Source organism: Mesorhizobium sp. C264A (assembly GCF_040324515.1).
Classification (GTDB): Bacteria; Pseudomonadota; Alphaproteobacteria; order Rhizobiales; family Rhizobiaceae; genus Mesorhizobium.
The window spans coordinates 2,043,342-2,099,656 of the sequence record NZ_JAMYVY010000002.1 but is presented as its reverse complement, the minus strand read 5'-3'; the positions used below and the strand labels follow the sequence as shown (position 1 = coordinate 2,099,656).

Annotated in this window: 56 protein-coding genes and 1 tRNA gene (2 of these 57 cut by a window edge); 30 read left to right on the top strand and 27 right to left on the bottom strand. The window is 63.3% G+C overall.

Annotation, left to right across the window (positions count from 1 at the left end):
• From NKL04_RS29340 to NKL04_RS29300, 9 genes are all read right to left on the bottom strand, one after another.
• Positions 1-1,180: the 5' portion of an MFS transporter gene (locus tag NKL04_RS29340; protein WP_023686665.1), read on the bottom strand. 380 nt of this gene lie to the left of the window's left edge; only the first 1,180 of its 1,560 coding nucleotides appear in the window; the start codon lies at positions 1,178-1,180; the stop codon falls past the left edge of the window.
• A gap of 101 nt (positions 1,181-1,281) precedes the next feature.
• The gene (locus NKL04_RS29335; protein ID WP_023701438.1) at positions 1,282-2,799 is read right to left on the bottom strand and encodes a L,D-transpeptidase family protein; all 1,518 of its coding nucleotides are present in this window, start codon (positions 2,797-2,799) and stop codon (positions 1,282-1,284) included.
• A gap of 292 nt (positions 2,800-3,091) precedes the next feature.
• Complete coding sequence (locus NKL04_RS29330; RefSeq protein WP_023685771.1) at positions 3,092-3,448, bottom strand: MmcQ/YjbR family DNA-binding protein; 357 nt, start codon at positions 3,446-3,448, stop codon at positions 3,092-3,094.
• Positions 3,449-3,519: 71 nt separating this feature from the next.
• Complete coding sequence (gene clpB, locus NKL04_RS29325) at positions 3,520-6,126, bottom strand: ATP-dependent chaperone ClpB (RefSeq protein ID WP_023701437.1); 2,607 nt, start codon at positions 6,124-6,126, stop codon at positions 3,520-3,522.
• 208 nt (positions 6,127-6,334) lie between these two features.
• Entirely contained in the window at positions 6,335-7,330 is a 996-nt protein-coding gene (locus NKL04_RS29320; protein ID WP_023701436.1) for a DUF4167 domain-containing protein, read from the bottom strand.
• A 304-nt stretch (positions 7,331-7,634) separates the two neighbouring features.
• Complete coding sequence (prmC, locus tag NKL04_RS29315; protein ID WP_023701435.1) at positions 7,635-8,513, bottom strand: peptide chain release factor N(5)-glutamine methyltransferase; 879 nt, start codon at positions 8,511-8,513, stop codon at positions 7,635-7,637.
• Positions 8,506-9,585: a peptide chain release factor 1 gene (prfA, locus tag NKL04_RS29310; protein ID WP_023672971.1), complete on the bottom strand. Its 1,080-nt coding sequence runs from the start codon at positions 9,583-9,585 to the stop codon at positions 8,506-8,508. The genes prmC and prfA overlap by 8 nt, the downstream gene beginning before the upstream one ends.
• Before the next feature lie 8 nt (positions 9,586-9,593).
• Complete coding sequence (ptsP, locus tag NKL04_RS29305; protein ID WP_023672972.1) at positions 9,594-11,864, bottom strand: phosphoenolpyruvate--protein phosphotransferase; 2,271 nt, start codon at positions 11,862-11,864, stop codon at positions 9,594-9,596.
• A gap of 83 nt (positions 11,865-11,947) precedes the next feature.
• The gene (locus tag NKL04_RS29300) at positions 11,948-13,201 is read right to left on the bottom strand and encodes an aspartate kinase (protein ID WP_023707556.1); all 1,254 of its coding nucleotides are present in this window, start codon (positions 13,199-13,201) and stop codon (positions 11,948-11,950) included.
• Positions 13,202-13,445: 244 nt separating this feature from the next.
• On the opposite strand from NKL04_RS29300, the gene NKL04_RS29295 reads away from it, so the two are divergent.
• The 4 genes from NKL04_RS29295 to NKL04_RS29280 all read left to right on the top strand — a co-directional run bounded on the left by NKL04_RS29295 (position 13,446) and on the right by NKL04_RS29280 (position 16,775).
• Positions 13,446-15,287 carry a CHASE3 domain-containing protein gene (locus NKL04_RS29295; protein ID WP_023701433.1) on the top strand — a complete coding sequence of 614 codons (1,842 nt, stop codon included), beginning with the start codon at positions 13,446-13,448 and terminating at the stop codon, positions 15,285-15,287.
• Entirely contained in the window at positions 15,284-15,583 is a 300-nt protein-coding gene (locus NKL04_RS29290; RefSeq protein ID WP_023693994.1) for an antibiotic biosynthesis monooxygenase family protein, read from the top strand. The genes NKL04_RS29295 and NKL04_RS29290 overlap by 4 nt, the downstream gene beginning before the upstream one ends.
• Positions 15,584-15,667: 84 nt before the next feature.
• Positions 15,668-16,417: a bifunctional 2-polyprenyl-6-hydroxyphenol methylase/3-demethylubiquinol 3-O-methyltransferase UbiG gene (gene ubiG / locus NKL04_RS29285; protein ID WP_023672976.1), complete on the top strand. Its 750-nt coding sequence runs from the start codon at positions 15,668-15,670 to the stop codon at positions 16,415-16,417.
• A 25-nt stretch (positions 16,418-16,442) separates the two neighbouring features.
• Positions 16,443-16,775 carry an MmcQ/YjbR family DNA-binding protein gene (locus tag NKL04_RS29280; protein WP_023685781.1) on the top strand — a complete coding sequence of 111 codons (333 nt, stop codon included), beginning with the start codon at positions 16,443-16,445 and terminating at the stop codon, positions 16,773-16,775.
• Between the two features lie 87 nt (positions 16,776-16,862).
• Here the strand turns inward: NKL04_RS29280 and NKL04_RS29275 are convergent, their stop codons facing one another.
• Positions 16,863-17,753 (bottom strand): DMT family transporter, encoded by an 891-nt coding sequence (locus NKL04_RS29275; protein ID WP_023701432.1) that lies wholly within the window; start codon positions 17,751-17,753, stop codon positions 16,863-16,865.
• 101 nt (positions 17,754-17,854) lie between these two features.
• Between NKL04_RS29275 and NKL04_RS29270 the strand changes: the two genes are divergently transcribed.
• The gene (locus NKL04_RS29270) at positions 17,855-18,340 is read left to right on the top strand and encodes a MarR family winged helix-turn-helix transcriptional regulator (protein ID WP_023701431.1); all 486 of its coding nucleotides are present in this window, start codon (positions 17,855-17,857) and stop codon (positions 18,338-18,340) included.
• A 4-nt stretch (positions 18,341-18,344) separates the two neighbouring features.
• Here the strand turns inward: NKL04_RS29270 and NKL04_RS29265 are convergent, their stop codons facing one another.
• From NKL04_RS29265 to NKL04_RS29250, 4 genes are all read right to left on the bottom strand, one after another.
• Positions 18,345-18,770, bottom strand: a complete 426-nt coding sequence (locus NKL04_RS29265) for a DUF1178 family protein (protein ID WP_023701430.1) — start codon at positions 18,768-18,770, stop codon at positions 18,345-18,347.
• Complete coding sequence (locus tag NKL04_RS29260) at positions 18,767-19,633, bottom strand: carbon-nitrogen hydrolase family protein (RefSeq protein ID WP_023701429.1); 867 nt, start codon at positions 19,631-19,633, stop codon at positions 18,767-18,769. Before NKL04_RS29260 ends, NKL04_RS29265 begins: the two co-directional genes overlap by 4 nt.
• An 86-nt stretch (positions 19,634-19,719) precedes the next feature.
• Positions 19,720-20,001 (bottom strand): glutaredoxin 3, encoded by a 282-nt coding sequence (gene grxC, locus NKL04_RS29255; RefSeq protein ID WP_023672982.1) that lies wholly within the window; start codon positions 19,999-20,001, stop codon positions 19,720-19,722.
• A gap of 22 nt (positions 20,002-20,023) precedes the next feature.
• Entirely contained in the window at positions 20,024-20,809 is a 786-nt protein-coding gene (locus tag NKL04_RS29250) for a ComF family protein (RefSeq protein WP_196814906.1), read from the bottom strand.
• A gap of 72 nt (positions 20,810-20,881) precedes the next feature.
• Between NKL04_RS29250 and NKL04_RS29245 the strand changes: the two genes are divergently transcribed.
• The gene (locus NKL04_RS29245) at positions 20,882-21,754 is read left to right on the top strand and encodes a methyltransferase domain-containing protein (RefSeq protein WP_352724754.1); all 873 of its coding nucleotides are present in this window, start codon (positions 20,882-20,884) and stop codon (positions 21,752-21,754) included.
• 12 nt (positions 21,755-21,766) lie between these two features.
• On the opposite strand, the gene NKL04_RS29240 is transcribed toward NKL04_RS29245, so the two are convergent.
• From NKL04_RS29240 to argJ, 5 genes are all read right to left on the bottom strand, one after another.
• Positions 21,767-21,949, bottom strand: a complete 183-nt coding sequence (locus NKL04_RS29240; RefSeq protein WP_023672984.1) for a Flp family type IVb pilin — start codon at positions 21,947-21,949, stop codon at positions 21,767-21,769.
• A gap of 127 nt (positions 21,950-22,076) precedes the next feature.
• On the bottom strand, positions 22,077-22,385 hold the full coding sequence (locus NKL04_RS29235; protein WP_023694000.1) for a hypothetical protein: 309 nt from the start codon (positions 22,383-22,385) through the stop codon (positions 22,077-22,079).
• 97 nt (positions 22,386-22,482) lie between these two features.
• Positions 22,483-22,899: an 8-oxo-dGTP diphosphatase MutT gene (mutT, locus tag NKL04_RS29230; RefSeq protein ID WP_023685791.1), complete on the bottom strand. Its 417-nt coding sequence runs from the start codon at positions 22,897-22,899 to the stop codon at positions 22,483-22,485.
• A complete protein-coding gene (locus tag NKL04_RS29225; RefSeq protein ID WP_023713717.1) occupies positions 22,896-23,645 on the bottom strand; it encodes a GNAT family N-acetyltransferase in 750 nt (249 codons plus the stop codon). The genes mutT and NKL04_RS29225 overlap by 4 nt, the downstream gene beginning before the upstream one ends.
• A gap of 28 nt (positions 23,646-23,673) precedes the next feature.
• Entirely contained in the window at positions 23,674-24,915 is a 1,242-nt protein-coding gene (gene argJ, locus NKL04_RS29220; protein ID WP_023672988.1) for a bifunctional glutamate N-acetyltransferase/amino-acid acetyltransferase ArgJ, read from the bottom strand.
• A 115-nt stretch (positions 24,916-25,030) separates the two neighbouring features.
• On the opposite strand from argJ, the gene NKL04_RS29215 reads away from it, so the two are divergent.
• Together NKL04_RS29215 and NKL04_RS29210 are read left to right on the top strand one after the other, a co-directional pair.
• Positions 25,031-26,311, top strand: a complete 1,281-nt coding sequence (locus NKL04_RS29215; RefSeq protein ID WP_245264077.1) for a caspase family protein — start codon at positions 25,031-25,033, stop codon at positions 26,309-26,311.
• 112 nt (positions 26,312-26,423) lie between these two features.
• Positions 26,424-27,011, top strand: coding sequence for a TetR/AcrR family transcriptional regulator (locus NKL04_RS29210; protein WP_023701426.1), 588 nt, complete (start codon positions 26,424-26,426; stop codon positions 27,009-27,011).
• A 46-nt stretch (positions 27,012-27,057) separates the two neighbouring features.
• Here the strand turns inward: NKL04_RS29210 and NKL04_RS29205 are convergent, their stop codons facing one another.
• On the bottom strand, positions 27,058-27,978 hold the full coding sequence (locus tag NKL04_RS29205; protein WP_023686683.1) for a peptidylprolyl isomerase: 921 nt from the start codon (positions 27,976-27,978) through the stop codon (positions 27,058-27,060).
• A gap of 243 nt (positions 27,979-28,221) precedes the next feature.
• Between NKL04_RS29205 and secA the strand changes: the two genes are divergently transcribed.
• Both secA and NKL04_RS29195 read left to right on the top strand, forming a co-directional pair.
• Complete coding sequence (secA, locus tag NKL04_RS29200; protein ID WP_023672992.1) at positions 28,222-30,954, top strand: preprotein translocase subunit SecA; 2,733 nt, start codon at positions 28,222-28,224, stop codon at positions 30,952-30,954.
• A 169-nt stretch (positions 30,955-31,123) separates the two neighbouring features.
• On the top strand, positions 31,124-33,166 hold the full coding sequence (locus NKL04_RS29195; protein WP_156951485.1) for a type IV toxin-antitoxin system AbiEi family antitoxin domain-containing protein: 2,043 nt from the start codon (positions 31,124-31,126) through the stop codon (positions 33,164-33,166).
• A 123-nt stretch (positions 33,167-33,289) separates the two neighbouring features.
• On the opposite strand, the gene NKL04_RS29190 is transcribed toward NKL04_RS29195, so the two are convergent.
• On the bottom strand, positions 33,290-35,878 hold the full coding sequence (locus NKL04_RS29190) for an ATP-binding protein (RefSeq protein ID WP_352597433.1): 2,589 nt from the start codon (positions 35,876-35,878) through the stop codon (positions 33,290-33,292).
• Positions 35,879-36,122: 244 nt separating this feature from the next.
• Here NKL04_RS29190 and NKL04_RS29185 point away from each other — a divergent pair, with 244 nt between their 5' ends.
• The 9 genes from NKL04_RS29185 to NKL04_RS29145 all read left to right on the top strand — a co-directional run bounded on the left by NKL04_RS29185 (position 36,123) and on the right by NKL04_RS29145 (position 44,155).
• A complete protein-coding gene (locus NKL04_RS29185; protein ID WP_023673765.1) occupies positions 36,123-36,395 on the top strand; it encodes a DUF4242 domain-containing protein in 273 nt (90 codons plus the stop codon).
• Positions 36,373-36,678 (top strand): hypothetical protein, encoded by a 306-nt coding sequence (locus tag NKL04_RS29180; RefSeq protein ID WP_081731383.1) that lies wholly within the window; start codon positions 36,373-36,375, stop codon positions 36,676-36,678. The genes NKL04_RS29185 and NKL04_RS29180 overlap by 23 nt, the downstream gene beginning before the upstream one ends.
• Positions 36,679-36,834: 156 nt before the next feature.
• Positions 36,835-37,338: a hypothetical protein gene (locus NKL04_RS29175; protein WP_023694007.1), complete on the top strand. Its 504-nt coding sequence runs from the start codon at positions 36,835-36,837 to the stop codon at positions 37,336-37,338.
• Positions 37,339-37,602: 264 nt separating this feature from the next.
• Positions 37,603-39,006 (top strand): lipopolysaccharide biosynthesis protein, encoded by a 1,404-nt coding sequence (locus NKL04_RS29170; RefSeq protein ID WP_023701422.1) that lies wholly within the window; start codon positions 37,603-37,605, stop codon positions 39,004-39,006.
• Entirely contained in the window at positions 39,006-40,286 is a 1,281-nt protein-coding gene (locus NKL04_RS29165) for a GNAT family N-acetyltransferase (protein ID WP_023701421.1), read from the top strand. Before NKL04_RS29170 ends, NKL04_RS29165 begins: the two co-directional genes overlap by 1 nt.
• Before the next feature lie 183 nt (positions 40,287-40,469).
• On the top strand, positions 40,470-41,552 hold the full coding sequence (locus NKL04_RS29160; RefSeq protein ID WP_198029312.1) for a hypothetical protein: 1,083 nt from the start codon (positions 40,470-40,472) through the stop codon (positions 41,550-41,552).
• Positions 41,553-41,664: 112 nt separating this feature from the next.
• Positions 41,665-42,189 carry a hypothetical protein gene (locus NKL04_RS29155; RefSeq protein ID WP_023701419.1) on the top strand — a complete coding sequence of 175 codons (525 nt, stop codon included), beginning with the start codon at positions 41,665-41,667 and terminating at the stop codon, positions 42,187-42,189.
• Between the two features lie 105 nt (positions 42,190-42,294).
• Positions 42,295-43,446, top strand: coding sequence for a YncE family protein (locus NKL04_RS29150; RefSeq protein WP_023701418.1), 1,152 nt, complete (start codon positions 42,295-42,297; stop codon positions 43,444-43,446).
• A gap of 133 nt (positions 43,447-43,579) precedes the next feature.
• Positions 43,580-44,155, top strand: coding sequence for a cation efflux transmembrane domain-containing protein (locus tag NKL04_RS29145; protein ID WP_023701417.1), 576 nt, complete (start codon positions 43,580-43,582; stop codon positions 44,153-44,155).
• Between the two features lie 188 nt (positions 44,156-44,343).
• On the opposite strand, the gene NKL04_RS29140 is transcribed toward NKL04_RS29145, so the two are convergent.
• Positions 44,344-44,428 (bottom strand) — tRNA-Leu (locus tag NKL04_RS29140).
• 206 nt (positions 44,429-44,634) lie between these two features.
• Here NKL04_RS29140 and NKL04_RS29135 point away from each other — a divergent pair.
• Both NKL04_RS29135 and NKL04_RS29130 read left to right on the top strand, forming a co-directional pair.
• The gene (locus tag NKL04_RS29135) at positions 44,635-45,219 is read left to right on the top strand and encodes a YqaA family protein (RefSeq protein ID WP_023685316.1); all 585 of its coding nucleotides are present in this window, start codon (positions 44,635-44,637) and stop codon (positions 45,217-45,219) included.
• 62 nt (positions 45,220-45,281) lie between these two features.
• Positions 45,282-45,800: a disulfide bond formation protein B gene (locus tag NKL04_RS29130; RefSeq protein ID WP_023686688.1), complete on the top strand. Its 519-nt coding sequence runs from the start codon at positions 45,282-45,284 to the stop codon at positions 45,798-45,800.
• Between the two features lie 266 nt (positions 45,801-46,066).
• Here the strand turns inward: NKL04_RS29130 and NKL04_RS29125 are convergent, their stop codons facing one another.
• Positions 46,067-46,624: an HNH endonuclease gene (locus NKL04_RS29125; RefSeq protein WP_008874122.1), complete on the bottom strand. Its 558-nt coding sequence runs from the start codon at positions 46,622-46,624 to the stop codon at positions 46,067-46,069.
• Positions 46,625-46,751: 127 nt separating this feature from the next.
• Entirely contained in the window at positions 46,752-47,393 is a 642-nt protein-coding gene (locus tag NKL04_RS29120; RefSeq protein ID WP_023701416.1) for a DNA-3-methyladenine glycosylase family protein, read from the bottom strand.
• Between the two features lie 73 nt (positions 47,394-47,466).
• On the opposite strand from NKL04_RS29120, the gene gluQRS reads away from it, so the two are divergent.
• The gene (gene gluQRS / locus NKL04_RS29115) at positions 47,467-48,342 is read left to right on the top strand and encodes a tRNA glutamyl-Q(34) synthetase GluQRS (RefSeq protein ID WP_023701415.1); all 876 of its coding nucleotides are present in this window, start codon (positions 47,467-47,469) and stop codon (positions 48,340-48,342) included.
• Here gluQRS and NKL04_RS29110 read toward each other — a convergent pair whose 3' ends face one another.
• Complete coding sequence (locus NKL04_RS29110; protein ID WP_023701414.1) at positions 48,343-48,630, bottom strand: hypothetical protein; 288 nt, start codon at positions 48,628-48,630, stop codon at positions 48,343-48,345. It lies immediately after the preceding gene.
• A gap of 219 nt (positions 48,631-48,849) precedes the next feature.
• Here NKL04_RS29110 and NKL04_RS29105 point away from each other — a divergent pair, with 219 nt between their 5' ends.
• On the top strand, positions 48,850-49,725 hold the full coding sequence (locus NKL04_RS29105; RefSeq protein ID WP_031209441.1) for a DMT family transporter: 876 nt from the start codon (positions 48,850-48,852) through the stop codon (positions 49,723-49,725).
• Here the strand turns inward: NKL04_RS29105 and NKL04_RS29100 are convergent.
• A complete protein-coding gene (locus tag NKL04_RS29100) occupies positions 49,722-50,573 on the bottom strand; it encodes a YihY/virulence factor BrkB family protein (RefSeq protein WP_023671675.1) in 852 nt (283 codons plus the stop codon). The two genes, NKL04_RS29105 and NKL04_RS29100, sit on opposite strands and share 4 nt — an antisense overlap.
• Positions 50,574-50,633: 60 nt before the next feature.
• Here NKL04_RS29100 and NKL04_RS29095 point away from each other — a divergent pair, with 60 nt between their 5' ends.
• The 7 genes from NKL04_RS29095 (at position 50,634) to NKL04_RS29065 (ending at position 56,063) form a co-directional block, all read left to right on the top strand.
• Positions 50,634-51,500: an SDR family oxidoreductase gene (locus NKL04_RS29095; protein WP_081726921.1), complete on the top strand. Its 867-nt coding sequence runs from the start codon at positions 50,634-50,636 to the stop codon at positions 51,498-51,500.
• A gap of 24 nt (positions 51,501-51,524) precedes the next feature.
• Entirely contained in the window at positions 51,525-51,716 is a 192-nt protein-coding gene (locus NKL04_RS29090) for a twin transmembrane helix small protein (protein ID WP_023671673.1), read from the top strand.
• 19 nt (positions 51,717-51,735) lie between these two features.
• Positions 51,736-52,317 carry a cob(I)yrinic acid a,c-diamide adenosyltransferase gene (locus NKL04_RS29085; protein WP_023671672.1) on the top strand — a complete coding sequence of 194 codons (582 nt, stop codon included), beginning with the start codon at positions 51,736-51,738 and terminating at the stop codon, positions 52,315-52,317.
• Between the two features lie 31 nt (positions 52,318-52,348).
• Complete coding sequence (locus NKL04_RS29080; protein ID WP_023701412.1) at positions 52,349-53,149, top strand: rhomboid family intramembrane serine protease; 801 nt, start codon at positions 52,349-52,351, stop codon at positions 53,147-53,149.
• Positions 53,150-53,364: 215 nt separating this feature from the next.
• Complete coding sequence (locus NKL04_RS29075) at positions 53,365-54,114, top strand: electron transfer flavoprotein subunit beta/FixA family protein (protein ID WP_023671670.1); 750 nt, start codon at positions 53,365-53,367, stop codon at positions 54,112-54,114.
• Between the two features lie 20 nt (positions 54,115-54,134).
• Positions 54,135-55,064, top strand: a complete 930-nt coding sequence (locus tag NKL04_RS29070; protein ID WP_023671669.1) for an electron transfer flavoprotein subunit alpha/FixB family protein — start codon at positions 54,135-54,137, stop codon at positions 55,062-55,064.
• Between the two features lie 120 nt (positions 55,065-55,184).
• Positions 55,185-56,063 carry a 3-hydroxybutyryl-CoA dehydrogenase gene (locus NKL04_RS29065; protein WP_023671668.1) on the top strand — a complete coding sequence of 293 codons (879 nt, stop codon included), beginning with the start codon at positions 55,185-55,187 and terminating at the stop codon, positions 56,061-56,063.
• Positions 56,064-56,090: 27 nt separating this feature from the next.
• Here the strand turns inward: NKL04_RS29065 and NKL04_RS29060 are convergent, their stop codons facing one another.
• A protein-coding gene (locus NKL04_RS29060) for a PAS domain S-box protein (RefSeq protein ID WP_245271423.1) crosses the window boundary here: on the bottom strand, positions 56,091-56,315 show its 3' end. Its footprint extends 1,701 nt past the window's final position; 225 of the gene's 1,926 nt are visible here — the last part of the coding sequence; the start codon falls outside the window, past its right edge — the gene reads right to left on this strand; its stop codon occupies positions 56,091-56,093.

The following is a 56,315-nucleotide window of genomic DNA, read 5'->3' as shown; positions in this document are numbered from 1 at the left end:
GCGCCATGCCGAGCCCCATCACCGCCATCAGCGGAAAGATACCGGTCCAGAAATTGTGCATGCCGGCATGAGTGAGCAAAGCCAGCCCGGCAAAGGCGATGGCGACCACCAGGCAGCCGCTGGCGATCGGAAAACGCGGACCGATGCGATCCGACCACTGGCCGACGAGACCCGACAGCAGCGCGATCAACGCCGACAGCGGCAGGAAGATGAAACCGACCTCTTTGGTGCTCAGCCCCCATCCGGCGATCAACAGCATCGGCAGGTAGAACAGATTGGCCGACAGCGCGAAATACAGGAAGAAGGTGGCGAGGTTGGCGCCGGCGAAGGCGCCGATCCGAAACAGCTTGAGATCGATCATCGGCTCGCGCTGCCGAAGCTCGAAGACGATGAAGATGATAAGCAGCACGGCGCCTGCGGCGATGCTCGGCCCCGACATCAGCCCGCTGCCTTCGGCGCTCATCGAGGTCAGTCCGTAGGCAAGCGCCCCGAAGGCAAGCGTGGCGAGAGCGGCGCCGCCGAGATCGAGGCTTCGCTTCTCCGTCGGCGCGTCGGCGGGAATCTTGGCCAGCAGGAGATAGATCGAGATCAGCCCGAGCGGCAGGTTGACGGCGAAGATCGCCCGCCAGATACCGCCGCCAAAGGCCGACAGGACGAAGCCACCCAGCACTGGACCGAGCGCCGTCGTCAGCGCCGAGGCGGCGGCCCAGATGCCGATCGCCCGGCCGCGCTCCTTCTTCGGATAGGCCTTGGCGATGATGGCGAGGCTGCCCGGCACCATGATCGCCGCACCAAGGCCCTGAATGGCGCGAAAGGCGATGAGCACCAGCGCATTCGGCGCCACCGCGCAGGCCAGCGAAGCGACGATGAACAGCGCAATGCCGGCAACGAAGGCGCGCCTGAGGCCAAACCGGTCGCCGGCGGCGCCGCCGGCCAGAATCAGCGCCGACAGCGTCAGCGCATAGGCGTTGGAAATCCACTGGACCTCGGCCAGGCTGGCGCCGAGGTCGACGCGCATTGCCGGCATGGCAATGGCCAGGATCGACCCGTCGATGAAGCCGAGCGCTGACGCCAGGATCGCCGCTACCAGTACGAACTTGCGCTGCGACTGCGGGCAAAATGTACCGTTGGAAAGCGACCTGGTCAGGGGAACGGCTGCGGCTTCACTCGGAGACTTCATCAGCGCCTGCTTAGACTTGTTGCGGGCCGGCAACAACCAGCCAGCGCCCTGCGCTCATGAATCCAGCTTAGATGTCGGCCTGCCTTATGGGCAGGCCGACATCACTGCGCTGGAGCGCTCACTTGCTCCGCAACATCATCGGCCGAGGGACCGCCGACGAACTCGACGGTGACGCCCGGCGACACCAGCTTGGCCAGTTCACGCGCATCCCAGTTGGTCAGGCGCACGCAGCCATGGCTTTCGGTCTTGCCGATCTTGGAGGGATCGGGCGTGCCGTGAATGCCATAGGTCGGCTTGTCCAGCGCAATCCACACCGAGCCGACCGGGCCGTTCGGACCCGGCGGGATGGTCAGGATCTTGTCGTTCTGGCCCTGCTTGAAATTGATGCTGGGGTTGTAGGTGTAGTTCGGATCGAGCGCGACGCGCGACACCGTATGGGTGCCGGTCGGCGAGGGCGTGTCGGCTGAACCGATGGTGGCCGGATAGGCCGCGACCAGCTTGCCACCGGCGTCATAGGCGAACACCTGCTTCTTGTCCTTGTCGGCGACGATGCGGGCAACCGGCGTCGCCACCAGCCTGCCGAAATTGGCGACCTTGATGATGGTGCCGGGACGGCTGAAGTCGGCCTCGGGATTGAGCCCCTTCAGGTAGTTCTCGTCCATGTGGAACCGTTCGGCCAAGGCTTCGGTGACGGAGGTGTAAGCCATGCGGTCGAGCTGCGCCTTCTGGCTGTAATCCTCCGGTATCGAGGCGACATAAGGCCCGGCCGCGTCCTCGGGCGTGATCGTATAATTGGCGAAAGCATCGCCACCGGTTTGCGCCAGCGCAGCCTGGATGCCGACCGCGTCGGTCGAGCGCAGATTGCTGCCGGTGATCTGGTTATAGGCGGCAAGCGCCTTGTCGACATTGGAGCCGAAGCGCCCGTCGACGACGCCGGGTGAAGCGCCGGCGCGGTCGAGCAGCACCTGCAAGGCGGCTACATCCTGGCGTGCGCCGAGTGAAAGCGAGGGATCGACCACGGTCTTGCCACCGGCTTTCGGCGGCAGCGCGGCCTGGTCGGCGGGCGCCGCCGGTTCGGCGGGATCGATAGAGGCTTCGTTCAGCGGCTGGCGCTTGACGGGCCGCGGTTCAGCGGATTTCGGCGCTTCCGGATAGGTGTCGCTGTCATTGGCATCATCCTGCGGAGCGGCCCCCAGGAATCTGTCGCTTTCAGGATCGTATTCATCAACCGGCGGGCCGGGGATTCGTCCCTGATCGTCCAGTTGCCTGCGGCGGAAACGCGCCATGTCTTCGGGATCGTCGAGATAGTAGCGGTCGTCGTCTTCGACCGGTGCGCGTCCAAGCTCACGTGCCCGCATTTCCCGGCGCAGCGCGCGGCGGTCGAGCCTGGTCTGCGGCGGCTGGATGGCGATGACCTTGCCGGTCTCGGCATCGACGATGACGCGGTTGCCCCTGGCGTCGTAATAGATGTCGAGATTGCCGTCCTGGGCAAGCACAATGCCGCCGCTATCGGCGGCGCGGACGGCCGGCAGTGCGTTGTCCACAGTCGGCGATGCCATGGCGCTGGACGTGAGCAGCCCGGCGGCGAGCACCGAAAAGGCAAGGATCGTGCGGAACATGGTGGTCAAACTCTCCGGTACTTACAGCGCCGCGCGTCCGTTTGGACGCGCAAAGGACGCTGTAACACTTCATGTCTGCGCATGATCCTTTCCGAAAATCGAATTTCGATTTTCGGGGTCATGCGTAATTGCCGCCGCCCGGCAGTGTTCCCACCAGAACGTTCTCGCCACCGTTTGGATGCGCAAGGAACGCCCTGATCGTCAAAAGCCTGCAGGCAAACCCCTTCGCCAGCAAACCACAACATAAGCTTTCCAACATGAACCGGGCATGAAGATGGCGGATTACTGGTTGCTACAGGCCCAATTCCTTGCGCGTCTGCTTCGTCAGCTTGAGGACGACGAGGCGGTGGCTTTCGCCGAGATAGTCCTTCAGCGCATCATCATCCATGCTCTGGCTTGTCTGACGCTGGATCCATTTCATGCCGCGCGAGGCGAGATAGGGCGCCGGCCGGCAGCCGGGCTGATCCTTCAGCACGTCATAAGCCATTTCAGAGCATTTGAAGGTGACGAAGACGCCACCCTCCCGGTCATGGCCGGCGATGGTGAAGACCTTGCCACCGACTTTCCAGACATCGGCCCCGCCCCACTGCACGACATGCGTCGTCTGCGGCAGCGAGGCGCAGAAGCTGTTGTAGTCGTCCAGCGTCATCTGCACCCCCGTCAAAGGATTGTTGTTTCATAAGAAAATGCCGCGCGTCCGGTCGGACGCGCGGCGTTGGATCAGGCTGCCGCGTCGGTCGGCACCACAGTGGGCCTGGACCGGAAATTCAACCGGTCGGAGCCGGCGGTGACCTTGACGGTCGAGCCGTCGAGGATCTCGCCAAGCAGGATTTTTTCCGCCAGCGGATCTTGCAGGTCCTTCTGCATCACCCGCTTCAGCGGCCGAGCGCCATAGGCCGGGTCGTAGCCCTTCGCCGCCAGCCAGTCGATCGATTCCTGGTCGAGCGACAGTGTGATCTTGCGGTCGACGAGCAGATTTTCCAGCCGCTTGAGCTGGATCTCGACGATGCGACCCATATCCTGCCGGCGCAGCCGGTGGAACAGGATCACCTCGTCGACGCGGTTGAGGAACTCCGGCCTGAACGAGGCTCTCACCACGCTCATAACCTCGTCGCGCACGGCATCGACATCCTGCTCTTCGCCGAGATTGACCAGATATTCGGCGCCGAGGTTCGACGTCATGACGATCAGCGTGTTGCGAAAGTCGACCGTGCGGCCCTGCCCGTCGGTCAGCCGCCCGTCGTCGAGCACCTGCAACAGGACGTTGAAGACATCCGGATGCGCCTTCTCGATCTCGTCGAACAGCACGACCTGATAGGGCCGGCGCCGCACCGCTTCGGTCAGCGCACCGCCTTCCTCATAGCCGACATAACCGGGAGGCGCTCCGATCAGCCGGGCGACCGAGTGCTTCTCCATGTATTCCGACATGTCGATGCGCACCATAGCGCTCTCGTCGTCGAACAGGAAATTGGCCAGCGCCTTAGTCAGTTCGGTCTTGCCGACGCCGGTCGGTCCGAGGAACATGAACGAGCCGATCGGCCGGTTCGGATCCTGCAGCCCGGCCCGGGCACGACGCACGGCCTTGGACACCGCCTGCACCGCTTCGCCCTGGCCGACGACTCGCTTGCCGATCTCGTCTTCCATGCGCAGCAGCTTGTCGCGCTCGCCCTGCAGCATCTTGTCGACCGGAATGCCGGTCCAGCGCGACACGATATGGGCGACGTGGTCGGGCGTGACCACCTCTTCGACCATGCCGGCCTTGCCGTCCTGGGCTTCGGCTTCCTTCAGCTTCTTTTCCAGTTCCGGGATCTTGCCATAGGCAAGCTCGCCGGCGCGCTGGAATTCACCCTTGCGCTGGGCAATGGCGAGGTCGTTGCGGGCCGCGTCGAGCTGCTTCTTGAGGTCAGCGGCGAGGCCAAGCTTCTGCTTCTCCGACTGCCATTTGGCGGTGATCTCGGTCGATTCCTCCTCGAGGCCGACGAGTTCCTTTTCGAGACGCGCGAGCCGGTCCTTTGACGCCTCGTCCTTCTCGACCTTCAGTGCCTCGCGCTCGATCTTGAGCTGCATGATGCGGCGATCGATTTCGTCCAGCGCCTCGGGCTTGGAATCGACCTGCATCCTCAGCCGCGACGCGGCTTCGTCGACAAGGTCGATCGCCTTGTCCGGCAGGAAACGGTCGGCGATGTAGCGGTTGGACAAGGTCGCCGCCGCGACCAGCGCCGAATCCGAGATGCGCACCTTGTGGTGCTGCTCGTACTTCTCCTTCAGGCCACGCAGGATCGACACGGTATCTTCCACCGACGGCTCGTTGACGAAGACCGGCTGGAACCGGCGGGCAAGGGCCGCGTCCTTCTCGACATGCTTCCTGTATTCATCGAGCGTGGTCGCGCCGACGCAGTGCAGTTCGCCGCGCGCCAGTGCCGGCTTCAACAGGTTCGAAGCGTCCATGGCGCCATCGGCCTTGCCGGCGCCGACCAGCGTGTGCATCTCGTCGATGAACAGGATGATGCCGCCGGCCGCCGAGGTGACTTCGTTGAGCACGGCCTTCAGCCGCTCCTCGAACTCGCCGCGATATTTGGCGCCGGCAATCAGCGCGCCCATGTCGAGCGCCATCAACTGCTTGTCCTTCAGCGATTCGGGCACGTCGCCATTGACGATGCGCAGCGCCAGACCTTCGGCGATCGCCGTTTTGCCGACGCCCGGCTCGCCGATCAGCACCGGGTTGTTCTTGGTACGCCGCGACAGCACCTGGATGGTGCGGCGGATCTCGTCGTCACGGCCAATCACAGGGTCGAGCTTGCCGGCGCGGGCATCGGCGGTGAGGTCGCGCGCGTATTTCTTCAGCGCGTCATAGCCCTGCTCGGCGCTCGCCGAATCGGCGGTACGGCCCTTGCGGACGTCGTTGATCACCTGGTTCAGCGCCTGCGCTGTGACGCCGGCCTTGGACAGGATATCGGCCGTCTTGGCCGACTTCTCCATCGCCAGCGCCTGCAGCAGCCGCTCGACCGTGACAAAACTGTCGCCGGCTTTCTTGGCCAATTCCTCGGCGGTCGAAAACACCTTGGCCAGCGGCTGCGCCAGATAAAGCTGGCCGTTGCCGCCTTCCACCTTCGGCATGGCCTCAAGGGCGGTCTCGACGCCAAGCTTGACGTCGCGCACGTTGCCGCCGGCGCGCTCGATCAGCGAGGCGGCCAGCCCCTCATCGTCATCGACGAGGACCTTCAGCATATGTTCGGGAGTGAATTGCTGGTGATTGCGCGAGAGCGCCATGGTCTGGGCGGACTGGATGAATCCGCGGACGCGCTCGGAGTATTTCTCGAGGTTCATTTCTGTCTCCTTCCATCACCGGCCCGCTTTGCGGCACCGGATCAGATTGCGGTGACGGGCCCGCTCATCCGAGCCGGGTCCAGTTCACGCCAGATATGGGGCGCAAGCCATTGCCGCTCAAGACGTCCGGCTGATGATATTGCATGGCCGAGCAAACGAAAACGGCGGAGATTTCTCTCCGCCGTTTCATCGACTTATGTCTTGTGGGTCAGTTGTTGGCGTCGACGGCGAACGGGTCGCCGGCAGGGCTTTCGGCCGGCGCCGCATCCATCACGTCAACAGCGGCAGCGGTCTCGCCGGGGCCATCCACCACCTGGCCACCACCAGACTGTTCGTCACCGACCTGATCGGCATTGTTGCGCGGGCGGCGCGGACGCCGCGGGCGACGGGCAGCGCCGCTCTCGGTGGCTGCCTCATTGAGTTCGGCCCGGGCGGCAAGAGCCGCCGGCGACAGGTTTTCGTACAGCGGCGCCGGCTCGGAGAAACCGCTCTCGGCTTCGGGCTCAACGGCGGAAACGGTTTCCGCCTGTGCCGGGGTTTCGGTGAAGCGCTGCTGGTCGCCGCGCTGGCCGTTCTGCTCGCCACGCTGGGCAAAGTCGCCACGCTGGTCGTTCTGGCCATAGCCGCCATTGGGGCGGCGGTCACGGTTGCGGCCATTGTTGTCGCGGCCGTTGTTGTTGCGGCCATTATTGTCACGGCCATTATTATCACGGCCACTGTTGTTCTCGCGGCCGTTTTCCTGGCCGTATGCGAGTTCGGCCGGCGTGCCCTCAATCGTCGGCTGCGGACCGTTGCCGTGGTTCGCCATCGGCGCTTGAGTCTCGCCGCCATTGCCGCTGCCGGCATTGTCAAAATCGTCGCGATCTTCATCGTCGTCGAATTCGTCGCGGTTCTGCGGGGCATTCTGGATCGGCATCTGCGCCTGTGCGGCGGCAATGATGCGGTTGTAGTGCTCGGCGTGCTGGAGGTAATTCTCCGCCATAACCCGGTCGCCGGAGCTTTGCGCGTCACGGGCCAGAGTGGCGTATTTTTCGGCGATCTGCTGAGCCGATCCACGGATTTTCACGTCCGGGCCGTTGCTCTCGTAGTTGCGCGTCAGGGGATTTGGGCCCTTGCGGTTGTTGTTATTGTTATTGTTGTTGCCACCGCCGCCGCCATTGTTGTTGCGACCGCGCATGCGCCTGTTCTGCTGTTGTGGCCTCATAAGACTCTCTTCATTTTGAAATTTTCGAAAAACGTTTCACGAACGGAGGCGCTCATGCAGCCAGCCGTTTCGTTTCTTCACCGGCGTTCGCCCGCATCAATTGCGTTGGCGCCACGTGTCATCCTGTTCCGGTTACATCACTTGCCGGACGATTCCCGCACGAAGCTTGGGCGTCGTTTGCGCAAGAAGGCAGCTATTTCCAAGGAAAACCGAATCGCTAAGAGCACTGCCTGCTTCGTCCCATCCGGTTAGGGCGGACCCTAGCCGCATTCCCCGGCATTGCCAAGCGCTTTTTTGCACTGCGTCAAGGCTTTCCCTGTTCAAACATAAGAACCCTGTCGTTTCCGCCAAGATCGACAAATGCCCCGGCCAGCCTGTAGCCGGCTGCCGCGAATATGTCTTTGACCTCATTGCGCTGCGTGTGGCCGATCTCGACCGCTATCTTGCCTTGTGCTTCCAGAAACTTTGCCGCCTCGGCAGCGATGATCCTGTAGGGGCCAAGACCGTCCACACCGCCATCAAGGGCTCTGTGCGGATCGAAATCGCGGACCTCGTCCTGCAGATTTCCAATGTCTCCAGTCGGTATATAGGGAGGGTTTGCGGCAATTACATGGTATCGGCCCGAAACTTTTTCGAACCAGTCGGACTGCAGCCCCACGAACCGGCCGGCGAGTCCGAGTTGCTCGGCATTGCGTATCGCGGTTGCCAGCGCGCCTTGTGAAATATCGACCCCGGTGGCCGTCGCGGCCGGAACCGCGCTGAGCAGCGCCAGCGCAATCGCGCCGGTACCGGTGCCGAGATCGAGGATACGGCATTCCCCCAGCCTTTCGGCCGTCGCGCCGGCAAAAGGCAGGATCGCCTCGACCAGCGTTTCGGTGTCCGGCCGCGGCTCCAGCGTTTCCGGCGACAGCGACAGCCGCAGGCCGTAAAACTCGCGAAACCCGAGGATGCGGTGCACCGGTTCGCCGGCCATGCGGCGCTGCAGAGCAGCGCCGATTGCGGCAACCGCACCCGCATCGACCGTCCGTTGCGGGTCGGCGATCGCCTGCGTACGGTCCGTGCCGGAAAAATGCTCGACGATCAGCCTGGCATCCAGCGCCGGGTCGGAAAGGCCGGCCGCGGCAAGCCGCTCCCGCGCCACCCGCAACAACGGCCCGAGCGCGCCGGGCAACATGTCAGCCATCGAGGCCAATATCGGCGAGCAGCTTCGACTGATGGTCGGCAATCAGCGCATTGATGACCTCATCGAGCTCGCCCATCATCACCCGGTCGAGCTTGTAGAGCGTCAGGTTGATACGATGGTCGGTAAGGCGGCCCTGCGGGAAATTGTAGGTGCGGATGCGCTCCGAACGGTCGCCCGAACCAACCTGCGATTTGCGTGACTCCGAGCGCTCCTCGTCCGCCTTGCTGCGCTCGAGGTCGTAAAGCCGCGCACGCAGAATCTGCATGGCTTTCGCCCGGTTCTGATGCTGCGACTTCTCCGCCTGCACCACCATGATACCGGTCGGCAAATGGGTGATGCGCACGGCCGAATCGGTGGTGTTGACGTGCTGGCCACCCGAACCCGAGGCGCGCATCGTGTCGATGCGGATGTCTTCGGCGCGGATGTCGATGTCGACCTCTTCGGCTTCCGGCAGAACGGCAACCGTCGCCGCCGAGGTGTGGATGCGCCCGCTGGCCTCGGTCGCCGGCACGCGCTGCACGCGGTGCACGCCGGATTCGAATTTCAGATGGGCAAAGACGCCCCTACCGGAAATGGTGGCGATGATTTCCTTGAAGCCGCCGGCATCGCCGTCGCTGGCCGACACCGTCTCGAAGCGCCAGCCGCGTTCGGCGGCATAGCGCTCATACATGCGAAACAGGTCGCCGGCGAACAATGCCGCCTCATCGCCGCCGGTGCCGGCGCGGATTTCAAGGATGGCGTTCTTGTCGTCGGCCGCGTCCTTGGGCAACAGCAGGATCTGGATGTCCTTCTGCAGCTCTTCGATTCGCGCTTCGACGCCCGGCAAATCTGCCTCCGCCAGGGCCCGCATCTCTGCGTCGGTGCCCTTGTCGGCAAGCATCGCCTCGAGGTCGGCTTGCTCGCGCTCGACTGAGCGCAGTTCCCTGACCTTGGCCACCATGTCCTGCAGCTCGGCATATTCGGAAGCCATCTTCACATAGGCATCGGCTGCCGGGCCGGCCGACATCTGCGCTTCGAGCATCTCGAAACGCTTGACGACCTGATCCATACGCTCGCGGGGAAGATTGACCATGGCTAATGCTATAGCGGGATGGAGCGGTCGTCGGCGAAGGCCTGCAGCAGCGCCCGCATCGGCAGCCCTTGAGCTGGCGCCATCAGATTGTCGGCAAAGAAAGCCTCCAATTCCTCCAGTGGCAGTTCGGTCAACATCGCCTTGACCGGGCCGATCGAGGCTGGAGACATCGAGATCGAGCGGTAGCCGAGGCCGATCAGCGCCATGGCGGAAATGGGTTTTCCGGCAAGCTCGCCGCACAGCGTCACCGGCGTGTGGTTGCGAACCCCGGCGTCGGCGATCTGCTTCAGAACCCGCAGGAACGGCGTCGACAGCGTGTCGAAGCGGTCGGAGAGCTGCGTGTTCCCCCGATCGACCGCCATGACGAACTGGAACAGGTCGTTGGAGCCGACCGAGACGAAATCGACCGCCTTCATCAACTCGTCGAGCTGGAACAGCAGCGACGGCACTTCCAGCATGGCGCCCACCTTGAGGCTGGTCGGCAGATGGTGGGCAAAGCGGGAGAGATGCCGCACTTCGCGGTCGATGATCTCGCGCGCTTGGGCGATTTCGCCGAGCTCGGTCACCATCGGCAGCATCAGCTTCAGTTCGCGCCCGCCGCAGGCCTTCAGCAGAGCGCGGATCTGGGTCCTGAGCAGACCCGGCCGGTCGAGCGTCAGCCGGATCGCGCGCCAGCCGAGCGCAGGGTTTTCTTCCTGGACAGCGCCCTTGAAGTAGGGCAGCACCTTGTCGCCGCCGATGTCGATGGTGCGGAAGGTGACCGGCTTGCCACGCGCCGCGTCCAGCACGTCGCGGTAGAGCCGCTCCTGCGCCTCGGCGCGCGGGAAGGTCGAGGCGACCATGAACTGCAATTCGGTGCGGAACAGGCCGATGCCGGCCGCTCCCGCCTCGGCCAGCTGCGGCAGGTCGACGGCCAGGCCCGCGTTCATCAGCAGGTCGACCTGGACGCCGTCCTTGGTCACCGACGGCTTCTTGCGCAGTTCCCGGTAGACTTCCTGCCGGCGCGCCCGGAAGCGCACTTTTTCGGCATAGGCAGCTTCGAGGTCGGGCTGCGGCCGCAGATGGATGGTGCCTTCCTCGCCGTCGACGATGATGGCATCGCCGTTTTCCGCCATGGAAACGGCGCCCTTCATCTGGCCGGCGACCGGAATGCCCATGGCGCGCGCTACGATGACGACATGGCTGGTGGCAGCGCCGTCTTCCAGCACCACGCCGCGCAGCTTGTCCCTGGGATAATCAAGCAGTTCGGCCGCGCCCATCGAGCGCGCGACCAGGATGGCATCCTTCGGCAGTGACGCCGCGACGTCGTCAGGCCCGCGCCCCATCAGCTGGCGCAGCAGCCGGTTGGCGAGATCGTCGAAGTCGCTCATCCTCTCGCGCAAATAAGGATCCGTCATGTGCAGCATGCGGGCGCGCATGTCGCTTTGGACCTTTTCCACCGCCGCTTCCGCCGTCAGGCCGTTGCGGATCGCCTCTTCCAGCCGGCGCACCCAGCCGCGGTCGTTGGCAAACATGCGATACGCTTCGAGCACCTCGCGATGTTCGCCCTCGAAGGCGACATCGCGCCGCTCCAGCATGTCGTCGATGGAAAGCCTGAGCGAACCGAGCGACGTCTCCAGCCGTCGCACCTCTTCCTCACTGTCCTCGTTGAAGAGATTGGTGACGACGATGCGTGGCTCATGCAGCACGACATGGCCGAGGCCGACGCCCTCGTTGAAGGACAGGCCGGTAAAGCTGACGGGACGCCGCAGGTCGAGTTCGAGGCCGGGCCGGGTCAGGCGCGCGAGATCCCCGGTGGCGATCATCTCGGCGATGACCATGGCGGTCGTTTCCAGCGCCTCGACCTCGTCGTCGCGGTAGTGGCGCATGGTCTTGTTCTGCACCACCAGCACGCCCAGCGTGCGCCCTGCCCTGAGTACGGGCACGCCGAGGAAGGAATTGTAGATCTCTTCGCCCGTCTCCGGCAGGTAGGCGAAGGCCGGATGTTCCTGCGCATTTGAGAGGTTGAGCGGCCGCGCGCTCGCGGCAATGGTGCCGACGAGGCCCTGCCCCAGCCGCAGCTGCGCCAAATGGACGGCGTTCGGGTTCAGACCTTCGGTGGCATAGAGTTCGAGCACCGAATCGGCGCGCAGCACATAGAGCGAGCAGACCTCGGCGACCATGTTGGAGGCGATGTCGCGCACGATCCGGTCGAGCCGCTCCTGCGGCTCCAGCGGCTCCTGCATGAGCTCGCGGAGCCGTTTCAGCAGAACGCGCGGGCCACTGGCCGTATCACGCATCGCGGCTTCTTCTCCAATGGGCATTTTGCCCGCCGCAGTTTCCACTGCGACCGGCGCACACGCAACAACTCAAATCGCTCTCGCTACTGCTTATCCAGACCGTACACGGAATGCAAAGTACGAACCGCGAGTTCCGTGTAGGGACCGTCGATCAGTATCGAAATCTTGATCTCGGAGGTAGTGATGGCGCGGATGTTGATCGCCTTGTCGGCCAGCGCCTTGAAAGCGGTGGCGGCCACACCGGCATGGCTGCGCATGCCGATGCCGATGACCGAAACCTTCGACATGCCGGCTTCCGACTGCACCACGTCATAGCCGATCGAAGCCTTCAGACGCTCCAGCACGGCCAACGCCTTGTCCACGTCGCCGGACGGCACGGTGAAGGTCATGTCGGTGAACTTGCCGTCCTCGGAGATGTTCTGGACGATCATGTCGACATTGATGTTGGCCTCGGCCAGCGGGCCGAAAATGCCGGCGGCAACGCCCGGGCGGTCGCCGACGCGGCGCAGAGAAATCTGCGCTTCGTCCTTGGCGTAGGCAATTCCGGTGACGACCTGCTGTTCCACGATCTCTTCCTCGTCGCAAATGAGCGTTCCCGGAGGATTGAGCAAATCCCCCATTCCGGGCGCATCGGGATCGTCGAAGGACGACCGCACGAACGTACGCACCCTGTGCACCATGGCAAGCTCGACCGAGCGCACCTGCAAGACCTTGGCACCGAGCGAGGCCATTTCGAGCATTTCCTCGAACGAAATCTTGCTGAGCCGCCGCGCCTTCGGCTCGATGCGCGGATCGGTGGTGTAGACGCCGTCGACATCGGTGTAGATGTCGCAGCGGTCGGCCTTGACCGCCGCGGCAATGGCCACCGCGCTTGTGTCGGAGCCGCCGCGGCCGAGCGTGGCGATGCGGTTGTCCGGGCCGATGCCCTGGAAGCCGGCGACGACAGCCACCTGGCCCTCGCCGAAGCGCTTGATCAGGAACGCGCCGTCAATTTCGAGGATGCGCGCCGCGCCATGCGCGTTGTCGGTCTTGATCGGGATCTGCCAGCCCTGCCAGGAGCGGGCATGGACGCCCATATTCTGCAGTGTGATCGCCAGCAGGCCGGCAGTCACCTGCTCGCCCGAGGCGACCACGGCGTCATACTCGCGCGCGTCGTGCATGGGCGAGGCTTCGCGCGTCCAGCCAACCAGTTCATTGGTCTTGCCCGCCATCGCCGAAACCACGACAGCGACCTCATGGCCGGCATCGACCTCCCGTTTGACGTGACGCGCCACATTGCGGATGCGGGCGATGTCGGCGACGGAGGTTCCGCCGAATTTCATCACGATGCGCGCCATGGAAGCGAAATGCCTTTGACTGAAGCCGGCCCAGGACCGAAAGGGAAGTAAGCGCTCGACAGAAGCCGGCCGCTGAATGCGCGCCTCCTTAGCCAAATGATCACGGTTTCGCAAGGCTGGCGGCGGATGCCGGCTTCAGGATCGCGGCATATTGCGTTCGGCCCCGCCGCCGCTTACCAAATGCTGCCCGCGGGAAACTCCTTTTGGTCCGGCATATCGAATGATTGTTCGCCTTCGACGCGCCATGCGGTGGCAATCGCTGCCGCTGTTCATCGGCTTCGCCGTGCTGGCGTTGATCGTCGGCACACGCGCCGTGCTGGTCGAGACCCAGAGAGCCAATCGTGAGGCCGCGCGCGAGGCGGTCGAGTATCAGGAATTGCTTTCCGGTTTGCTTGCCATGGCTCAGGAGGCCGAGACCAGCCAGCGCGGCTATCTCCTGACCGGCGAGAAATCCTACCTCCAGCCTTATCGGCAGGCGGTCGACGCCATTCCGGGCCAGCTTGCGCGCATCGACGGCATGACCGCGCCGGACGACGAACTCGTGCAGCAGATCAACCACGTCAAGGACGCGCTTTCACAAAACCAGGCCGAATTGGCTGAGACGATTGCACTCTACGATCGCGGCGATGCGGCAAAAGCTCTGGAACTGGTCCGCAGCGGCCAGGGCAAGGCCGCCATGGACCAGATCCGGGCCAGCATGGACACGATCCGGCGCATTGGCGGCGCAGCCATCGCCGCGCGCGACGCTCATACCGACCGGGTCGAAAACTGGCTGCGAATCGGCTCGATAGCGGCGCTGCTGGCGATCTTCCTGCTTGGCGCCTACACGGTTCGCCTTTCGCGCCGCCGGTTCCGCGCAGTGGCGATCGCCCAGGAAGAGCTGATGCGCAAGAACATCGAGCTCGGCAACGAAATCCAGACGCGTGAAAAGGCCGAATCGCAGATCCGCCAGATGCAGAAGATGGAGGCTGTGGGCCAGCTGACCGGCGGTATCGCCCACGATTTCAACAACATGCTGGCGGTAATCATCAGCGCCATGAACCTCGCCCAGCGCAAGCTGGCGCGGGGCGAGCACGACATCATGAAATTCATCGAAGCGGCGACCGATGCGGCGACCCGGGCCGCAAACTTGACGTCACGGCTGCTTGCCTTCTCGCGCCAGCAGCCGCTCGCGCCTCAGGTTGTAGACGCCAATCGTCTGGTCGCCGGCATGTCGGACCTGCTTCGGCGGGCGCTCGGCGAAACCATCCGCATCGAAACCGTGCTGGCTGGCGGCCTGTGGAAGACCCATGCCGATCCGAGCCAGCTCGAAAATGCCATTCTCAATCTGGCGGTCAATGCGCGCGACGCCATGGGCGAGGACGGCAAGATGACCATCGAGACCGCCAACAGCCACCTCGACGAGGGCTACGCCGCCACCCATGCCGAGGTCAAAGCCGGCCAGTATGTGATGATCGCGGTCAGCGACACCGGCGCCGGCATGCCGGCGGACGTCATGGAGCGGGCTTTCGAGCCGTTTTTCACCACCAAGCCGGTCGACAAGGGCACCGGCCTCGGGCTGAGCCAAGTGTTCGGCTTCGTCAAACAGTCCGGCGGACACGTCAAGATTTACTCGGAACCCGGCCAAGGCACCACGATCAGGATCTACCTGCCGCGCTTCTTCGGCCCGGAAGAGGCCGCCATATCTTCGGAACGAGCCGGAAATCCTGCCGTGCCGGTCACCGAAACCATCCTTGTCGTGGAGGACGATCCACGCGTGCGGGCTTCCACCACCGATGCCATGCGCGAACTCGGCTACACCGTCATTCATGCCGCAAGCGGCCAGGAAGCGCTGGAAAAGCTGGGCGACAACCCTGGTGTGGCGCTCATGTTCACCGATATCGTCATGCCGGTGATGAATGGCCGCAAGCTCGCCGAGGAGGCGCTGGCGCGCATGCCGAAGCTGAAGGTGATCTTCACCACCGGCTTCACCAGGAACGCCGTCGTCCACAATGGCGTGCTCGACCATGACGTGCATTTCCTGGCCAAGCCCTTCACCATCGAGCAGCTGGCGGCGAAATTGCGCGACGTGCTGGACGCAAAATGACCGAGACCCTGGAAATCGTCACCTTTCGCCTCAAGCCTGGAGCGGAAGCGGGCTTTGCCGCCGCCAACGACCTGGTCGCCGACTGGCTGGCGCGGCAACCTGGTTTCGTAAACCGCTGCCTGGCGCGGCGGGACGATGGCGGATGGGTCGATGTGGTGCGCTGGCGAAGTCGCGAGCAGGCTCTCGCCGCCGCAGGCCGGATCATGGCCGAGATCGGCGATTGCGAAGCGATGCGGGCCATCGATCCCGCAAGTGTTGCGATGGAACATGCGGCGATTGTGATCTCGAGGCCATAGGTCGACTAGCCAGCAGTCGCAAAAACCGGCCTTGACTTTCTTGCCCCGGCACCCGACTTCCTAGCGTCCGAGGAGACCCGCCCTATGCCAGAGGCCCGACGATCGACAATCGATGCCGGAGAAGTGGAACGCTTTTCCGCGCTTGCCGCCGAATGGTGGAACCCGAACGGCAAATTCCGTCCGCTGCACAAATTCAACCCGGTCCGGCTTGCCTATATCCGGGACCAGGTGGCGGCGCGCTTCGGCCGCGATCCGCGGGCGGCGCGGCCGTTCGAAGGCCTGCGTTTCCTCGATATCGGCTGCGGCGGTGGGTTGTTGTGCGAGCCGATGGCAAGGCTTGGCGCCGAAGTGGTCGGCGCCGACGCCTCGGCAACCAACATCGAGGTGGCGAAGCTGCACGCGGCCGAAGGCGGCGTGACGGTGGATTATCGCGCTACGACCGCTGAGGATTTGGCCGATTCCGGCGAGAAATTCGACGTCGTCCTCAACATGGAAGTCGTCGAGCATGTTGCCGATGTCGACCTGTTCATCGGCAAGTGCGGCGAGATGGTCAAGCCCGGCGGCATCATGTTCGTGGCCACCATCAACCGCACGCTGAAGGCACTGGGCCTGGCCATCATCGGCGCCGAATATGTGCTGCGCTGGCTGCCGCGCGGCACCCACCAGTTCGGCAAGCTGGTGCGGCCCGAAGAGCTTGAAAAGGCGCTCGGCAGCGCCGCCATGACCATCATCGACCGCACCGGCGTGACCTACAATCCTCTCGCCGACCGCTGGGCACGCTCCAAGGACATGGACGTCAACTATATGGTGCTGGCGGAAAAACGATCGGTCTGAACGAAAGGGGGCGGCCGTGGACACTATGAGGGCCCGAGAGCTGGCGCTCGATCTTCCCGAAACGGTCGAGCAATCGCATTTCGGCAAGGCTGACTTCCGCGTCCGCAACCGTATCTTCGTCTCGCTGCCCGAAGCCGACCGTGCTGTCGTCAAGCTCGACCGCGACCAGCAAGAGATGATGGCCGCGGCTGAGCCATCGGTTTTCAGGCCCGTGACAGGCGGCTGGGGCCAAAAGGGATGGACGTCGATCATGCTCGAAGCCTGCGACGAACAGACATTCCGCAGCGCCGTTCGGACGGCCTGGCGAAACGTCGCCCCGCCGGCGCTACGGAAGCGCCTCGACGCGAGCCAAATTTAAGCTTGAGCAGTTCGAGCAAAGTGTGAAGCGGTTTTCCCGGGAAAAGCGCATAGCGCTTTGCCTAGGGAATTGCGTAAACCAAAGACCCTATGCCTTCTGGCTCTGCGCCTTGGTGGTGATGATCACGCCGATGGTGATGATCACCGCGCCGGCCCAGGTCAGCAACTGGTAGTGCTCGCCGAGGAAGATGGTTCCGGCAAACAGGCCGACGGCCGCCGCCACATAGCCGATCTGGCTGAGATAGACCGGACCGCCCACGGCCTGCAGCCGGAAGAAGAAGGCAAACATCGCCGAGGCCGAAGCGACCTGCGCCACGACAACCAGCGGCACGGCGCCAAGCGGGGCGAAGGCACTGAGGCCGAACAGCGCGAGAATGCCGATCAGCAGCAGCGTCGCCGAGGCCAGGTGGCTGCCGACGGCCAGTTCGATCGGACCGGTGCCTTCGGGCCAGTCGACGGTGCGATAGATATTGCCGGCGGCAAGGCTGACCGGGATCAAAAGTCCGGCCAGCACCCAGTAGACATCGGCCGGCTGGCCGGCCTCGCCGCGCGTCACCGCCACCATGACGGCGCCGATGAAGCCGACGGCGATACCGATACTGCCGAGCGTATTTGGCCGTCGAACGCCGAGCAGGATCGAAAACACCAGTGTGATGACCGGCGACAGCGTGAACATGATGCCGGTATAGCCGGCGCCGAGATGCGGGATAGCCGAAAACATCAGCAGATTGGGCACGGCGTAGGACACGGCGGCGGTGATGAAGAAATAGCGCAGTCTGTGCGAGGTGAGCCGCATGCGCTCGCCGTTCGCGAGCAACGCGCACAGCAGCACGCCCCCGGCGCCGAACGAGATGACGAAGGCCCAGACCATGGCCGGAACGCCGGCAGCCGTCGCCAGCTTGCCGAACGGCAGGGTCAGGCCGAGCAGGCCGCCGGTGACGACCAGCAGGCCAAGCGCCGATTCCCAGAGAAATTTCATCGGATGGTCCCGTCACTCACTTGCGGCACTGGGTCGAAACTGTATCTTGAGGTAGCATACCACAAATATTCTTAACGTCAAGATACTTAGCGGTGAGACAGATGGATCGCGCAGCAAAGGCGGTGGAGCAATGGAAGCGGGAACGGCCGGACCTGGAGGTGTCGCCAATGCTGGTGCTTGGGCGGCTGAACGAAGCCTCGTCGCTAATCGCCCGCGAGCGCCTCGCCCCGCTGTTTGCCCGTTTCGGACTGCAGGCCGGCGAATTCGATGTGCTGGCGACGCTGCGCCGCTCCGGCCAGCCTTACGCGCTGACACCGACCGCTCTCTACGAGGCGACGATGGTGACCTCCGGCGCCATGACCAACCGGCTCGACCGGCTTGAGAAGGCCGGACTGATCCTGCGCGGCCCGCACCCCAACGACCGGCGCGGCATTGTCGTGCAACTGACCGAAAAAGGTCTCGCCTTGATCGATGAGGCCGTGACCGCCCACGTCGCCAACGAGCATGAAATCCTCGCCGGGCTCACCGGCACGGAGCGGGGGGCACTGGCTCAGTTGCTTGGCAAATTGATCGATAGCGCCAGCTGATCGCTCAGTTGCGCTCCTCGGGAAAGCTCGGGATCGGCATGAAATCGATGCCATCCTCGGCCAAGCTCTTGGCTTCGTCCAACGTCGCCTCGCCATAGATGCCGCGCGCATCGCTCTCGCCGAAATGGATCTTGCGCGCTTCTTCGGCAAACTTGTCGCCGACATAGTCGGCATTCTCGCGCACCTTCTCGGCCATCGCCTTCAGCTGCGCCAGCGCCTGCTTCTGGGTTTCGCCCATGGCCAGCGCGATCGTTTCTCGGCTGCGCGCGGTGGACACCGCCGGCGCCATCAGCGCCTTTTGCACCTTGTGTGAGCCGCAGCTCGGGCAATCGACAAAGCCACGCTTTTTCTGCGTGTCGAAATCGTCATTGCTGCGAAACCAGCCCTCGAACTCGTGCTCATGCTCGCAGATCAGGGCAAAGCGGATCACGAAGCCGCGCCCCTCAGCCGCGGCACTTCAGCCGTGCCGGAATTGACGGCAAAATCGCGCGCATTCCTAAGGTTGGGGATTTTTTTGCGCGCGGCCGACGACTGTGCGGTGTCGATCTCGGCGATAATCACGCCCGGCTCGGCATGGACGGCCTCGGCGATAATGCGACCCCATGGGTCGACGATCAGCGAATGGCCATAGGTTTCGCGGCCATCCTCATGCAGGCCACCTTGTGCTGCAGCAACCACATAGGCGCCGTTCTCGATGGCACGGGCTCGCAGCAGCACATGCCAGTGCGCCTCGCCGGTCTGGCGGGTGAAGGCGGCAGGCACCGACAAGAGGTCGGCGCCGGCCATCGCCTCGGCGCGGAACAGCTGTGGAAAGCGTAGATCGTAGCAGACGGCAAAGCCGAGACTGGCGCCGTCGATCTCGGTGACGACGGCCTCGGTGCCCGGCTCATAGGCGGCGGATTCGCGCCAGCTCTCGCCATTGTCGAGGTCGACATCGAACATGTGGATCTTGTCGTAGGTGGCAAGGGTGGCGCCGTCCGGCCCAAACAGCAGCGCCCGGTTGGCGAGCTTGCCGTCGGTGCGCAGGATGGCGGTCGAGCCGATGTGCAGGAAGACGCCGAGTTCGCTGGCGAGCTTGCGCGCGGCCGCCACAACGATGTCCTTGTCTTCCAAGGTGAAGGAAGCAGCCCTGGCTTCCTTGTCGCGGATCAGCGCACCGGTCATTTCCGGGGTCTGGATGTAGGTTGCACCGAGGCCTGCCGCTTCGCGCACCAGCCGTTCGAGATCGACCGCGTTGCGCTCGGAGCTCTCGCCCGAACGCATCTGGATCGCCGCCGCCTTGAAAATACCCATCGTCACGTCCTCTTTGAGCAATTCCAGGAAAAGTGTGTAACGGTTTTCCGTCCGGAATTGCGTAAAAACAAAGACATAGAGCGGCGCTACGAACCGCTCTTTGTCGTCGAGCCGTTGGCAAGCAGCCTGTCCAGTTGGCCCCGCGCCTCCAATTCGTGGAGGTCGTCGGAGCCGCCGACATGCGTGTCGCCGATGAAAATCTGCGGAAAGGTCGAGCGGCCATGCGCCCGCGAAATCATTTCCTGGCGCAATTCCGGCGAAAACGAAGCGTCATGCTCGGTGTAAGCGACGCCCTTGCGGTCGAGCAGCCGCTTGGCCGCCGCGCAATAGCCGCACATCATACGGGTGTAAATCGTCACATCGAGCATCGGTCCGTGCCTTTCCTCGACCTTATATAGTCGCGGACTCGTCGGCCCGAAAGTCCCCCGGCAGGACACGCGCGAAGGTCAGCACATCGACCGCTCCGGCGCCGCCCTTCTTCAGCGCCTTGGCGACCGAGCGCACGGTAGCGCCGGTGGTGTAGACATCGTCGACCAGAAGCACGCGGCGCCCAGTGATCTCGATTTCGGCTTCCGCAGGCACACGGAAGGCGGCGCGCACATTGTCCTCTCGCTCCTGCCGCTCCAGCCCGACCTGCTGGCGCGTGAGCTTGACGCGCCGGACCGCCGAGGGCGAGAAAGGCAGCCCGCTAAGCTGCGAAACCGCCCTTGCCAACTCCGCCGACTGGTTGAACTGCCGTCGAAAGAAGCGCCGCCAGTGCAGCGGCACCGGCACGACGACATCGGCGTCTGCAACTAGCTCGGCCCCGGCGCGGAGCATCCAGCGCGCCATCCATGGCGCCAGATCGGTGCGGTCCTGGTATTTCAGCCCTTGCACCATCTGGCGGGCGACACCGGAATAGGCCACAGCCGCCCGCGCCCGCTCGAACGGCGGCGGATCGGCGATCGCCTCGGCCGACAGGAACCCCTCGCCCATATCGTGGGTGAATGGCGTGCCCATCACCGCGCACCATGGCCGCTCCAGCAGCCTCAGCTTCGGCCAGCAGGCACCGCACAAAACGCCGGGTTGCGAGACGTGCCTGCGACAGCCGGCACAGACCGGCGGGAACAGCATCCGCGCCGGCCAGTCCAACATGGCCAGTTTCAACATGATTTGAGCGAGGCTCTTGATCTCCATCACCGGATCGGCCACGTGGTTTTGTCGTCCGCGCCAGGATATCACTAGACAGACAAACAGGGATGTCTACCGTTGCAGCCGATCATCGATACTGAACTTTGGCTGGTGCGCAAGCGCAGGGCGCTGGCCCACCCCGTAGCCGGCGCGGATTTTCTGATGCGGCCGGCGGCGGAAGACCTTGCCGACCGGCTCGGCGCGGTCGAGCGGAAATTCGGCAAGGCCGCGGTGCTGTTTTGCCAGACGCCGGACGCAACGGACGTGGTCGCTGCAAGCGGCAAGGCAGCGGAGATCGTGCGCGTCGAGGCAGATCCAGCGTTTCTGGACGGCCGGCCAGGGCTGATAGCACCGCTGGAAACAGTGCCGTTCCAGCCGGAAAGCCTCGACCTCGTCGTTTCACTTCTGTCGTTGCAGGCGATGAACGACATTCCCGGCATGCTGGTGCAGATCCGCCGCGCTCTGCGGCCCGACGGGCTTTTCCTCGGCGCCTTTGCCGGCGCCGGCACGCTTTCCGAATTGCGCGAAAGCCTGCTCGCCGCCGAGACCGAACTCTATGGCGGCGCCAGCCCGCGTGTCATCCCCTTCACCGATGTTCGCGACGCCGGCGCACTGCTGCAGCGCGCCGGACTGGCGCTGCCGGTGGCCGACGTCGAAACGGTGACCGTCCGCTACGATACCCTCTTCGACCTCATTGCCGATCTCAGGGCGATGGGCGAAACCAGCGCGCTGACCGATCGCAGCCGGCGACCGGGAGCGCGAAAGCATTTTACCCGTGCCGCCGAAATCTATGCCGAACGCTTTTCGGACGCTGATGGCCGCATCAGGGCAAGCTTTTCCATCGTCTGGATGTCGGGCTGGGCGCCCGATGCCTCGCAGCAAAAGCCCTTGAAACCGGGTTCGGCGAAGGTCTCGCTGAAGACGATACTGGAAAACCCCGGCGGGCGGTGACGGCGCTCCGGATCAGTGCTCGGCGAAGGCGTTTGCGAGCCTGCTGTTGTTGTCGCTGAACAGAAACTGGATCGCATTGCTGGCCTTGCCGACACCCCCGACGATGGCAAGCGACAGCACCGCAACGATCAGGCCATATTCAATGGCCGTGGCGCCTGTTTCGTCCTGCAAAAATCGGCGCAGCAATGGCTTCATGATCGTCGATCCCTCTCATCCCCGACCATATCGCCGACCTGTTAAGAAAGGTTAACGGCACAAGCTTAACAGGCTGTGAAATGGGCCTGCGTTGAGGAAGTTCTCAAGCTGGTGTCGACCTTGTTGGTCAGCAGTCGCCGCTGCGTTGGCCGTCGGCGCGGATGATGCAGACTGAGCTCGGTGAGGGCTGCAGCACGCTTCTGCGCAGCGTATAGGTGGCCCGCGAGCCGATCGAACCCGTGCTCATCGGGTCGAGACCGCCTGCAAGAGCATCGCGGCTGGATGATCGCGTCTGGTTGTCCAGCACGGGGACCGCGATCAGCGCCAGCGCCACTGCGGCCGAGCCGAACAACAGCGTGACGCGCAATAAGCCGACGCCGGCGGCGCGAAAGCTGCGATCTGGCCGGATCGAGTCCCATTCCCTGTCGAGGCTCATGCAATCGCTCCCCGCGAACCCGCTTTGCCGCAATTTTTCACGACGAGATAAATCTTCCATTAACGCTGGCTAGATCAGACCGCGAAATGGCTTTGTATCACAACAGGTCGATGAGGAACTGGATTAGCGGCGCGTCGGCCGGCGGCATGGGATAGTCGCGCATCTGCTTTGGCCGCACCCATTTCAACGCCTGCCCTTCCCTGGGCTGCGCGATGCCGCGGAAGCGGCGGCAGACGAACAGGGGCATCAGGAGATGGAAATCATCATAGGAATGGCTGGCGAAGGTGAGCGGCGCCAGGCAAGGAATGTCAGTCTCGATGCCGATTTCTTCCTGCAGTTCGCGGATCAGGCATTGTTCCGGCGTCTCGCCTGGCTCTACCTTGCCGCCGGGAAATTCCCACAGGCCGGCAAGCTGTTTGCCCTCGGGCCGCTGCGCCAGAAGCACCCGCCCATCGGTATCGACCAGCGCGCACGCGGCGACCAGCAGCAGGCGTTTGCCGGTGATCTCGCTCATGCGCCCGGCGGCCGGCGATAGTGGTAGCGATAGACTTCGTCGAAGCCCAGTGAGCGATAGAGCGCCAGCGCCGGCGCATTGCCGGCCTCGACCTGCAGCCAGGCTTCGCGAGCGCCACGCAGCCTCGCCCACTTCAGCGCCGACAGGATCAGGTTGCGGCCATGGCCCTGATTGCGCGCCGACTTGGCGGTGGCGATCTCGAACAGACCGGCAAGATCGCCGTCATGGACGCAGATCAGCACCGCCAGAGGGTCGGCCCCTTCCTCCAGCGCAAACAGCCCGACTTCGGGTTGGATAGCGCCGATGATTTCCGAAAGACCGGGCCGCAGCGATGCATCCGAGCCGCTGACCTTGAGCGACGCGCCGAGAAAGCGGCTGATATCCTTCAGCGGAATCTGGTCCATGGCCGGCGCCAGTTGCGCGTCCGCCAGCGGCAGCCGCATCACCAGGGATTCGTCGAATGTGCTCCAGCCCTCATTGTCGAGATGCTTGGCTAGGTCCGGCCCCGACAGCGGCGAGATGCGGAAGGTCAGCGGCCTGCCATAGGCGTCGAAGCGCCGGCTGGCGCGGCCGATGCGCTCGGCAATGTGCTGGGTGTCGCCGGGATCGAGCGGGTTGACCGAGTTCAGCCGCTTGGCCGGATGGCCGGCTGTCAGCCGCACCACCCAGGTGCCGTCATAATGCACGGCCGCCGCCGGCCAGGCGCGAAAACCCGCCGCCTCGTAGCGGCGCACGATGGCCAGCATGCTTGCCGGATGCCTGGAAGCCAACCCATCAACTCCGGTAATCGCCATTGATGGCGACATATTCCTTGGTGAGGTCGCAGGTCCACACCGTCGCCTTGCCGCGGCCGATACCGATATCGGCGCGGATGCGAATGTCGTCGCGCTTCATATAGGCCGAGGTCGCTTCCTCGGAGTAGCCCGGGTCGCGTTCGCCCTCATGCGCCAGACGGTTGTCGCCGAACCAGATCGACAGCCGGTCGCGATCGGCCGGCTCGCCGGCCTTGCCGACGGCCATGACGACGCGGCCCCAATTGGCGTCCTCGCCGGCAACCGCCGTCTTGACCAGCGGCGAATTGGCGATGGACAGCGCGATGCGCTTGGCCGAGCGCGCCGATTTGGCGCCGGTAACGGTGACTTCGACCTGCTTGCGGGCGCCCTCGCCGTCGCGCACCACTTGCAGCGCCAGCGATTTGAGCACCTTGCCCAGCGCCCGGCGGAAGGCGCCGAGACGGGCATCCTTGGGATCGCTGATGGCGGGCGCGCCGCGCTTGGCAGCGGCTCCGGTGGCGAACAACAGCAGCGTGTCGCTGGTCGAGGTGTCGCTGTCGACGGTGACGGCGTTGAAGGTCTTGGCCGTGCCGCGCGACAACAAGTCCTGCAGCACGGGGGCGGCGATCGGCGCATCGGTGGCGATGAAGGACAGCATAGTCGCCATATCGGGCGCGATCATGCCGGCGCCCTTGGAGATGCCATTGATGATGACGTCGGTGTCGCCGAGCTTGACCGTCGCTGTCGCCACTTTCGGATAGGTGTCGGTGGTCATGATGGCCTTTGCCGCCTCGGTCCACAGATCCGGCTTGCCGTCCTTGACCAGTCCGGCGAGCAAATGGCTGAATTTGGTGGTGTCGAGCGGCTCGCCGATTACCCCGGTGGAAGCGAGGAACACTTCGCCTGGCGTGCAGCCTGCGGCCTTGGCCGCGGCCTCGCCGGTCAGTTGGGTGGAGGCGCGGCCCTTCTTGCCGGTGAACGCGTTGGCGTTGCCGGAATTGACGACCAGCACCCGCGCCTTGCCGGCGCCAAGGTTCTCGCGGCAGAAGTCGACCGGTGCCGAGGGGCATTTCGACTTCGTGAACACGCCGGCAACCGCTGTGCCGGCATCGAAGACCATGGCCAAGAGGTCGGTACGGTTCTTGTACTTGATCCCGGCCTCGGCGGTGGCGATGCGCACGCCCTCGATGGCAGGCATTTTGGGATATTTCTTCGGCGCGAGCGGCGAAATCGTTGCGGACATTGGAGACCTCTGGCGAGGGAAAAACGCTGGGCGAAGGCCGGTTTGCCCGATAGCACGGCCCGGCGCAAGGGCGTTTTCTTGGCCGCCGCTGTCGGCAAGCCACCAGGGATTAAGCTTGCATTTCAAATCCGTTGGCGTCACCGGGGCCTCTGGCGTTATGATATCGGCCATGGGCAGGCTGGTGATCTTGGCGGTGGCGTATATGGGGCTTTTGCTCCTAAGCGCCGATGCGCAGCCGGAACGGCGCGTGGCGCTGGTCATCGGCAATGGCACCTATGCCGAAGCCGGCACGCTCACCAATCCGGTCAACGATGCCCTCGATATTGCCGGCAAGCTGCGCTCGATCGGCTTCGACGTCATCGAGGGCAACGATCTCGGCAAGCGCGAACTCGAGCGCAAGATCGGCGAATTTTCCGACGCGCTGGAAGGTGCGGGCGTCGGGCTTTTCTATTACGCCGGCCACGGCCTGCAGGTGGAAGGGCGCAACTACATCGTGCCGGTCGACGCCCGGCTCGACATGCCGGTCAAGCTGCAGCTCGAAGCCGTGCCGATCGACGAAGTCCTCGATATCATGGAGCAGCAGACCAAGGTCAGCCTGGTCTTCCTCGACGCCTGCCGCAACAATCCCTTTGCCCGCAGCCTGAGTCGCACCGCCACCACGCGCTCGGCAACGGCGCTTGCCGGTCTGGCGCAGTTCGATTCGACGCGCGGCTCCTTCATCGCCTTCTCGACGGCGCCAGGCGCTGTCGCCATGGACGGCACCGGGCGCAATTCGCCGTTCGCCGCCGCCCTGCTGCGGCACATGGCCGAGCCCGGCCAGAGCATCAACGACATGATGATCGCGGTGCGCCGCGACGTGGTTTCCGAAACCCGTGAGGGCCAGCGCCCATGGGAACAGGGCTCGCTGCTCGAACGGTTTGAGTTTGTGCCTGACGGTGTGGCTGCAGCGCCGCCGCCGGCCGTTGCGCCGGCGCAGTCCAGCCAGGTGGCAGCGCTCGAACGTTCCGTTGGCGACGACAAAACCGCGATCGAGAAATTTCTGCGCGACGCCTATCTTGCGCCCGATGCCGCGGCGATCGGCGAGACCGTCAAACGGCTCTATGCGCCTTCCGCCACCATCTTCGGCACGCGCTATGACAGCGACGCCGTCGTCAAGCTCAAGACGGACTGGTTCGCGCAATTTGCATCCTGGTCGTTCAATCTCGAGCCCGGCAGCCTCGAGGTGACGCCGCAGGGCGAGAACCGCGCCGAAGCCGTGTTCGCGATGAGCTATGACTATATGTCGAAAGACAAATCGGCGGCGCGCATGACCGGCAAGGCACGCGTCACGCTTGGGCTTGTGAAGAGCGACGGCCAATGGCGGATCGCCTCGGAAACCTCGCAAGCGATGAACTGAAATCCCCGCCAAGGGCGAATGTGAGACCTGTTTCTACACCGCTGGAAACGGGCCGTTTCGTTTGACTGCCAGCTAACCTATATTGTCTACGAAATTGCTGGCGAGGACAAATATGGGCGAGGATCCGGCGCGCAGATCGATTGGGGCGCGGCGCAATCCGGACAGCGCCGAGGCCATTCTCGAGGCCGCGGAGGCACTACTGGTCGAGGCCGGCTATGCCGGCTTCTCCATCGAGGCCGTCGCGCGGCGTGCCCGCGCCGGCAAACCCACGATCTATCGCTGGTGGCCGAGCAAGGCGGCCCTGCTGCTGGAGGTCTACAAGCGGCAAAAGCGTGTCGACGTCCCCGATACCGGCAGTCTCGAAGACGACCTCGTCGGTTTCCTGAGGAACCTCTTCGCGCATTGGCGCGACACATCCTCGGGCAGCGTATTCCGCTCGCTGATCGCCGAGGCCCAGTCGGACGAAGCGGCGGCCGCGGCCCTGACTGGCTATGCCGATGGGCGCGTGTCCCACACCGCTCGGATCATCGAGCGCGCCAAGGCGCGCGGCGAGGTTGCGGCCGATATCGACGCAGCGCTGGTCGCCGACCTCATCGCTTCCTATGCCTGGAAACACCTTTTGACCAACCGGCTGGACGAAGATGAGGCGACAATCCGTGCCACTGCCCGCTATGTGATGTCAGGCATCTCCCGCAATTGAAAAGGGCGCCGAACGGCGCCCTTTGCATGTTTTTTCGGTGCCGGCCTTACTTGCCGGCTTCCATCGTGTCGACGGCCTTCTTCAGATTGGCGTCGGGGATTTCGACCTTGGCGGCGCCGCGCAGCTGCTTGACCAGTGCGAAATACTTGTCGCGGATCACCGCCTGCTTGGCCTGGTCCTTGACGTCGTCGAAGGCCGGCGGCTGTTTGGTGCGCTTGTCCTCGAGCTTGATGACATGCCAGCCGAATTGCGTTTGCACCGGCTCCTTGGTGTATTTGCCGATTTCGAGCGCAACTGCCGCCTTGTCGAATTCCGGCACCATCTGCCCCGGGCCGAACCAGCCGAGATCACCGCCATTGGTCTTGCCCGAGGGATCGCTGGTATGCTCGTTGGCGAGCTTCTGGAAGTCTGCGCCGCCATCGAGCTGCTTGATGATCGCCTCGGCCTCTTCCTTCGTCTTCACGAGGATGTGACGGGCATGAATCTCATTGACCGGCGGCGTGCTGGCGATTTCCTGGTCGTAGCGGGCGCGCACCTCGGCATCGGTAACCTTGTCGACGACGCCCTTCTCGACCATCTCGCCATGCAGCGCGCGCTGCTGCAGGAACGCCATGCGGCGCTGGAATTCGGGATCCTTGTCGAGCCCGGTAGCGACCGCCTGGGCGGCCATGACGCGGATTTCGATGGCCGCCGAAAGGGCGGCGGCGCGGCGCTGCTCGGGTGGCAACTGCGAGAACTGCTGCGACAGCTCGCCCTCGGCAAGCCCAAGGTCCGCCTCGGTCAGCTTCTGGCCATTGACGGTAGCGATAACGGCGTTCGGATCGACGGGGGCTGCCGCCGGCGCTGCTGCGGCATCGGCCGGGGCGGGAGCGGCTTCCTGGGCCATCAGCGGAGACAGCGACAGGGCCGACAGGCCGAAAGCCAAGCCAAGGCTGGCGAGCGACGCACGGCGAAACAGTAAGGACATCAAGATTAACTCCAAGGGGGGATTGGTAGGCTTGCAGATCAGCCGGATTGTGGCGGAATTTGGCGCTGCCCATAGGGCTAACGCGGCGTTGACATCAGTTGAGCCCCCTCTTATCTGTCCAACGACTTTGCGTCCAGAACCGTTTTCCGGGCGCTTTTTGTGTTTGTCCGCGTTTCACGCGGAATTGATGGGGCCGGCCGGCGCTCATCTCAAAATTGAGAATTCTATCGAAAGGACCATCGGATGGTCAGTCTCGGCGGTCTCGCCCGTAAGGTTTTCGGTTCCTCCAACGATCGTCGCGTAAAATCGACCCGGCCGCGTGTCGAGGCGATCAACGCCATGGAAAACGAGATGCGGGCGCTGTCCGACGCCGAGCTTCAGGCCCGCACGGAAAAATTCCGCCAGGATATCGCCAACGGCGCTACGCTCGATGACCTGCTGGTGCCGGCCTTCGCCACCGTCCGCGAGGCATCCCGCCGCGTGCTCGGCATGCGCCCGTTCGACGTGCAGCTGATCGGCGGCATGGTGCTGCACAATGGCGGCATCGCCGAAATGCGCACCGGCGAGGGCAAGACCCTGGTCGCCACCCTGCCCGTTTATCTCAACGCGCTTGCCGGCAAGGGCGTCCATGTCGTCACCGTCAACGACTATCTCGCCACCCGCGACTCCGAATGGATGGGCCGCGTCTACAAATTCCTCGGCCTCTCGGTCGGCGTCATCGTCCATGGCCTGTCCGACGAGGAGCGCCGCGTCGCCTACGCGTCCGATGTTACCTATGCCACGAACAACGAGCTCGGCTTCGACTATTTGCGCGACAACATGAAGTATGAGCGCGCGCAGATGGTGCAGCGCGGCCACAATTACGCGATCGTCGACGAAGTCGATTCCATCCTGGTCGACGAGGCGCGCACGCCGCTGATCATTTCCGGTCCGCTCGAAGACCGTTCAGAAATGTACAACACCATCGATGCCTTCATGCTGCAGCTCGGCCCAGCCGACTACGAGATCGACGAGAAGCAGAAGACCTCGATCTTCACCGAGGAAGGCACCGAGAAGCTGGAAAACCTGCTGCGCGCGGCCGGCCTGCTCAAGGGCGAGTCGCTCTATGACGTCGAGAACGTCGCCATCGTCCACCACGTCAACAACGCGCTGAAGGCGCACCGGCTGTTCCAGAAGGACAAGGACTACATCGTCCGCAACGACGAGATCGTCATCATCGACGAATTCACCGGCCGCATGATGCCGGGACGCCGCTATTCGGAAGGCCTGCACCAGGCGCTCGAAGCCAAGGAGCATGTCGCGATCCAGCCGGAAAACCAGACGCTGGCCTCCGTCACCTTCCAGAACTATTTCCGCCTCTACAAGAAGCTGTCCGGCATGACCGGCACGGCGCTGACCGAGGCCGAGGAGTTCGGCAACATTTACGGCCTCGAAGTCACCGAGATCCCGACCAATCTGCCGGTCATCCGCAAGGACGAGGACGACGAGGTCTACCGGACGGTCGAGGAGAAGTACAAGGCGATCGTCAAGGAGATCAAGGAAGCGCGCGCCAAGGGCCAGCCGACGCTGGTCGGCACCACCTCGATCGAGAAATCCGAGCAGTTGGCCGAGCGCCTGCGCAAGGAAGGGTTCAAGGATTTCGAAGTGCTGAACGCCCGCCATCACGAGCGCGAAGCGGCCATCGTCGCCCAGGCCGGCAAGCCCGGCGCCATCACCATCGCCACCAACATGGCGGGACGCGGCACCGACATCAAGCTCGGCGGCAACGCCGAGATGCGCATCGAGGACGAACTGGGCGACATGCCTGCTGGTCCCGAGCGAGAGGCGCGCGAAAAGGAAATCATTGCCGATGTCGAGCGCCTGAAGGAAAAGGCGCTGGCCGCCGGCGGCCTCTACGTGCTCGCCACCGAGCGCCATGAATCGCGCCGCATCGACAACCAGCTCCGCGGCCGCTCCGGCCGCCAGGGCGACCCCGGCCGTTCGAAATTCTTCCTGTCGCTGCAGGACGATCTGATGCGCATCTTCGGCTCCGAGCGCATGGACGGCATGCTGCAGAAGCTTGGCCTCAAGGAAGACGAGGCCATCATCCATCCGTGGATCAACAAGGCGCTGGAAAAGGCGCAGAAGAAGGTCGAAGCGCGCAACTTCGACATCCGCAAGAACCTGTTGAAATACGACGACGTCTCGAACGACCAGCGCAAGGTGGTGTTCGAGCAGCGCATCGAATTGATGGACGGCGAAGGCCTGTCCGAGACGATCGCCGAGATGCGCGAAGGCGTCATCGAGGAGATCGTCACCAAGAACATCCCCGAAAACGCCTATGCCGAGCAGTGGAACGTCGCCGGCCTCAAGGCCGAGGTCGCCGAATTCCTCAATCTCGACCTGCCGGTCGAGGACTGGGTCAAGGAAGAAGGCATTGCCGAGGACGACATCCGCGAGCGCCTGACCAAGGCCGCCGACGCCGCCGCCAAGGAGCGCGCCGAGCGCTTCGGCCCAGACGTGATGAGCTATGTCGAACGCTCGGTGGTGTTGCAGACGCTCGATCATCTGTGGCGCGAGCACATCGTCAACCTCGACCATCTGCGTTCGGTCGTCGGCTTCCGCGGCTACGCCCAGCGCGACCCGCTGCAGGAATACAAGAGCGAGGCGTTCGAGCTGTTCCAGGCGCTGCTCGGCAATCTGCGCCAGGCCGTCACCGCGCAATTGATGCGCGTCGAACTGGTCCGCCAGGCCGCCGAAGCGCCGCCGCCCGAAGCGCCTGAAATGTTCGGCAGCCACATTGACGGCACCACGGGCGAGGACGATTTCGAGGGTGGCGAGACCGCACTTCTGGTCCGCCAGGAGAGCAACGCCATCGTCGCTCCCGAAGACCGCGATCCGAACAACCAGGCGACCTGGGGCAAGATCGGCCGCAACGAAGCCTGCCCCTGCGGCTCCGGCAAGAAATACAAACACTGCCACGGCGCGTTCGCCTGACGCTTTGTTTGGCGGCTCGATCTGTAAGGGTAGTAACTTACTCATTGAGGATCGTTGTTGGCTGTGGCGTGCTCGCGGCGGTGCTTCATGAGAGAGCAAGCCGTTATGTCATACTCCCTTGCGCACTTTGAGGCTTACCGTCATTTTGAGGTTGGGTGAGGGGAGCTTAGTGTCTAACATTACCAATCCAAAAGAACTGGAAGATTGGCTCGGAGACAAACCGATCGAATGGGGGCAGTTCATCGTCCTTAGATCGGCGCTTAGGACAATTCCTGCGCTATCGAATGAGTTCGAAAAAGGAAAAAGGTTATTCTCTTTTGAATCCAAAGAGAGCAGAATATTAGAAGCATTTAGAGGCGTTTATCTCGCACACAATTTTCTTTCGTTTAGCGAGGGAATTACCCCCAACAAATACTCACTTATTCTGGATAGGATGAGTGACACCCGGGATTATCTCTTAAAGATCGGGTCACAGGCACCACACGCAGCCAAAGCAGCGATGACGTCGGTCAGCACTAGTCTGAGCGCTATGGTCGATTATGACCCTCAGCGAGCTTCTATTGCGGTTTCACAAGCCGCTACTGCTGCTTCTCGAATTGCCGCACTACGACATCAGGAGCCTGCCAGCGAGGCAGCTGCTCATTCGGCCCGTCTTTCAATTTGGCGATCTGTGGATTGGGACGCGTCAGGACTTGTTGGCCAACCGATGACAAATTGGCCAGTGAAGTCTCTTTGGGAAGGCCGAACACCGGAATGGGCATCGAAGGGTATTCAAAGGTTATTTTCAAATCTAGAAGGAGGTGGCCACCCTTGGTGGATGTGGAATGAATGGTATCTTGCGATGACATCTGGTCAGCCGGCTGTAGAGATCAGCAGAAACCCTCAAACTGATCTTGCTCTAGCGGTGAAATCAAATGAATGGTGGCGGCGGAGTGCGGAAAAAGTCAATTTGGATATCTTGCACTTTTACGATCCCGAGCGAGTAAGTGTCGCACAATTCATCCTGAACTTCCTCGCCGAAAGGAGATCGCCCGCGCGCAACGATGAAATTGCCGACGCTTTCGCGAAAGCAAAGTACCCTATTGTCCCTAAGACAATGAGGGGGCAACTCAGCCGGTTGGCATCGTCGGGCCAAATTGTCCGTGTCCAGCAGGGGCTTTACGCCTCCTCTGGTAATCTGAAAGAAGATTCTGAAACTGCTTTGCCCCCACCACTTCCTTCTCAGGGACATGGCCCAAATCTAGGGATTTTCAAGGGAAAGGTTGCGCTGGTCCGGCCTCCCGATATCGACGATATAGGCAACGATGTCACGCGCCTCGCCAAGTTTCGGCCGCTAGTCGGCGACGCGCTGGACGAGTTGTTGTCGGCAACACCAACGCCTGCCAACCCCCAAGCGAATGACCCATATGAAAGATTGAGACGCCACGCTCGTACTTACAGAGAGAACTTGGCGGGTGATCTCAGAACTCTTGACTACGAATTACTGTTTGGACTGGGCACGATGCTCATGAACCGACTGGACGCCGATCTCAGTAGGTCCAGCGAGTCTGACTACGCTCCGCTGTCGGACCGTCAGCGAACTGCTCTTAAAGATTTCAAGGGACATCATGGGCCCTTCATAACGGGCTCAAAAGCGGGCCTAGCAGCAATAGACGATGCGGAACGACTCGACCGCAATCCGACAGAGGAAAAAGAATTCAAGGAAACGGTCAGCGGCTTTGCTGCAGCGCTACAAAACGAGTCCTCAATCATCGATACTCAGGCAGGGGCGATCATCGTCGATGCGGCGAACGCGATCGGCGAGGGGCGACAAGCCGAGAGATCCTTCCTCTTTGGCAAAGGTGCCATTCGGAATGCCATTATTGTGGTCAGTGCTGGCGGTGTCATTGCAACTCTCGCTTCTATCGCTGTGGCCAGCGGAGGCGTCGTGGCTCTAATTAGCTCCGCGCTGGGGCTCGTCGTTCTCGAAGGAACCAAGCGATCGAAAGCGTTCAAGGTGGTTTCTGAGCCCGTCCAGAGGTTGCTAGATCAACTCTCGGACCTCGACATGGAAAAGCTGGCGGCATTGTCGGACAGAAACATGGAGCCATATGTTCGATTCATGTTGAAAGAAGAAGGAAGGCTGCGAGCGATCGCGGGCAACCGGCCGGAATTGGAGTGGCTCCATAAGCAGCTTGATTTGATTAAGAAAAATAACAGACCGAAACAGTGACTGCCCAATGGCGAACAAGACGTTCGCTTAAAACTCGCTTCGTTGCAACGTTATGCAACCTTGGGGACAGGGAGGAGGCGTGAAGGATCGCCGACCTTCGCGTTCTCCCTCCCCAAAAATCCCTCACAACAACCCCGAATCGCGCGCCGCCGCCGTCGCTTCGCCGCGCGAGACCGCGTCCAGCTTGCCCAGCACCGCCGAGACATGGTGATCGACCGTCTTTGGCGAAATCGTCAATTGCTCGGCGATCCGCTTGTTGGAGAGGCCGCGTTCGATCAGCTGCAGCACCTGCATCTGGCGCAAGGTGAGGCCGGCGAGGTTGGCGCGCGTCGAGCGGCGCGGGCCGCGGGCGATGCCGCCAACGCCGTTCCTGCGCATGATATCGCGCAGGCGCTGGGCCGCCGGCCTTGCCCCCAGGCCGTCGAAAATATCCAATGCCAGACGCTGCCCCTCGTCATCGCCGAGGATGAGCGCCAGTCCGCGCTCGTATGGCGCATTCAATTCGGACCAGAGTGCCGAAGCCGAACGCCAGTCGCCGGTCAGGAGCAGCCGGTATGGTGTCGCCATCTTGGCGGTGTCGCCGGCCGGCATATCGGGAGAGAGCAATGTTCGCCACAGAGCCAGCTCCCCGACATGGGCACGCGAGCGCACCGGCGTTTCGGCGCGGGTGATCAGCGCCAGCGCCTCTTGCCTGTCGGCCAGGCCCAGCCATGCCTGCTCCGCCATCAGCGCCGCGTAAGAGCTCAGCATCTGCAGGTCGCCGCCGCTTCCGACCAGACGCGCCATTTCGGCGAACAGCGGCTCGGCCGAGGGATCGCCGCGCCTCAGGCGCAGTTTCGCCAGTGCCAGCAGCGCCGGAAACCGGCTCACGGTGGTTGTCCGATCATTATCGATGACATCGCTTGCCGTCGCGGCGGCCTCATCCCATTGGCCCTGACGCAGCTGCACATCGGCCAGCATGCCCCTGAGATAGTCGCGCCAGGTGCCGAGGTCGTTCTCGGTGCAATAGTGGATGCCGCTCTCCAGCACCGGACGCGCCGCGTCGTAGCTCATCTGGGTGATCTCGAAACAGGCGCGGTTGGTGAAGGCGCGCGCGGCATGTTCCTGGAAATTGCCTTGGAGCGCAATTTCAAGGCTTTGGTCGAGGCGCAGGCGTCCGGCATCCGGATTGAGCCACTGCTCGACGCAGCCGACATTGTTGAGGGCATGCGACGCGATGTCGGGACGGTTCATGCGCGCAGCCAGCGCCGCTGCCTTCTCGCCATAGAACAGCGTGTCCTCCACCCTCTCCGACAGCATCGCCAGGTGTGAAAGGTTCGAATAGGCCATGGCGAGTTCCGGCCCGGCGGGAGCCGCCTCCAGCATCGCCACCGCCTCGGCGCCGAAGGCGGCGGCCGCCTCGCGGTCATCGGCCATTTCGCTCAGCCGGGAGAGCCATCTCAGGCTGTCGCCCTCCTTCAGCCTGTTGCCGCCTGCCTGATGCAACCGGCGCGCCTCGCCCTGCGCTGCAAGCGCGTCGTCGATCTTGCCGATGAGATGGCACTCGAACGCATGGCTTTCGTAGAGCGCGGCGCGGTCAATCACCGGCAGGCTGTCGGCCTGCTGCAAGGCGATCTCGTAATAGCCGGCGGCATCGCGATGGGCGCCGACGCGCGACGCCTCGCACGCGGCGATCGGCGCAAGTTCGCGCACCGCCGCCAGATTGTGCGCCTCGACCGCATGATGCACCAGGCGGCCTGTGGAGACGTCGCCATTTTCGAGCAGTGCCGCCAGCGCACGCTGGTTGAACTGCCGCCTGTGCGACGTCGTCAGCATCATTTCGATGGCGCGTCGCGCGATGTCGTGGCGGAAGGCGTAGCCGTCGCCCAGATCGTCGAGCAGCCCGTTGGCGACACACTCGGCCAGTTGGCCGGCGCTGGCGACGCCGCACAGGCCCTGCAGGGCCCAGGCGTCGGCGCGGCGCGGAAACACCGACACCGCGTCGAGCATTGCGCGGGCGCCTGGCGACAGCCGTTCAGCCCGCGCCAACACGGCGTCGCGCACGCTTGCCGGCAGCGCCGTTTCGTTTTCGGCCGACAGCAATTCGGTGACGAAGAAGGCATTGCCGGCGGTCGCCCGGTAGATGGCGTCGCCATCGCGTCCGGCCGCATCGGCGAGCGACAGCACGGCCGCCTGGCTGAGCAGCGGCACGTCGATGCGCGCCACGCTGCCGGCCGGGATTTCGCCCAGGGCGCGGCGCACCCGCATCTGTCCCTCGCTGCGGTCGGTGCGCGCCGTCAGCAACAGCAGGATGTGGGTGTTGACGATACGCCGGCCGAGGAAGCGCACGAAATCGAGCGTCGCATCGTCGGCCCAGTGCAGGTCTTCGATGATCAGCAGGCACGGCCCCTTGGCCGCAAAAGCGTCGAGCGCATCGGAAAACAGCGGCAGTCTCTGCCCATGCCGGGCGTCGATTGCGCGCGGCAGCGCCCATTGCGCCTCACGGGCCAGATCGTAAAGCGGCCCCAGCGGATCGGGGATCGACAGATCCTCGCAAGCGCTGCGCAACGTCGCCGCGCTCTCTCCGACACGGGCCGCGAATGCCTCGACAAGCGCCGTCTTGCCGGCGCCGGCCTCCCCGGCCAGCACGGCGACGCGGCCATGGCCGCCTATTGCATCGCCAAGCAGGCTCTCCAACTGCTGCAGCTGCGTCTGCCGTTCCAGAAGCATCATTGTCATCGTCTCACAGGATCGGAGTTTTCCCACCATGGCGGGCCGCTCACGATTAGCCCGTGAAGAAAGCGACGCAATGTGACTTTGCACACATTGCCGTGCCTCTTTCCACAAAGAACGACGCCAATATAGGGAATCGTCCCGTCCAATATGGGGAATCGTTCCGATGCGCGGGCCGGGCGGGCGTGGTCAACGTCCAGCCGCGCTCCGATCGAGCGTGAACCAATGGAAAAGGAAACCTTCCATGCCTCGCTACCTGATTGAACGCACATTTCCGGACGGCCTCAACATACCGATGACCGACATCGGCGCCAGCGCGGTGGGCGGCGTCGTCATGCGCAATGCCGAAAAGGGCGTCACCTGGATCCAGTCCTTCGTCACGCCCGACAAGAAGCACAGCTTCTGCATCTACGACGCGCCGACGCCCGAAGCGATCCGCAGCACCGCTCAGAAAAACTCGCTGCCGGTCGACAAGATCACGGAGGTGCGGGTTCTTGACCCTTACTTTTACCTCTGATCCTGCGTTCGGTCGCCACGGTGATGAGCATCAAACTGTCCTTCGCGGCCATGGCGAACTGCCTGATGGCCTGCCGCTCGGTGGAATCGGGCCTGTCCTGGGAAAGACCGGCCGGCCAACCTCCGTGCTCGGCCGTCTATGGCGGTTCGCGTCGAAGCTGCCTGCGTATCTGTCTGAAAGGCGGCGCTTGCCCCCGGAAGGCGACTATCTGAGGCGCGACATCGGGCTATCGGAGCGGGACGTCCCGCAGGAATATTGGCAATATTACTTTTGGGATCGTTGATTTTTCACGGTTTTTAAGGGCTGCGGCCAAAGCCCGGCAACGGAAGCCGCATCGCATGAACCGGGACGGACAAACCAAATCCTAAACCAACGCCGCAGCTTCGGGCAGCCTGATCGGCCGCCGTCGCCTCGAGCGTCAACAAACGGACGGAAGACCATGACCATAACTCTTTGGACGACACGCTTCGCGGCTTTCGCCGCCATCTCGATCGCGGCGGGTGCGGCCGCCCAGGCGCACGACGCCAACCCGCTGGCCGAAAAGGTGCGCGCCGCCAACAGCCGCTTCGAAAATGTGGCAGCCGCCACTGCCGAAGGCTATGCCCCCATCCCTTGCGCCAGCGGCATCACCGGCGGCGCCATGGGCATCCACTATGTCAACGGCGCCTATCTCAAGGACGATGCCGTCGATGTCGCCAAGCCCGAAGCGGTGATGTACGAGCCGACGGCCGACGGCAGCCTGAAGCTGATAGCGGTCGAATACATCACCTCGAAGGGCCCGGCCTCGCTCGAAGGCCAGCTGTTCAACTTCAACAGCGCCCCCAATCGCTACGGCCTCGGCCCGTTCTACGAACTGCACGTCTGGGCATGGAAACAGAACCCGACGGGCGCCTTCGCCGACATGAACCCGAACGTGTCGTGCGACGCCATGAAGGGGATGTAACGCCTCACATGTGACACCTCGGGCACCGGACATCCGGTGCCTGGCCGTCCCCCTTGGCGGGGGAGGGGCGAGCGAAACGCCGACCGGCTCCCCAGTCTTCCCCGGCGTTCGCTCGCCTTTTGTTATGCCCCGGCATACGATGACGCACCTTGCACACGCGGCCGTCCTTGGCCCCTCGGCGCACCCGCACCTGCCCACCCTTTCTTAAGGTGTTTCGGATACATCGAAACCTTGAAAAGAGGCGGAAAACGGAGAGACATCGGGGTGCGGTTTTCCGCGGCGACGACGGCCGGGCGGTTCTTGCCGCAGCGCTTGGCGCTGCGCATGGGGCCTCTGCTTGGCCGCATCGATGCGGTGCTGTTCACCGCCGACGAGCGCGGCGAAGCCGGTCGCATGTCGCTGATCGCCTTTGCCATCCGCATCGTCAGCGCCGTCATCGCCTTCATCAGCCAGGTGCTGATGGCGCGCTGGATGGGCTCGTTCGAATACGGCATCTTCGTCCTCGTCTGGGTGACGATGGTCATCGTCGGCAACCTTGCTTGCCTCGGCTTCCACACCTCGGTTATCCGCTTCATCCCCGAATACCGCGAACGCAACATGATGGCCGAGCTGCGCGGCATCGTGGTCGCCAGCCGCCTGTTCGTGCTGATTGCCTCGACCGCGATCGCCGGACTTGGCGCACTGGGCGTCTGGCTGTGCGCGAACTGGATCGAGAGCTACTATGTGATGCCCTTCATCCTCGGCCTGTTCTGCCTGCCGATGATCGCCATGGGCGACCTGCTGCAAGGCCAGTCACGCGCCAATTCCTGGGCGTTGTTTGCGCTGTCGCCGACCTATCTGGTGCGGCCGGTGCTGATCCTGGCGCTGATGGCGCTGATGCTGGCAATGGGCTATGCGCCCGACGCCAGGACAGCGATCTTCGCCTCGATCGCCGCCACCTACGCCACCACGCTCGGCCAGCTCATCGGCGTGACCACGCGCATGGGCAGGAATATCCCGCCCGGGCCGATGAAGGTGCATTTCGGCGAGTGGTTCATCGTCTCGCTGCCGATCTTCCTGGTCGAGAGCTTCTTCTTCCTGCTCACCAACGCCGACGTGCTGATGGTCGGCGCCTATCTCCAGCCCAATGACGTCGCCGTCTATTTCGCCACCGTCAAGACGCTGGCGCTGGTGCATTTCGTCTATTTCTCCGTCAAGGCCGGCGTTGCCCAGCGCTATGCGCAGTTCACCCATGGCGAACCGGAAAAGCTCGCCGCCTTCGCCCGCGAGACGGTGTCATGGACGTTCTGGCCGTCGCTGCTGATGGCGCTGCTGGTGCTGGCGCTCGGCGAACCGATGCTGGTGCTGTTCGGCCCCGAATTCACCGCCGGCTATCCGCTGCTGTTCCTGCTGGTGTTCGGCGTCGTGGCGCGCGCCGCCGTCGGCCCGTGCGAAAGCCTGTTGACGATGAGCGGCAACCAGAACATCTGCGCCGCCGTCTATGCCATGACGCTGGCCTTCAACATCGGCCTCAACGTGGTGCTGATCCCGCTCTTTGGCCTGTGGGGGGCGGCGATCGCCACCAGCCTCGCCATGGTCTTCGAGGCCAGCGCCCTGTCCTTCACCGTCTGGCGCAAGCTCGGCATCGTCATGCTGATCTTCGTGCCCGCTGCCGAGGGAGCCGCCTGATGGCCGCCATCCCGCTGATCGAGGAAACCAGCGGCGGTCCGGCCGGCGCCATGGTGTCGGGCCTTGCCGGCCTGGCGCGCGACGCCGATCCGGCGCATCTCGAGATGCTCGCCAACAACCGGCCGCTGCGCAAGCTGGCGATCTATCCGGCTTCGGCCGGCTTCGAACTGGTCGAGGAACTCGACTATCTGTGCACCCGCACGATCGAGCCCAACGTCTTCTTCAACCCGCGCTTTCTGGCGCCGGCCATGCCCCGGCTGGAAGATCGCGAGGTCAAGCTGGCGGTGATCCGCGACGGCGACGAATACCGCAACCGGCTGCGCCTGCTGGTGCCGTTCTCGGTCGAAAGGCCGGCCGTGCCGCTCGGCGTTCCGGTGATGCGCACCTGGTCGAGCCCGTTCGGCCCGATCGGCACACCGCTGGTCGACCACGACGACCCGATCGGCGTCGTCGAGGATTTCTTCGGCATGCTGTCGCGGCCGCATCTCAAGCTGCCGAAGGTCTTCGTGCTGCCCGACATGCGCCTCGACGGCCCATTGGCCAGCGTGCTGGCCACCGTTGCCGAGACGCGCGGCCTGACAATGGTCACCACCGGCAAGGCGGACCGGCCGGTGCTCGAAAGCACGCTCGACGGCGAGGCCTATCTGAAGGCATCGCTGCGCGCGCACCACTACCGCGAATTCCGCCGCCTGAAACGGCGCCTGGGGGATCTCGGCAGGCTGGAACATGTCGTGGCGCGGGGACCGGACGAAATCCGCCACGCCATCGAAAGTTTCCTGACGCTGGAGGCGGCCGGCTGGAAGGGCCGCGAGCGCACCGCCATGGCCATCGACCGCTACCGCGCCGCCTTTGCCCGCGAAGCCGTGCACCGGCTGGCCGAGCACGACATGTGCCGCATCCATTCGCTGACGCTGGACGGCCGCACGATCGCCTGCCTGGTCGTCTTCGTCGAGGCCGGCGTCGCCTACACCTGGAAGACCGCCTATGACGAGACGCTGGCGACCTATTCGCCGGGCACGCTGCTGATGATCGAGGTGACCAGGCAGCATCTCGACGACCCCAACATCATGATGACCGATTCCTGCGCCGTGCCCGACCACCCGGTGATGAGCCGGCTGTGGAGCGAGCGCAAGCCGATGGGCTCGCTGGTGATCGGGCTGACGCCGGATGCCGACCGCCTCGCCCGCCAGGCCGCCTCGCAGCTGCATCTCTACCGCGAAACCCGCAACATGGCCCGCCTGCTGCGCAATCGCGTGAAGAGTTTGCTGGGACGGCGATAGAGCCGAACGGCAAATTCTGAAAACCCTTCTTGAGCTCCACCGTTAAGCCTCACCAATACAAACCAAATCTCGCTGATTGTTGCACTTCAGCAACAATCTATTAACAATCGCTGATCCCCAGTCGACTCGGTTGCAATCCGCAAATATCTTCAACTCGAGGGTTGATTTATGGGGGATTGAAATATGCGGGAGTATTTCAAAAGAGCGTACGCCGATTGTGCGGATAAGGGCTGCTCCGTTAAAATTTCGAAATCGGCCAACGGATTGAAAGCACCGCGCGGCACGATGGCAGCGCTTTTGATCGCCAGAACCATCACGCCGGCTGGGATACCGACGATCGCGCTGTCAGGCCTGCTTTATGGAACCCACTCCGCCAGCGCCGTAAATGCAGTTTGCGTAGACGGAAACACCATAAATTTGGGTGACGATGAAGATTGCGACGCGTTTCTCGCCGAACAGACCAGTTTCGATATCAGCGGAACCGACCTCACAGTCGGCGCTCTTGAGACCGGCGGCGTCCATCTGAATACCGGCGTTAATGGCCTCTCCACTTTTGACGACAACGTGAATATGGATGGCATAGTCCAAATACACGAAGCGGTGGTCAACATTGGAGCGTTCGGCGGCAGCTTGAAAGCAGTCTCAGGCGCCAATGTCGATATGGACGGAAACCAGATCCACAATGTCGGAACGCCGACAGCTGGGACCGATGCCGCAAACAAGGACTACGTCGACGGCGTTGTCGGTGCTGGTGCGGCCAAGAACGTTGAGCAGGATGCCAGGCTCGACGGCGTCGAGGCCAAGAACACAGAGCAGGATACAACTCTCGCGAATCACGAGACTCGCATCACCCAAACGGAAGCGAAGGACGTGCAGCAGGACGGCCGCCTTGATGGGCACGACACCATGCTCGCCTCGCTCGACACACGCGTCACGACAAACACCGCCGATATCACTGCTCTTGATGGACGGGTCGGCGCGCTGGAGGACAGCTTCGGCGACCTGGGACGTACTATCTCTCAAAACCGCACCGAGGCACGGCAAGGTATCGCGGCAGCCATAGCGATGACAACGGCACCGATGCCGTCTGCTCCGGGCCGCACGAGTTGGGCCAGCAACGTCGGTTATTTCAAGGGCGCGACAGCTTTCGGCGGTTCGCTGGCTCATCGCTTCGATTTCGACGAACCTTTCGCATTCACGGCAGGCTACGCGTACGGCGGCGGCAGCAGCCATGGCTTCCGCCTCGGGCTGGCGGGCGAGTTCTAGGCTGACGGCATTGTTGGCTGCGGCAGGCAGATCCGGGATGGTTCGATTGGGATGGTTGCTGGCCGTAGGCGTTGTAGTCTTCGGCGCATGCTCATCCCCTGCATATCCTCAGGTGAAGAAAGAAAACCGTAGCGCGGTCAAAGCGTCCGACGCGCCAAAGCCGGCTGACATCGACCGAAACGGGATTTTGATCCTGGTGCGATCGATCCTGCTTGCGCTCGACCAGGCCAACAAGACAGGAAATTATTCTGTCTTGCGCGATCTGGGCGCGCCCGTTTTTCAAGTTAACAATGCGGCCCGTTTAGCCGAGGTTTTTTCCACTCAGCGCAAAGAGAAGTGGGACATGAGCGGCGTTGCAACGCTGGAGCCGCAACTGACTCAACCGCCCCAGATCGAATCCAACGGGATGCTGCATATTGTTGGATTCTTTCCCTCCGCCGCTGCCCAATTGAACTTTGAATTTCTCTTTGCGCCGGATGACCGGCAGTGGAAAATCTCCGGCATGGCGGTCAGGCTAGGCTCTACTGCTCCACAGGCACCGGATAATCCACCAATCCCAAGCCCCGCGCCATCGACAGAAAAGCCCGATGCACCGAGCGGAGATATCGTCATAGGGAAGCCGGCAGGCAAGAAGTAGTTCACGCAACCACGTGAAAGCTGGAGAAAGGCGCTGGATCAACGCTAAAAGCCCAGCTATGGGTCGCGCGGCAATTTCGGCCGGCCTTCACGACAAGCCATCCTGATGATCAGAACCTTTTTGCGTCACGCCGGTCCCCGTGCGGCCTTTTCGCTGCTTGCACTGCTGCCTGTCCGCGCCGAGGCCGATAGCTGTCCCGAGGATTGCAGCGAGCCCGCGCCGTCCATCAACATCTACAGCCACACCGCCGCCGGCCATCTCAGCCCGGCCACGCTGGGCGCACTGCCGCGCGTATATGTGCCGAACCGCTCGTCCAACAGCGTCACGGTGATCGACACCATGACGCTCAAGGAAGTCGACAGGTTCCCGGTCGGCAGCAAACCGCAGCACGTCGTGCCGTCCTGGGACCTGAAGACGCTCTGGGTCGCCAACAATGGCACCGGCAAGAACGGCAGCCTGACGCCGATCGACCCGATGACCGGCAAGCCCGGCCCGCAGATCGCCGTGGACGATCCCTACAATTTGTATTTCATGCCGGGCGCGGCCATCGTCGTCGACGAAGCCCTGGAGCGGCTCGATTTCCGCGATCCCCACACCATGGCGCTGAGGTCGAGCCTGCCGACGCCCACTTGCCCCGGCATCAACCACGCCGATTTCTCGGCCGACGGCGCCTACGCGATTTTCACCTGCGAATACGGCAATGGCGGACTGGCCAAGATCGACCTGAAGAACCAGAAGGTGCTTGGCCATCTCGACTTCTCGAAAATGGGCATGCCGCAGGACATCCGCCTCTCGCCCGACGGCAAGGTTTTTTACGTCGCCGACATGATGAATGACGGCGTGTTCCTCGTCGATGGCGACAGTTTCAAGGAGATCGGCTTCATCCCGACCGGCATCGGCGCCCATGGCTTCGTCGTCAGCCGCGACGGCAAGCGGCTCTATGTCTCGAACCGGGGCTCGCACAAGATGGAGCAGGGCCAGGCAAAGGGACCGGGCAGCGTGACGGTGATCGACTTCGCTACCCGCGCGGTCGTCACGCAATGGCCGATCCCCGGCGGCGGCAGCCCCGACATGGGCAACGTCAGCGCCGACGGCAAACAACTATGGCTGTCCGGCCGGTTCGACAGTGCCGCCTACATGATCGACACGACATCAGGCGCGGTGACCAAGTTTCGGGTTGGCTCAGAGCCGCACGGCCTGACGGTGTGGCCGCAACCGGGACGGTATTCCCAAGGCCATACGGGAAATATGCGCTAAGTCCGCGTTCGAGGCGCGCTCGAACGCAAGAGGTCGCAAAGGGCGACCGCTCGTCGGCCCGGAACGAGCAGGGGCTTTCCTTGGACACCGCGAAGCTGTAGCTCCACACACTGGTTTCGGATACCGCCAGAAGATGAACCTCCGCCGCATCGTCCTCATCGTCGCGCTTCTCAATCTTGCCTATTTCGGGATCGAGTTCGCTGTGGCGCTCGCCATTGGATCAGTGTCCCTGTTCGCCGACAGCATCGACTTTCTTGAAGATGCTTCCGTGAACCTCCTTATCCTGCTCGCACTTGGGTGGTCTGTGCGCTCCCGTGCGCGGGTGGGGATGGCATTGGCGCTCCTCCTCCTCATGCCGGGTCTGGCAACGCTCTGGACGGCTTGGGAAAAGTTCAACGTGCCGGTGCCGCCGCAGCCTATCGCCTTGACCTTGGCGGGACTTGGCGCTCTCGCCGTCAACCTGTCCTGTGCCTACATGCTGGCCGCGCACCGGCATCGTGGCGCCAGCCTCACAAAGGCGGCCTTCCTGTCGGCCCGCAACGACGCCTTGGCCAACATCGCCATTATTGCCGCAGGGTTGGTCACGGCCTTGCTCTGGCATTCCGCGTGGCCCGATTTGGCGGTGGGATTGGGGATCGCGGTCATGAACGCCGACGCGGCCCGCGAAGTGTGGGAAGCTGCCCGTGAAGAACACCGTGCGGCGGCCTGAGAGCAGGCAGAGCTGGGCTGCCGGCCGCCGCTGATTGGCGCTCCTCGCTGTCATCCGCAGCAGCCGCGGTTGGCTCTGTGTCGAGGCACTGTTCGAACCCGGAGGGTTCGCAAGGGCGACCGCCCGTCGGCCGGTCAGGCCGCCCCATCGGAGCTCGTGAACGAAGCGAACTGGCGTGAGATCAAAAATGGTGCCCCTAGCCGGAATCGAACCAGCACTCCTTGCGGAACTCGATTTTGAGTCGAGCGCGTCTACCAATTCCGCCATAGGGGCTCAGGCCCAAAGGCCTGGATGGGCGCGGACTATACGGTTGGAGGCCTGTTCGTCAACTGGCCAAATGCGCCGCCGTGCCCTGCTTGCGGCAAAAGCCCGCCTTTCTGTTTCGTGAAGCTCCTGCCATTGTGCGGCGCGGAAAACCTTTCTAGACAGACGCGTATCAAAGCGCGTTGCGTCTGGGCAACTTGCATCCAGGAGAGCCGATGCTTCGCGGACTTTACGACTGGACCTTGTCGCTGGCGGCCCGCAAATCCGCCGAATGGTGGCTGGCCTTCATCGCCTTCGTCGAAAGCTCGGTGTTTTTCATACCTGCCGACGTCTTGTACCTGCCCATGGCGTTGGCGCGGCCCGAACGCGCCTATCGCTATGCGCTGACCGCCACTGTCGCGTCGGTGCTGGGCGGCATTGCCGGCTGGCTGATCGGTTACTATGCCTACGACACGATAGCACGGCCGATGCTGGAGCACTTTGGCGGCCTTGACGCGTTCGAGAGGTGGCAGTCGGCCGGCACCGGGCTGATGCTGGTGCTGCTTGTCACATCGGGTGCCGCCCACTTGCCGCCGATCAAGGTGGTCACCATTCTGGCAGGCGCCCTCCACGTCAATCTTGTCGTCTTCATCGTCTCCGCCATCCTGGCGCGTGGCGCTCGTTTCCTGCTTCTTGCCTGGCTGCTGCGCCGCTATGGCGAGGAGATCAAGGAATTCATCGAGAAGCGTTTGGGATTGATCGTCGGCGCCGGCGCTGCCGCCCTGATTTTGCTCTATATCGTCGTCAAATACGCCTTCTGACCGCCCAAGGCGGGCGGTGGGTCAGGACTATGCCGGCGGACGGCGATTTAAACGGACGAAACATGACAGCCACGATGACAGCCGATACCGGACGCCAGCGCACGCGCACCGCTTTGTTTCTCGCCGTGGCCATGGCCGCCACGGTCGGCTCCGCGCTCGCCTTCCAGCACATAGGCGGCTACATCCCCTGCCATCTCTGCCTGGAACAGCGCACGCCCTATTATATCGGCGCCCCGCTGATGCTGCTGGCGGTGATCGCCTCGATGTTCAGCGCACCCGCATGGCTGACGCGCGGCCTGCTTGCCGTCGGCGGCCTGCTGATGCTCTACGGGCTCTATCTCGGCGTCTATCATTCGGGCGTCGAATGGGCCTGGTGGCAGGGTCCGGCCGATTGCACGGCCGGCGCCGGCCCGGTCGATACCGGCGGCAAAGGCGTGCTCGACGCGCTCGACAAATTCGTGCCGCCATCCTGCGACAAGGCAGCCCTTCGTATCCTCGGCCTGTCGCTGGCCGGCTGGAACGCCATCGCCAGCTTCATCCTCGCCGCCGTCGCCTTCCGAGGCGCGCTGGCGCGCGACTAATCAAGTGCGAGGTCGCGCCATGCGGCCAGTCTCTTAATGTTGGCACCGCCCCTCATTGCCCTGCCGGGCATTTCTCCCCGTATAGTGACGGGGAGAAAGACGCAGTCATCAATGGTTTCGCCAATCCCGAACGCTGAAAGAAGGGCGCCAGATTTGCAGCCAATTCCCTTCTCCCCGTCACTATACGGGGAGAAGGTGGCGGCAGCCGGATGAGGGGCAGCACCTGATATCGGCGATTGCCCTGGCAAGGCCGATCGGGCCAATCCCTACGGCTCCAACTCCACATCCCAGTAGAGATAATCCATCCAGCTTTCATGCAGATGGTTGGGCGGGAACAGCCGGCCATTGTTGTGCAGGTCGTGCACGGTCGGCTGGTAGGGCTTCTGCAGCGGCCACATCTTGGCGTGCGCCGGCATCATGCCGCCCTTCCTCAGATTGCAGGGTGAACAGGCGGCCACGACATTCTCCCACGTCGTCGCCCCGCCGCGATGGCGCGGGATGACGTGGTCAAAGGTCAGATCCTCGGGCGTGCCGCAATACTGGCACTGGAAGCGGTCGCGCAGGAACACGTTGAAGCGGGTGAATGCCGGGTGCCTCGACGGCTTCACATAGGCCTTCAGGCTGACGACGCTGGGCAGCTTCATCGAAAAGGTCGGCGAAGACACCGCATGCTCGTATTCGGCGACGATGTTGACCCGGTCGAGGAACACCGCCTTGATGGCGTCCTGCCAGGACCAGAGCGACAAGGGGTAATAGCTGAGCGGACGGTAATCCGCATTCAGCACCAGCGCAGGAAGCCCATCCGGAGATACGGCAACCGTCACTTGTTGACCTCCTCGTTCTAGAACCGATCGGCGCGGATACTGTAAGCCCGACATGACAGGGATGTGAAGCGGATTGTCATCAGCCAAAAGCGGCAAAAATGCAGGATTTTCATGCTTTTTTGCCGATTCAGGCCGGAGGTGCTGCGTCCCGGCCCCTGGTTTCGCGATAATAGGACCAGAAAAGCCGCGATGCGACGCCTCGCCACGGGCTCCATGATTCGGCCAGAGAGATCAGCGTTTTCTCCGGCGGACGCGGCTCTATGCCGAGCGCGTGGCCAACCGCGCTCTGCAGCGCGACGTCGCGCGCGGGGAAAATATCGGGGTGGCCGGCGGCAAACAGGAGATAGACTTCCGCCGTCCACGGGCCGATGCCCGGCACCGCGATCATAGCCGCGATCGCCTCTTCGGCGTCGAGCGAACAGAGGTGATGCAGGTCGAGCCCCTCAACCACGGCCTGCGCAACCGCCATCAGACCGCGCTGCTTCGGCCGCGACAGCCCAGCCTCACGAAACATGTCCTCGCCGGCGGCAAGGATCGCCTGCGGCGTTAGCGGATCGACCAGTTTCACCAGCCGGCCGAAAATGGCATCGGCGCTCGCACGGGATACTTGTTGCGAAACGATAATGGAGGCCAGGCTTCGAAAGCCGGGCTCCGACAGCCGCAGCGGCACCTCTCCGGCCATGCCGCGCACCTTTTCCAGGCGCGGATCGATTGCGCAAAGCGCATCCAGCCCGCGCGCAATATCGTCCAGTGTCGCGATGCGTTGCATGTTTCTTGTTCCTGAACCGACCGCACGGTAGCAATTGGCAAAACCGCTGCACAACCCGATTGCCGCTTGTGAGATGACGCTCCTGACATTCCGCTTCGCGCCGAGCCCGAATGGCGAACTGCATCTCGGCCATGCCTGTTCGGCACTGCTCAACCAGCAACTGGCGCGTGCGGCCGGCGGCCGCCTGCTGCTGCGCATCGAGGACATCGACACGATCCGCTGCACGCCTGAATTCGAGGCCGGCATCTTTCGCGACCTCGAATGGTTAGGTCTCGAATGGGAACAGCCGGTGCGGCGCCAGGCCGAGCATTTCACCGACTATCAGGCCGTGCTCGACCGGCTGGTCCGCGAAGAACTCGTCTACCCTGCCTTCATGAGCCGTGGCGAGATCAGGGCCTTCATCGCCGACAGCGAAAAGCGCGGCCGCGACTGGCCGCGCGACCCGGACGGCGTGCCGCTTTATCCCGGCGCCGACAAGGCGCTGCCGATCAGCGAACGCAACCGCCGCATCGCCGAAAATGCGCCCTTCGCCTGGCGCCTCGACGTTAAGGCGGCGCTGGCGCGCGTCGGCACGGATTTGTCCTGGCGCGAATTCACCAACGAGACGCTTTCGGCGACGCAGCGCGTCGAGGCGCGTCCGCAAGACTGGGGCGACGTCATTCTGGCGCGCCGCGACATACCGACCAGCTATCACCTGGCCGTCGTCGTCGACGACGCCCTGCAAGGTGTGAGCCATGTCGTGCGTGGCCGCGACCTCTATTCCGCGACTGGCATCCAGCGCTTGCTGCAAGAATTGCTCGGCCTCGGCCAGCCGCAGTATTTCCACCACCGTCTCATACTCGGACCTGATGGGCGCAAACTGTCGAAGAGTTTTGCTGATACCGGCCTTGCCGCGCTGAGGCAGGCAGGCATGTCGCCGGACGATGTCAGGCGGCTGGTCGGGCTATGACTAAAGCCGGGCCAGCCCCGCCTTGAGCAGCGCCAACGCGCCGATAAACGCGAAGGCGCCGCCCAGTCCCCAGGCAACCGCGAGCTTCAGATCTCTCAGGACGATGCCATGTTCGTTCGCGGCCATGACCGCGACGAAAAAGCCGAGCGTGAACAGCAATGTGTTGCCGGTCGACCCAAAACCGTCCTCCTGCATGATGGCGTCGAGCGCTGAACCGAAGAAGAAGCCGAACACGGCCACACTGGCCACCGTCATCAACAGCCAGCTTGTATCGAGATGCAACAGCATGCGCGCTCCCTGTCGAAGCCAAAACGCCATGTCGCCGGATCGATCGACAGAAGTCGATTGCCCTGACGCCGCCCTTTGAATTCGACCACCTCCTACATCAGGATGAACTTATGTACCAATTGTTTCGCTTTGCTTGCCGGATTGAACCGCATTAGAGCAATTGCCGTATTTGTCTCTTCACCGAATCGGACCTCTCCACCGGAAACGGCTTCCCCGAAAATGCACAGTCTCAAGCGGTTCATCCCCGCCTCGTTTGTCGTCCTGTGGGCGACAGGTTTCATCGGCGCGCGCTACGCCATGCCCTGGGCCGAGCCCTTCACCTTTTTGGCGGCCCGCTTTGTCATCGCCGCCTTGCTGCTCGCCGGCCTGATGCTCGTGCTTGGCTCGAAGCGAGCCACAAGGGCAGAAGCGCTTCACGCCACGGTCGCCGGCATCCTCATGCATGGCATCTATCTCGGCGCGGTGTTCTGGGCGATCCACAGGGGCATGCCCGCCGGGCTTTCGGCGCTGATCGTCGGCCTGCAGCCACTGATCACCGCCGTGCTTGCCGGCCGATTCCTCGGCGAGGCCATCCTGCCGCGCCACTGGGCCGGCCTTGCCGTCGGCCTTGTGGGGGTGATGATCGTGCTGTGGCCGAAGCTCGGCGCTCTCGGCGGCGGCGTTACGCCCGAAACCCTGGCGGCGTCGCTGGTCTCGGTGCTGGGCATGAGCGCCGGGACCATCTGGCAGAAGCGCTATGCCTCGGGTGGCGACCTGGTGGCGGCGACGATGTGGCAATATATCGGCGGCGGCTCGCTGATGATCCTGGCCTCGCTGGCCCTTGAGACCCATACGGTGATCATCAACGGGGAACTGATCTTCGCCATGGCCTGGCTGGTCCTGGTGCTGTCGATCGGCGCCATCTTCCTGCTGATGGTGATGATTCGCGACGGCGAGATGTCGAAGGTCGCGTCGCTGTTCTACCTGGTGCCGGCCGTCACCGCTGTCATCGCCTGGGCGCTGTTCGGCGAACGGCTCAGCCTCGTGCAGATCGTTGGCATGGCAATCGCGACGCTCGGCGTCGGGCTGGCCACGGCTCGGCCAGCCAAAACCTAGCTGCCGACACGCGCGCGCGCTTCGAGAAAGCGGCTGATCGCCGCATTGAGTTCGCCGCCGAGGATGAAGATCGCCGACAGCATATAGAGGAAAACCACGGCGATCATGATCGAGGCGAGGCCGGCATAGGTCGTCACATAGGACGAGAAATGGTCGAGGTAGGTCGCGAACATCGTCGAGCCGACAAGCCACGCAGCCAGAGTGAAGATGATGCCAGGCACCAGCGAGACAAAGCGGCGCTTGCCCGCCGGCAGCCAATAGTGGACGGCAAACAAGCCACCAATGATGACGGTTGAGGCGATGACGTAACGCCACAGCGTGATCGTGCCCGTATAGGGTTTGATCCACTCGAAATGAGCTTCCGCCAGCCGCGCCAGCAAGGGCGCAAAGACCAGGAGCACGCTGATCGCCAGGAAACCGGCCGTCGCGATCAGCACGAAGAAAATGCTCTGCACCCGGCGGTAGATGATGCCGCGCGTTTCGGCGACGCGGTAGGCGCGGTTGAGCGAGGTGCGCAGCGCCTCGATGCCGTTGGAGGCGAAATAGGCCGCCAGCAGCACGCCGTAGGTCAAAAGATCGGTGCGCCGCACGGTCAGCACGTTGAGCACTTCGCGCGCGATAGGCTTGGCGATCTGTTCGGGCCAGGTGTCGAAGACCAGGTGCACGGCAGTATCGGCGAACGCCTGCGCGCCGAGGAAGCTCGCCAGCGTGGTGGCGAAGATCAGGAACGGGAACAGCGCCATGAGCGAAGTGATCGCCAGATGGCTGGCCATGGCCCAGCCGTCATCGGTGTTGAAATGGCCAAGCGCGTCATAGAGCACGCGGCGCAGCACGACGATATTCCGCATCAAGAGCCGCGTTCCCTTCGATTGTCTCGACGCCGCGAATATGGGAAGGGATTGTGGCAAATGGCAACCCTTGCTCAAACCACGATGCCGCCTGCCAAAGAGTTGCGCACCATCATCGTCACCGGCGCCTCGTCCGGGATAGGCGCCTACTGCGCCCGTGCGCTGAAGGCGGATGGCTGGCGCGTGTTTGCAACGGCGCGCAAGCCGGATGACATAGCCGCACTTGAAGCCGACGGCATCGAGGCGTTTTACCTCGATTACCGTGAGCCGGACTCTATCGAAGCCCTTGTGGGCTCGGTGCAGGAGCGGACAGGCGGACGCCTCGACGCCCTGTTCAACAACGGCGCCCATGCACAGCCCGGCGCTGTGGAAGACCTGCCGGTTGCGGCATTGCGCGAGCAGTTCGAGGCCAATTTCTTCGGCTGGCACGACCTCACCCGACGCATCGTACCGGTAATGCGTCGCCAGGGACATGGCCGCCTCGTTCATTGTTCCTCGATCCTTGGGCTCGCGCCGGTGCCTTTTCGCGGCGCCTACTCAGCCTCCAAGCACGCGATCGAAGGCCTGATGCTGTGCATGCAGCAGGAACTCAGGGGCAGCGGCATCCATGTCTCGCTGATCGAACCGGGGCCGGTGACCTCGAAAATCGCCAGCAACGGGCTGTTCTGGTTCCTGAAGAACATCGACCACGAGAATTCCGTCCACCACGTCGCCTATGCCGCGCAACTGGCGCGGCTTCGGGCCGGCGGCAGTTCATCGCCGCTGAAAAAGGGGCCGGAGGTGGTCTATGCGGCCTTGCGCCATGCTCTTCTGTCGCGGCGCCCGCGCCCGCACTATGTGGTAACAGTGCCGGCCAGAATCGGCGTGATGCTCAAGCGCATCCTGCCGGCATCGATGCTCTACCGCGTTCTGGCCGGACGCGCCTGATCGCAACAGAACTGGGAACAGATCATGGCAACCGTCATCAAAGTCCTCCTCGTCCTCGTCATGGTCGCCGTGGTGATCGTGCTTGTCCGCGGCCTCATCAACATGATGCGCGGCGGCTCCGGTGTGAGCTCGAACAAGCTGATGCAGGCACGCGTGCTGCTGCAGGCGCTGGCGTTGGCACTGATCCTGCTGGTGGTGTATTTCACCCGCAAGTGACGGCCGTTCGGGAGGCGACGTGGTCAAGCTCAACAAGATCTACACCCGCACCGGCGATGACGGCACCACTGGCCTCGGCACCGGTGAACGCAGGCTGAAATCCGACCTGCGCGTCGATGCCTACGGCACCGTCGATGAAGCCAATGCCTGCATCGGTATCGCCCGCCTGCACACAGCGGCAAGTTATCCCGCCATCGACGCCATGCTGTCCCGCATCCAGAACGATTTGTTCGACCTCGGCGCCGATCTCGCCGTGCCCGACGACGGCAAGCCGCTGGGCTACGAGCCGCTGCGCATCATCGCCTCGCAGACCGACCGCGTCGAAAAGGATATCGACCTTCTCAACAAGGATCTGCAGCCGCTCAAATCCTTCGTGCTCAATGGCGGCACGCCGGCGGCGGCAGCACTTCATCTTGCCCGCACCGTGGCGCGACGGGCCGAGCGGATCATGGTGGCGCTGGCGCAGGACCCGGCCGAACATGTCAATCGCGAGGGGCTGAAATACATAAACCGCGTCTCCGACTTTCTGTTCGTCGCCGCCCGTGCGGTCAATGACAACGGAAATGCCGACGTGTTATGGGTGCCCGGCAAGAACCGCTGAATTTTCTCGAAGGCGGGAAAGGGCTTGGGGCATGTTCATCCCGCTTTACGACTCCAACAGGTTGCGCCACATCCGGCTGCAATATGTGACGATCGGCCTGATCGCGGCCAACGCGTTGGTCTTTCTCATCACCACGATCGGCGGCGAAAATTTCAACAATGCCGCCGTGCTCGGCCTCGGCTTTATTCCTTCCGTTGTCCACGATACGGCAGAACTCTCGCCCCAATTCGTCGTCATTCCGGAGAGCCTGAGTTACCTCACCTATGCCTTCCTGCATGCCGATATCTTTCATCTCGGCGGCAACATGCTGTTCCTGTGGGTGTTCGGCGATAATGTCGAGGACGCACTCGGCCACATCCGCTACCTCATCTTCTACCTGCTTTGCGCCATCGCCGGCGCCTTCTTGCAGGGGCTCGTCGCCTGGAGTTCGGAGGTTCCGCTGATCGGCGCCTCCGGCGCCATTGCCGGCGTCGTCGCCGCCTATCTGGTCCTCTACCCCCGGGTGAAAGTGTGGGTGCTGGTCTTTGCCCGGATTCCGCTGCGTATCCCGGCCTTCATCCCGCTGATCCTGTGGATCGGCTTCCAGGTGGTGATGTTTGCCGCCGGCGGCGAAAACCAGATATCCTGGGCCTGCCATATTGGCGGCATCATTGCCGGTGGCGTGCTGGTGCTCATCATGCGCAGCCGCGGCGTGCCGCTGCTCGCCGGTGACGACGGCGAGCCGGAACCCGCCGATCAGCCAGCCGCTTCTATTGGGCCGGCGCCAGCCGGTCCGGCTCCCGTGCAACCTGAGACGCGTTGGGGCCGGGGTGGCGCTTCCGGTCACAACTGAACCGATTTGAGTGGTTTGGCCGCTGCCGTGGCATATTGACGTGTTGCGTCGCCACAACTACGGAGAGCGCCACCGCTAGGCGGCAGAAGACCAGAATTCGTCCGGCCAGGATTCCGTTTGGCCGCAATTCAGTCAGGAATGTCGGCTTTCGACAACTCTGCGGAGGCGCACGCTGCTATAGCGCGCCCGGATATCTCAGGAGAGGTGACAGGCAAATGAAGATCCTTGTGCCCGTGAAGCGGGTTGTGGATGCGAACGTCAAGGTTCGCGTCAAGGCTGATGGTTCGGCGGTTGAACTCGCCAATGTCAAGATGGCGATGAACCCGTTCGACGAGATCGCGGTGGAAGAGGCACTCCGGCTGAAGGAAGCCGGCAAGGCCGAAGAGATCATCGTCGTTTCGATCGGCCCGCAGCAGGCGCAGGAAACGCTCCGCACCGCGCTCGCCATGGGCGCCGACCGCGCCATCCTGGTCAAGACAGATGAACAGACCGAGCCGCTCGGCGTCGCCAAGGTGCTGAAGGGCGTCGTCGACGCCGAGCAGCCCGGCCTCGTGATCCTCGGCAAGCAGGCGATCGATGATGACTCGAACCAGACCGGCCAGATGCTGGCCGCCCTGCTCGGCTGGGCACAGGGCACCTTCGCCTCCAAGGTCGTGCTCGACGGCGACAAGGCCAAGGTGACGCGCGAAGTCGATGGCGGCCTGCAGACGGTGGAACTAAAGATGCCGGCGATCATCACCGCCGATCTTCGCCTCAACCAGCCGCGCTACGCCTCGCTGCCCAACATCATGAAGGCCAAGAAGAAGCCGCTCGACGAAAAGAGCCCGGCCGATTACGGCGCCGACGTCAAGCCGCGCCTGAAGGTGCTCAAGACCGAGGAGCCCAGCGGCCGCAAGGCGGGCGTGAAGGTCAAGAGCGTCGCCGAACTGGTCGACAAGCTGAAGAACGAAGCCGGCGTGCTCTGAGACTGGAAGGAACAGATAAAATGACCATTCTCCTCATCGCAGAACACGACAACGCAACTCTTTCCGACCAGACCGCCAAAGCGCTCTCGGCGGCGCTGCAGATCGGTTCGGACGTGCATGTGCTGGTCGCCGGCAAAGGCGCCAAAGGCGCTGCCGACGCCGCCGCCAAGCTCAAGGGCGTGAGCAAGGTGCTGCTGGCCGAGGCCGACGAACTGGCCGAGCGCCTCGCCGAACCGCTCGCCGCACTCGTTGTCTCGCTGGCCGGCGCCTACGACACCATAATCGGGCCGGCGACCTCGTCGGGCAAGAACGTCGCGCCGCGCGTGGCGGCCCTGCTCGATGTCGCGCAAGTCTCCGAGATCATCGAAGTGGTTTCACCAGACACGTTCAAGCGGCCGATCTATGCTGGCAATGCGATCCAGACGGTGCAGTCTACCGACGCCAAGAGGGTCATCACTGTGCGCACCGCCTCCTTCCAGGCTGCCCCCGAGGGCGGCTCGGCAGCTGTCGAGACGGTCAAGGCCGCGGCCAATCCCGGCCTCTCCACTTTCGTCGAGAACAAACTCTCGGAAACCGACCGTCCGGAGCTGACCTCGGCAAAGATCATCATTTCGGGCGGCCGCGCGCTCGGCTCCTCGGAAAAGTTCCAGGAAGTCATCCTGCCGGTCGCCGACAAGCTCGGTGCAGCCGTCGGCGCCTCGCGCGCTGCCGTCGACGCCGGCTACGCCCCGAATGACTGGCAGGTCGGCCAGACCGGCAAGGTCGTGGCGCCGGACCTCTATATTGCCGTCGGCATTTCCGGCGCCATCCAGCACCTTGCTGGCATGAAGGATTCGAAGGTCATCGTCGCCATCAACAAGGACGAAGAGGCGCCGATCTTCCAGGTTGCCGATTACGGCCTGGTCGGCGACCTGTTCGTCATCCTGCCGGAACTGCAAAAGGCGCTTTGACGCTCTCTGCCAAAGCGTATTAAATTGTGAAAGGGTGGGGTAGACGAAGCTGCCCCACCCTTTTAGTTTGCACTGCACAAAAAGCAGGCCGCAAAGGCCTTTTCGACGGGATCGCTGCAAATGGCCAAGATCGAGACGATCGGCATCATCGGCGCCGGCCAGATGGGCGGCGGCATCGCGCATGTATCAGCACTTTCGGGTTTCAAGGTGCTGATCTACGACGTCTCGCCCGACCGTATCGAGAAGGGCATTGCCACGGTCAGCGGCAACATGGCCCGTCAGGTCGGCTCCGGCAAGCTTGAGGAAAAGCTGCGTAACGAAGCGATGGCGCGCATTTCCGCAGCCCCCACCATGGCTGATCTCGCCGGTGCCGATCTGGTTATCGAGGCGGCGACCGAGGACGAGACGGTCAAGCGCAAGATTTACGCGCAGCTCTGTCCCCAGCTCAACCCGGAAGCCATTCTGGCGACCAACACCTCGTCGATTTCGATCACCCGGCTTGCGGCGCAGACCGACCGTCCCGAGCGTTTTATCGGCATACATTTCATGAACCCCGTGCCGCTGATGAAGCTGGTCGAACTGGTGCGCGGCATCGCTACCGAGGATCAGACCTTCGAGGCGGCCAAGGCCTATGTGAAACAGCTCGACAAGACCATCACCGTCTCTGAAGATTTTCCGGCCTTCATCGTCAACCGCATTCTGTTGCCGATGATCAACGAGGCGATCTACACGCTCTATGAGGGGGTCGGCTCGGTCGATGCCATCGACACCGCCATGCGGCTCGGCGCCAACCATCCGATGGGACCGCTGCAGCTCGCCGATTTCATCGGCCTCGACACCTGCCTGTCGATTATGCAGGTGCTGCATGACGGCCTGTCGGATTCGAAATATCGCCCCTGCCCGCTGCTGGTGAAATATGTCGAGGCCGGCTGGCTCGGCCGCAAGACCGGGCGCGGCTTCTACGACTATCGCGGCGAGCATCCGGTTCCGACGCGCTAACCACCAGAACGAAAGTTCCGTGCTCCCTCAGGACGCCGCTGCAAGCGGCGGCTCTGCTTGGCCTCTTGACCCGGTATCGTCAGGCGCCACGGAAACACAGCCGCGGCCGGCGGCCTTGGCCGCATAGCAGGCAGCATCGGCCCGGGCGATGATCTCGTCGACTTCACCGCTGTTGCTGTGGATTGGCGCCAGCCCGATGCTGGCATCGATCGCATGCGGCCGGCCGTCCCAGCTGAACTGCAGGCCGCGGAT

Coding starts and splice junctions, on each gene's coding strand:
- NKL04_RS29335 (WP_023701438.1), bottom strand. CDS start 2,799: ATGTTCCGCACGATCCTTGCCTTTTCGGTGCTCGCCGCCGGGCTGCTC.
- NKL04_RS29330 (WP_023685771.1), bottom strand. CDS start 3,448: ATGACGCTGGACGACTACAACAGCTTCTGCGCCTCGCTGCCGCAGACG.
- clpB (WP_023701437.1), bottom strand. CDS start 6,126: ATGAACCTCGAGAAATACTCCGAGCGCGTCCGCGGATTCATCCAGTCC.
- NKL04_RS29320 (WP_023701436.1), bottom strand. CDS start 7,330: ATGAGGCCACAACAGCAGAACAGGCGCATGCGCGGTCGCAACAACAAT.
- prmC (WP_023701435.1), bottom strand. CDS start 8,513: ATGGCTGACATGTTGCCCGGCGCGCTCGGGCCGTTGTTGCGGGTGGCG.
- prfA (WP_023672971.1), bottom strand. CDS start 9,585: ATGGTCAATCTTCCCCGCGAGCGTATGGATCAGGTCGTCAAGCGTTTC.
- ptsP (WP_023672972.1), bottom strand. CDS start 11,864: ATGCGTGATACGGCCAGTGGCCCGCGCGTTCTGCTGAAACGGCTCCGC.
- NKL04_RS29300 (WP_023707556.1), bottom strand. CDS start 13,201: ATGGCGCGCATCGTGATGAAATTCGGCGGAACCTCCGTCGCCGACATC.
- NKL04_RS29295 (WP_023701433.1), top strand. CDS start 13,446: ATGCGGTGGCAATCGCTGCCGCTGTTCATCGGCTTCGCCGTGCTGGCG.
- NKL04_RS29290 (WP_023693994.1), top strand. CDS start 15,284: ATGACCGAGACCCTGGAAATCGTCACCTTTCGCCTCAAGCCTGGAGCG.
- ubiG (WP_023672976.1), top strand. CDS start 15,668: ATGCCAGAGGCCCGACGATCGACAATCGATGCCGGAGAAGTGGAACGC.
- NKL04_RS29280 (WP_023685781.1), top strand. CDS start 16,443: ATGAGGGCCCGAGAGCTGGCGCTCGATCTTCCCGAAACGGTCGAGCAA.
- NKL04_RS29275 (WP_023701432.1), bottom strand. CDS start 17,753: ATGAAATTTCTCTGGGAATCGGCGCTTGGCCTGCTGGTCGTCACCGGC.
- NKL04_RS29270 (WP_023701431.1), top strand. CDS start 17,855: ATGGATCGCGCAGCAAAGGCGGTGGAGCAATGGAAGCGGGAACGGCCG.
- NKL04_RS29260 (WP_023701429.1), bottom strand. CDS start 19,633: ATGGGTATTTTCAAGGCGGCGGCGATCCAGATGCGTTCGGGCGAGAGC.
- grxC (WP_023672982.1), bottom strand. CDS start 20,001: ATGCTCGATGTGACGATTTACACCCGTATGATGTGCGGCTATTGCGCG.
- NKL04_RS29250 (WP_196814906.1), bottom strand. CDS start 20,809: ATGGAGATCAAGAGCCTCGCTCAAATCATGTTGAAACTGGCCATGTTG.
- NKL04_RS29240 (WP_023672984.1), bottom strand. CDS start 21,949: ATGAAGCCATTGCTGCGCCGATTTTTGCAGGACGAAACAGGCGCCACG.
- NKL04_RS29235 (WP_023694000.1), bottom strand. CDS start 22,385: ATGAGCCTCGACAGGGAATGGGACTCGATCCGGCCAGATCGCAGCTTT.
- mutT (WP_023685791.1), bottom strand. CDS start 22,899: ATGAGCGAGATCACCGGCAAACGCCTGCTGCTGGTCGCCGCGTGCGCG.
- NKL04_RS29225 (WP_023713717.1), bottom strand. CDS start 23,645: ATGCTGGCCATCGTGCGCCGCTACGAGGCGGCGGGTTTTCGCGCCTGG.
- argJ (WP_023672988.1), bottom strand. CDS start 24,915: ATGTCCGCAACGATTTCGCCGCTCGCGCCGAAGAAATATCCCAAAATG.
- NKL04_RS29210 (WP_023701426.1), top strand. CDS start 26,424: ATGGGCGAGGATCCGGCGCGCAGATCGATTGGGGCGCGGCGCAATCCG.
- NKL04_RS29205 (WP_023686683.1), bottom strand. CDS start 27,978: ATGTCCTTACTGTTTCGCCGTGCGTCGCTCGCCAGCCTTGGCTTGGCT.
- secA (WP_023672992.1), top strand. CDS start 28,222: ATGGTCAGTCTCGGCGGTCTCGCCCGTAAGGTTTTCGGTTCCTCCAAC.
- NKL04_RS29190 (WP_352597433.1), bottom strand. CDS start 35,878: ATGATGCTTCTGGAACGGCAGACGCAGCTGCAGCAGTTGGAGAGCCTG.
- NKL04_RS29185 (WP_023673765.1), top strand. CDS start 36,123: ATGCCTCGCTACCTGATTGAACGCACATTTCCGGACGGCCTCAACATA.
- NKL04_RS29175 (WP_023694007.1), top strand. CDS start 36,835: ATGACCATAACTCTTTGGACGACACGCTTCGCGGCTTTCGCCGCCATC.
- NKL04_RS29165 (WP_023701421.1), top strand. CDS start 39,006: ATGGCCGCCATCCCGCTGATCGAGGAAACCAGCGGCGGTCCGGCCGGC.
- NKL04_RS29160 (WP_198029312.1), top strand. CDS start 40,470: ATGCGGGAGTATTTCAAAAGAGCGTACGCCGATTGTGCGGATAAGGGC.
- NKL04_RS29150 (WP_023701418.1), top strand. CDS start 42,295: ATGATCAGAACCTTTTTGCGTCACGCCGGTCCCCGTGCGGCCTTTTCG.
- NKL04_RS29145 (WP_023701417.1), top strand. CDS start 43,580: ATGAACCTCCGCCGCATCGTCCTCATCGTCGCGCTTCTCAATCTTGCC.
- NKL04_RS29135 (WP_023685316.1), top strand. CDS start 44,635: ATGCTTCGCGGACTTTACGACTGGACCTTGTCGCTGGCGGCCCGCAAA.
- NKL04_RS29130 (WP_023686688.1), top strand. CDS start 45,282: ATGACAGCCACGATGACAGCCGATACCGGACGCCAGCGCACGCGCACC.
- NKL04_RS29120 (WP_023701416.1), bottom strand. CDS start 47,393: ATGCAACGCATCGCGACACTGGACGATATTGCGCGCGGGCTGGATGCG.
- gluQRS (WP_023701415.1), top strand. CDS start 47,467: ATGACGCTCCTGACATTCCGCTTCGCGCCGAGCCCGAATGGCGAACTG.
- NKL04_RS29110 (WP_023701414.1), bottom strand. CDS start 48,630: ATGCTGTTGCATCTCGATACAAGCTGGCTGTTGATGACGGTGGCCAGT.
- NKL04_RS29105 (WP_031209441.1), top strand. CDS start 48,850: ATGCACAGTCTCAAGCGGTTCATCCCCGCCTCGTTTGTCGTCCTGTGG.
- NKL04_RS29100 (WP_023671675.1), bottom strand. CDS start 50,573: ATGCGGAATATCGTCGTGCTGCGCCGCGTGCTCTATGACGCGCTTGGC.
- NKL04_RS29095 (WP_081726921.1), top strand. CDS start 50,634: ATGGCAACCCTTGCTCAAACCACGATGCCGCCTGCCAAAGAGTTGCGC.
- NKL04_RS29090 (WP_023671673.1), top strand. CDS start 51,525: ATGGCAACCGTCATCAAAGTCCTCCTCGTCCTCGTCATGGTCGCCGTG.
- NKL04_RS29080 (WP_023701412.1), top strand. CDS start 52,349: ATGTTCATCCCGCTTTACGACTCCAACAGGTTGCGCCACATCCGGCTG.
- NKL04_RS29075 (WP_023671670.1), top strand. CDS start 53,365: ATGAAGATCCTTGTGCCCGTGAAGCGGGTTGTGGATGCGAACGTCAAG.
- NKL04_RS29070 (WP_023671669.1), top strand. CDS start 54,135: ATGACCATTCTCCTCATCGCAGAACACGACAACGCAACTCTTTCCGAC.
- NKL04_RS29065 (WP_023671668.1), top strand. CDS start 55,185: ATGGCCAAGATCGAGACGATCGGCATCATCGGCGCCGGCCAGATGGGC.